The organism is Mesorhizobium sp. M0938 (assembly GCF_040319125.1).
GTDB lineage: Bacteria > Pseudomonadota > Alphaproteobacteria > Rhizobiales > Rhizobiaceae > Mesorhizobium > Mesorhizobium robiniae.
On sequence record NZ_JAMYNS010000018.1, the window covers coordinates 1 to 57,671 of the forward strand.

The following is a 57,671-nucleotide window of genomic DNA, read 5'->3' on the forward strand; positions in this document are numbered from 1 at the left end:
GGGGTCGCGGGTTTTTTTAAAATCCCCCTGTTAACCCCCTAGGGCGGGTTTTGCCCTTTCGCCGGCCCGCGCGGTTCGGCCCGCCGCGGGGGGGCCTGGCGGGCCCCGCGGGCCCGCCGCCCGCGCCGCCTTGGTCCGGAGGCGTCGGATCGCGATCCCCGCAATCACCAGCTCGTGGGCGGCCGTTGACGCGGGTGGGAGCGGTGTGGGGTCGACCCCGGCGAGCATGCGCTCGGCCTCGTCGAGGCGTCCGATCAGGAGCAGGCGCCGGACTTCGAGGTTGCGCGCATGCGCGGCATTGACGCGATCGCCGTGCTTTTCAAGCGTCGATCTGGCGGCGTCGAGTGCCTTCGCCGGCCAGCCGAGGTCGCGCGAGACGAGTGCGATCTCGGCTTCGGCAACGACGCACCTGGCGCGGGCCACAGCCTCTTTCGGACCGAAGGCGCGCGCAGCACTTTTGAGGAGAGCCTTTGCTCGAACAAGATCGCCGAGCTGCGCCATCGCGATGCCACGCAGCGCAAGTGCCGGCGCATCGTCACGCAAGGCAACCCGCTTCAATGCGCCGAGGGGATCACCCGTCGCGAGGGCGCGCGCCGCAGCGGTGATCAGCGAGTCCATCGGAATCCCGTCACACTTGTAACTCTCACCATTCGATCTCCGGTCCTAATCTATCTCAGGACCAACAGCCAGCGCGCCGTATCGAAACGGTGCGTGTCGTAACGATGCGCAGGACGCGAAGGAGAAGAACGATGGCAGGCGACAACCCGGGAGGTCCGGCACGATGAACACTGCTCGGCACGAAACTGCGGCTACCTGTGCCGGCAGCGGCACGGCCACGCTCGGCGCCACCGATTGGTTATCGCTCGCGGCCGCGCCAACCTTTGCAATCATGGCGCTGTTGACCGCCCTTACCGGTGATGCGGGCATGATCTGTTCGGCCGCGCAACATGCGTCACCGCTGAGCGGTATGGTCGTGATGTACTTGCTGATGAGCGCCTCCCATTTGGGGCCGTGGCTGAAGCTGGTCGCCAGCCGGCGAAGTGCGGCCAGCCGGTCGTGATCCGACATTCGCGAGCCTCTCGGGTGGATTGAGTGGGACCAGGCGTGAACGCTCCCCTCAGACCGCGCTCCACGGTCTTGCTCCTTGGATGATCTCTTGGGCACGTACGGCAAAGCGGCCGGCGAGAGGCCATTTGCTGGCGGCATCGGCCGACGCCGCGCTGCCTGCCCGCGCCCGGTCGGCGATGCCGACGAAGATCACCGCGAAACGGAACAGTGAAAAAACCAGATGGAAGCGTTCCAGGGGCGCAGTGGGCACGGCATGCGCGAAATAATGGTCGAGGAATTCGCGCTGGCTCGGGATGCCGAGTGCGGCATGATCGAGGCCGAGGATGCCGCCATATTCGTCCGGGGTCGAATGCCAGGTCATCGAGCAAAAGCCGAGATCGGCGAGCGGATGGCCGATCGTCGACAGCTCCCAATCGAGAATGCCGATCACCTCCGGCTTGCCGGGATGGAACAGCAGATTTCCGAGGCGGAAGTCGCCATGGGCGATCGACGCGCGCCCGTCATCGGCGGGCAGGTGCTGCGGCAGCCAGTCGGCGACCGCTTCAAGTGCCGGAATTCTGTCGCTCGGCGATTCCCTGAGCTGCCTGGTCCAGCGGCCAATCTGGCGCTCGAAATAGTTGCCGGGCCGGCCGTAGTCGCCGAGGCCGACCTCGTCGGGGGAGACAGCATGCAATTTGGCCATCGCTTCGGCCATGCCAAAATAGACGCCGCGTCGCTCCGCGGGGACAAGGCCAGGCAGCGAACAGTCGTGGAAGACGCGACCATCCAGCCGCTCCATCAGATAGAAGGGCGTGCCGAGCGGCTCGATATCGTCGTGATAGAGCACCGGCCTGGGCACCGGGACGTCGGTCGGTGTGAGCGCTTCAAGCACACGGAATTCGCGGTCGACGGCATGCGCTCCGCGCAGGATCGGCCCGGCCGGCTTCTTGCGCAGCACCATGCGATGCGCACCATAGTCGACGAAATAGGTTGGGTTGGACTGTCCGCCGCCAATCCGCTCAAGCGTCATTGCGGCATCGCCGAAGCGGTTCGCGAGAAAAGCCTTCAATGCAGCAGGATCGAAATCCGCATTCAACGGCTGCGCCATCTTTTCCTCCTGAGATGCCACCGCGCGTCGCTTATGCCTCGCCTTCGACAGTCCAGCGCCAGAAGCCCTTCTCTTCCTCGTTGAGGAAACGGTTCAGCACCATCTTGTGGACCTCGTCGGCACCGTCGACCAGCCGCGCCTGGCGAGCATAGCGGTAGATCCATTCGAGCACCGTGTCCTTGGAATAGCCACGCGCGCCATTGATCTGGATCGCCACATCGGCCGCGTCATGCAGCACATTGGCGACCTGGACCTTGGCCATCGACACTTCCTTGCGGGCAAAGCCGCCGCGATCCAGCTCCCACGCAGCCTTCATCACCAGGATGCGGCCGATCTCGATGCGCATGGCGAGGTCGCCGAGCTTCAGCTGGACGCTTTCTCGGTCGGCGAGGCGCCGGCCGAAGCCTTGGCGCTCGGCGGCGTAGGCGCGCGCGATCTCAACGCAGCGCTTGGACAGTCCGAGCCATCGCATGCAGTGGGTAAGCCGCGCCGGGCCGAGCCGCACCTGCGTCACCTTCATGCCCCTGCCCTCGCCGGCCAGCATGTCTTCGACAGGGATTTCGAGCCCATCGAATTCCAGCTCGCAATGCCCGCCATGCTCCTCCGGGCCCATGATCTCGATGCGGCGCATGATGCGCCAGCCCGGCTGGTCCTTGTGGAACATCAGGGCCGACAGCCCATGGCGCGGGTCGTCCGAGGTTCGCGCGATCAGAATGAAATGGCTGGCCTCCTCCGCGCCGGTGATGAACCATTTGCGGCCGGTCACCACATATTTGTCGCCGTGCCGCTCCGCACGCGTCATAATCATCGAAGGGTCCGAGCCGCCGCCGGGATGCGGTTCGGTCATGGCAAAGGCCGAGCGCACCTTGCCCTCGACGATCGGCTTCAGCCATTTTTCCTTTTGTGCCGGCGTGCCGAGCGCCTCCAGAACCATCATGTTGCCATCGTCGGGCGCTGCCGAATTGAACACCACGGGTCCGAAGATCGACCGGTTCATCTCCTCGTAGCAGACCGCCATGTCCATCTTGCCGAGACCAGCGCCACCGCTTTCCAGCTTGAGCTGCAGGCACCACAGGCCCGCCATCCGCGCCTTGGCGCGAAGCGCCTCCAGCAGCGGCAAGGCGATGTTTCCATGCGCATCGTAGGACGTCTTGTCGGCTTCGAGCGGCAGGATCTCACGCTCGACGAAGTCGGCAATGCGGGCGCGGTAATCTTCGGTGCGGGCGGGAATATCGAAATTCATGGAAACTCCCAGCGGTGAAAACGCTGCCTCCTCAAACTCTGTCAGCCTTTACCACCGACATCTCGTTTTCGGCCTGGTCGGTCTCCGGCATTCAGGATTTCGGCTGAATCGCCGTCAATTATCAACCCGTTTACGATACCGCTAAGCAGCAAGGCGTGTGCCGCGTCGACCTTTTGGCTACCGGCAATCAGAAGTATGACACGCAGCGCGGCAAGATCGTCGAAGTTCAAGGCGATCGTGCGCTGATTCAATTCGTGATCAACCTGCCGGCCGTGCCGGTCGAAGAACACGCCATTCGTGTCGCCCACAGCCCCGCAGGCATGCAGGCTCTCAAGCTCGGCGGTGGACAGCATGCCTTGCCTGCGCAACAGGGAATCCTCCGTCAACTCGCCGGCGCTGATGATGCAGACGTCCGCGCCACGGGCGATCTTCAGCGCCTCCACGACGGTTCGCTGCGAAACCAGCACCTTCTTGTCTTCCACGCTGTCGGCAATGAAGGGCACGGGCAGGAAGAACCCGTCGCCACCGGTCCGGCGCGCCAATGCGTGCACCACCTCGAAAGGATTGTAGGCGTTATTTGCCGTCAGCGAGCCCATGATCGAGATGAAGCGGGCCTTCGGCGCCCTTACGCCGGCAAGCTGCAAGGTCATCTGCTCGATGGTGCGGCCCCATCCGGTACCGACCGTTGCCGTCTCGGTTTCCGACAGAAGCGCCTTTAAGTAGTTCGCGGCCGCCACGCCGACTGCGCGAAAAGCGATCTGCTTGCGCACTTCGGGCTCGCCCAACTCGTCAGCCGCAAAGCCGAAAGCCGGCGTCGCGATGCAAAAGTCGAGACCATAGCGATCGCGCAACTGGGTCTCGACCGGCAGCAGACCGATGCGCTGGTGGTCGATGGAGATGCTGACGAGACCGCTTTCGCGTGCCTCCGACAGCATCTTGTTGACCCGTGCGCGAGTCAGTCCGAGGCGCGCCGCGGTCGTTTCCTGGTTGAGCCCGCCCACATAGTAGAACCACGCGGCGCGCACCATCAGCTCCTCGTCGCCTTCGGCCACTCCTCATCCTCCTTGTTACGTACGTCTGCTCTGTTACAAATGTAAGTTCACTTGACTTTTGTAATTCAGTCAATTCATATCTAGGACATTCGGCTACTCAGCGCGAATGGAGAAGCGGGTCAATGCAATGACCCGCGGTGGAGGAGAGATCGGATGTCTGGATTGTTGAGGAAGGCGGCGCTTGCCGCCGCCGCGGCGACGTTTTTCATGAGCGCCGTGGGTGCAAACGCCTTGGAATTGGCCTGGGTACACGCCAACGCCGCGGCACAATCGGAGCAGCGCGTGAAGGCGGGCTTCGATGCCTGGGTCAAGGAGAAGGGCAAGACGGATTGGAATGTCAGCCTGCTCGACAGCGGCGGCTCCGGCGAGCGCACGGCGTCCAACCTGCAGGACGCAGCGTCGCGCGGCGTCGACGCCATCATCATCACCATGGCCGACCTTCGCGCCTCGCGCGCGGCGATCGACGCGGCTATTGCCGCCAAGATTCCGATCATCACGGTGGACAGCGGCTATATCGATGGCGTTCTTGTGGATGTAACCACCAACAATTGGGCGATGTCTTCGGACGTATCGCCCTATCTGCTGAACGAACTGGGCGGAAAAGGCAACATCATCTTCCTGCGCATGGCCGAACATCACGGCACCCGAAAGCGCGGGGATGTGATGGAGACAATCCTCAAGGAATATCCCGACGTAAAAGTACTGGCCGAGCACAACATCGACTACACGGCTTTCTTCGAGGATACGACCAGCACGATGCAGGACTATGCGTCGCGCTTCGGCGAAGAAATCAACGCCGTGTGGGCGCCATGGGACGAGCCGGCGCAGGCGGCGATCAACGCGCTGACCGCTGCTGGTCTCAAGAACGTCAAGGTCATCGGCATCGACGGGCATCCGAACGCCGTAGCCGAAATCTGCAAGCCCGACAGCCTAATGATCGCAACGGTGAGCCAGCCCTTCGAGAAAATGGGCTCCCAAGCCGGCGAATGGCTCGAGGCGATCGTCGAGAAGAAGCAGGATCCGGCGACCGTCATTCCTTCGAAGACGGTCTACATGGATGCGCCGCTCGTCACCAAGCAGAACTGCAAGGACTTCCTCCCGAAGTGACCTGCATGATCGGCCCCCGCGGGCGCCGGGGCCGATCGGTCAGTAATACCGTCGAAGGCGACCCAACGGGTCAACCCAGGTTTTTCAAGTCATGGCCGTCAGCCTGTCCCAAATCGTCATGCAATATCCGGGAACGCGCGCGCTCGATCGCGTCAGCGTGGATTTTCGTTTCGACGAAGTGCATGGGCTGATCGGCGAAAATGGAGCGGGCAAGACCACGCTCGTCAGCATCCTTGGCGGCAGCCAGCAACCGACCGATGGACGGATTGCCATCGACGGCCAATACGTCACTTTGCACAGCGCCGGCGATGCTTTGCGCAAGGGTATCGCTCACGTCTCGCAGGAAGGCAGCCTGGTCGCCGGTCTGAGCGGCGCCCAGAACATGCTTCTCGGCGACGAACCCCGCCTCGGGCTCGGCATCATCAACAAGCCAGAATTGCGGCGGCGCGCGCAGGCGCTGATGACGCGCTGGTTTCCGCAGGTAGACCTCGAACTCGATCTACCCGTCGAAAGCCTGCCGATGGCCGATCAGAAGATCATCGAGATCGTGCGGGCGTTGCGCGGCGACATCCGGCTTCTCATTCTGGACGAACCCACCGCCACGCTCCCCGCACGCGAGAAGGAAAGCCTCTGGGCAATCATCAAGACCCTGCCGGCGCAGGGCGTGGGCATCGTACTGATCAGCCATTTCCTCTCGGAGGTGAAGGCGCTTAGCGACCGGATCACGGTGCTGCGCGATGGTCGGCATATTGCCACGCTGCAGGCGTCGGAAACCTCAGAAGGCGGGCTGATCGACCTGATGCTGCAGCGCTCGGCTGGATCGGACGCGCAAAACGGGCACATCGAAATTCAACGCAAGCTCGGGGATACGGTGCTCGAAATCCGAGACTGGAAGCTCGGCGGCATCGAAGTCGATACGTTCTCGATCCGAGCTGGCGAGATCGTTGGCCTCATCGGCCTGACCGGGGCCGGTCACTTCGGCTTCGCGCGGTCGCTTTATACCGGCACCGGCGTGTTTTCCGGCACCTGCCGGTTCAGGGGCGAGACACTTGACCGCATCGACGCGCGGTCCATGCAGCGGCGCGGTGTCGCCTTTATTCCGGACCAGCGCATGGAGAACTCTCTCGTCGCGGATTGGGATGTCCGCGAAAATCTGGCCATGGTCCACCCACAGCATGCGTCCTTCGGCGCGACCGGCGTTCTGTCGTCCTCCCGTGAAAGCCGCGAGGCACGAAAGGTGATGACGCAGCTCAACGTCAAGGCGAACTCGCCTGGGCAGATGATCAAGAGCCTGTCTGGCGGCAACAAGCAGAAGGTCTCGATCGGAAAATGGCTTTATGGCGCCGGCGAACGCTACAGGCTGATGATCTTTGTCGAGCCGACGGAAGGGGTGGACGTCGGCGCCAAGCGCGAAATCCACAGCCACCTGAAGCGCCTTGCTGCCGGTGGAACCGCCGTACTCGTCACCTCGTCCGACCTGCATGAGATCAACGAGGTTGCCGACCGCGTCGTGCCCTTCGCAAATGGCCGGCCCGGCGCCTCGATTCCGAAAAACGCATTCTCGGAAAAACGCTTCATTTCCGCCATGGCAGGAGCTGCCCAATGACAACAGGTTCACAAGCCGCGGCGAAGGCAACGCCCGATCCCAAGCATAGGGACTGGTTGCTGAGGTACAGCACGCTGATAGCACTGGCGATTCTGTTCCTTGGTTTCGCCGTGAGTGTCGACCGCTTCCTGACGACGTCCAATCTGCTCAATATCATCCAGCAAATCTCGATGCTGACCATTGTCGGTGCTGGCCTAACTTTCGGATTCGCCGCGCGTGAAATGGACCTTTCGGTCGGCTATATGGTTGGCTTGTCGGGCATACTTGTACCGTTGCTGCTTATTTCGAATGTGCCCTTGCCGCTCGCGCTGCTGGCAGGCATCGGCGCTGGACTGATGGTCGGCATCGTCAATTCAGCGCTGGTCACGTTCATCGGCATCCCCTCGCTGATCGCGACGCTCGCGACCGGGTCGATCCTCTACGGGCTCAACTTCCTGATGACCGGCGGTCGAGCGATCTATGGCGGGCTGCCCGACACCTATCTGTGGCTTGGCCAGGGGCAGATCCTGGGCATCCCGGTACTCGCCTATGCGATGGTGATATTCGTGCTGCTGGCATGGTTTGTGATGGAGCGCACGATCTTCGGCCGCTACATCTATGCCGTCGGTGGAAATCTAAAGGCCGCCGAACTCTCGGGCGTCAACGGACGGTTCTATCGTGCCGCAGCATTGATCGTCTGCAGCGTCTTCGCCGCCGTCGCCGGCGCTCTTCTGGCCGCACGCCTGGGTTCGGGACAGCCCAACGCCGGCGAGCGCTACCTGCTCGACGGCCTCGCTACCGTGTTCATTGGAATGACCATGTTCCGGCCAGGCACGGCGACCGTGGTGGGCACGTTCTTCGGCGCGCTGTTCATCGGAGTCATCAACAATGGCCTGAACCTGATCGGAATGGACACCTACATTCAAAGCATCGTCAAAGGCATCATCATCCTGGTTGCCGTCGCGATCGTCTCCCGAACCACGAAGCTGAAGCTTCTTTGACACAGAAAGGAGCGAGGCAGGTATGAACGAGACCCAGCAGCGCATCACGCAAGGCGGCCGTGCAAAGGCGGCATCCAACTCAAACCTGCTCGATTTCTACCGGACGATGCGGCGTATCCGCTCGTTCGAGGAACGCGTCGGCGAGTTGTTCGTGCGTGGCCAGTCGGCCGGCTCGATGCTGCATCTGTCGATCGGCGAGGAAGCCGGCGCGGCGGGCGTCTGCGCGGCGATGCAGCCACAAGACAGCTTCACGACCCACCACCGCGGGCACGGCATCTTCCTGGCGCGCGGCGCGGATCCGAAAGCGATGATGGCCGAAATTGCCGGCAAGGAGACCGGATACTGCCATGGCAAAGGCGGCTCCATGCACATCGCCGACATGGCTCTCGGCCATCTGGGCGCCAACGCCATTGTCGGTGGCGGCATCCCGGCCGTGGTCGGCGCGGGTCTGTCGAGCAAGCACTTCAAGAAGAACTCGGTGTCGGTCGCCTTTTTCGGCGACGGCGCCATGCAGCAGGGAATTCTGTACGAAAGCATGAACATGGCGGCGCTGTGGGGCCTGCCGGTCATGTTCGTCTGCATCAACAACCAGTACGGCATGGGCACGCGCGTCGACCGGGCAACGAAGAACACCGCTTTCGACCAGCGCGCCAAGGCCTTCGGCCTGAACGGCGCAGTCGTCGACGGTCTGGACGTGGAAGAGGTCGGAAGCACTGCGCGCGCGCTGATCGACGACGCGCGCGCCGGCAAGCCGGGCTTCCTGTCGATCGAGTGCTATCGCTTCTTCGGCCACGCGCGGATGGACAAGAGCCCTTATCGTGACGAACAGGAAGAGGCCGTCGGCCGCTCGAAGGATCCGGTGCGCTTCGCTCGTGACCGGCTGATATCGACCGGGCTCGAAGAGGCAGAGGCACTCGACACGCTCGACAAGGCGATTGCCGCGGAGATGGACGCCACTATCGATTTCGCGGTCGCATCGAAGGCGCCTGCGACGACCTCGATGTATCGGGACGTTTATGCGGCCGGAGAACCGGAGCCGGAACCGGTGCGCGTCCGGATCGACCGCGTGCTCGCCAGGGATGAAGCTTGATGATTTCGCTGACTTATCGTGACGCGCTGCGCAAGGCGCTCGACGACGCCATGTCGGAAGATCCGTCGATCGTGGTGATCGGCGAGGAGGTCGGCCTCTATGGCGGCGCCTATGGCGTGACCAAGGACCTGATCAAGACATACGGTCCAGAGCGCCTGATCGACACGCCGATTTCCGAGCCGGCCATCGTCGGCGCTGCCGTCGGCGCCGCCATGACGGGGCTCAGGCCGGTCGCCGAGCTGATGTACATCGACTTTCTCGGCATGAGCATGGATCAGCTCGCCAATCAGGCGGCGAAGATCCGCTACATGTTCGGTGGCCAGATCGGCGTCCCGATGGTGCTTCGCACGCAAGGAGGAACTGGCCGGTCGGCAGGCGCGCAGCACTCCCAAAGCCTCGAAGCGTGGGTAATGCACACGCCGGGTCTGCGGCTTGCCATGCCGGCCACGGTCGCCGACGCCTATCATCTGCTGCGCCAAAGCCTGACCAAGCCGGACCCTGTGGTCTTCATCGAGCACAAGGCACTTTACACACACAAGGAAGAGGTCGACCTCGACGCGGAGCCGTTGCCGTGGGGCAAGGCGGCGGTGCGGCGACATGGCTACGACCTGGTGATCGTCACCTATTCGCGCCAGGTCCACTACGTGATGGCGGCCGCCGAGGCATTGGCCAAGAAAGGGATCGAAGCAACCGTCATCGACCTCAGAACGCTCAACCCGCTCGACTTCGACACGATCCGCGAGCATGTCGAGCGCATTGGCAAGGCGATGGTCGTCTCCGAGGGCGTGATGACATGCGGCGTTGCCGCCGAGCTGTCGGCGCGCATTACGGAAGAGTGCTTCGACTTCCTCGAGCAGCCTGTCGTGCGGGTTGCGGGCGAGGACATTCCGATCTCGGTCTCGCAGGAACTCGAAACCGGCAGCGTGCCGTCAGCAGCCGGCATTGCGGCGGTGGCCGAAAGATTGGTCGCATGACCGAGCGCATCCTCAAGATGCCTCGCCTCGGCGAGACGATGGAGGAAGGCAAGGTCGCCGGCTGGCTGATCAAGCCAGGTGACCGGTTTCGCCGTGGCGACGCTATCATCGAGATCGAGACCGACAAGACCGTGGCGGAGTATCCGGCGTTGGGAGACGGTATCCTCAACGAGACGCTGGCTTCGACCGGCGACGTGCTGGTCGTTGGCGCGCCGCTGGCCCGCATCGACATCGGCGCAGGCCCGGACTGGACGGCGGCGGATGGTGATACGGACGCGGAAAAGCCGCCATCGGCCGACACAGCCCCCGCTCTGGAAAAAAATAATACAGGCCTGATCGAAACCGAGCTGGAAATGCCGCGCCTCGGCGAGACGATGGAAGAAGGCCGCATTGTCAAATGGCTGAAAGCTCCGGGGGAGGCATTTACCCGTGGCGAGGCGATCATCGAGATCGAGACCGACAAGACGGTCGCCGAGTTTCCGGCCTTGACCGACGGAACGCTGGTCGACATCCTGCACGGCGAAGGCGACATGGTCACAGTCGGCGATGCGATCGCGCGTATTCGTACCGTGGCGTCGCATGTGCCTGGATCCACGCATCCTGCCGCCCCGTCAGTAGAGAACATCGGCGCATCCCCGGGGATCGGCGACCACCAGCCGCGCGCACCGATAGATTTAGGACACGGGCCGGTGCGCGCCACGCCACTGGCGCGGCGTCTGGCGCGACAGAATGGTCTGGATATCCGGCAACTCCTGGGAACCGGCCGTCGGGCGCGGATCGAGAAGGCGGATGTGTTGGCGGCGATCGGCGGCGCGACGATCAGGCCCGCAATCACTGCGGCAACCCAGGACGTGCTGTTTGCCGAGCTGCCACGTGGAAAAATGGCGTATCTCGACAATCGGACGGGCACAGGCAAGCCGATCCTTTTGCTGCACGGCTTTGCCGGTGATCGTACCACCTGGGCCACGGTCGCCGCCGGGCTAAGGCGTACGGGTCGGCGGGTTCTGATTCCCGATCTGCCTGCTCATGGTCTCACGGAAATCGGTGCGGCGTCCGCCGACGATCTTTCGGTGGATCTCGAGGCGTTTCTCGACCGCGTGGCGTCACGGCAATCGGTCCAGATCGTCGCGCACTCGCTTGGAGCCGTCGCCGCGATCGACCTTGCAAGCGCACTGCCCGGCCGCGTTGGCTGCCTCGACTTCATCACGCCGGCCGGGCTGGGGCTTGAGATCGACGCCGACTTCATCTTCGGAATGGCAAACGCCAAGACACCAGGCGAAATCGCGCACCTGCTTCGCCGGCTTACCGTTGGCCGTCTGGAGCTGTCGCCCGCCGCTCTTGGCGAACTCGCGCAGGATCTCGCACGTGGACGACTGGTCGCGTTGGCCGACTCGATTCTCGGCCCCGCTGGCCAGACGGTCGATCGGCTCGGCAGGGTGAACAGGCTTGCCGAAGCGATCCCGATCCGCATTCTCGCCGGCATCGAAGACCGCATTATCCCGTGGCGACACGCCATGTCGGTGTCGCCGCGGGTCGCGTTGCACCTGTTTGCCCGCTCCGGTCACATGCCGCAATGGGACCAGCCCGGCGAGGTGGTGGACATCATCCTTTCGGGAACGAGATAGAAGGAGAGGACCATGACCGACGCCAGGGAACAGCTGAAGGATGCCCAGCGGGGGTTGGCAGCCTTCGCCAAGGCAAGTCCCGACCTGTTCGGCGGATTTGCGCGGGTCTCGAAGGCTGCGACGGCGGCGGGCGCCTTCTCGGCAGCGCAAAAGGAGCTGATCGCGGTCGCCATCGCGGTCTCGAAAGGCTGCGAGGATTGCATCGTCTACCACGTCGACGCAGCCATCAGGCATGGTGCGACGGAGGCCGAAATGATCGAGGCGCTAGAGGTCGCCGTCGAGATGGGAGGCGGCCCTGCCATCATGTACGGAGCCAAAGCGCTCGCTGCGTTCAAGTCGTTACAGGAGCGCTGAGCGGACGAAACCCTGGGGAGGAGCGAACATGCCTTATTTTCTGACTGCCGACGGTGGCACGGAAAGCCTGCGCGCCCGCGTCTATGATCTCGCCGGCGCATGCCTCGGCAGCGTCGCGGTGCCTTATGAGACCAAATTCTCCAGCGGCGCGCGCGCCGAACAGAATCCCGAAGATTGGTGGCGCGCCTTCGTCGAGGCGTCGCGCCGGGCTATCCATGAGGCGAACATCGCCGTGGCCGATATCGAGGCCATCGCGCTGGCGACGACGAGTTGCACCGTCGTTGCACTGGATCGCGACGGCAAACCACTCCGCCCAGCGATCATCTGGATGGATGTGCGCGCCAATGCCGAGGCCGATGCCGTGCTGGCGACCGGCGACGAAGCGCTGAAGGCAAATGGCGGCGGCAAGGGTCCGGTTTCCGCCGAGTGGATGATCCCGAAGGCATTGTGGCTGGCCCGCAACGAGCCTGAGATATTCGAGAAGGCCTATACGATCTGCGAGTATCAGGACTTCATGACGCTCAAGCTTACCGGCGAGCGGGCCGCCAGTCTGAACAACGTCTCGCTGCGGTGGCACTACTCGACCGATCGTGGCGGCTGGGCGACGAGCATGCTGGAAAAGATCGGCCTTTCGGCGCTGCAGGAAAAATGGCCGCAGCGCATCGTCGCACCCGGCGGCGTCATCGGCACCTTGTCAGCGGCAGCAGCGTCCGAGCTTGGATTGTCGACCGCCGTGAAGGTCGTGCAAGGTGGAGCCGACGCACTGATCGGGATGATTGGGTTGGGTGTCGCCAAGCCCGGTCAGCTTGCGCTAATCACGGGCTCGTCGCACCTGCAATTCGGGGTTACGGAGCAACCTTTCCACGCCCCGGGCATCTGGGGCACCTACCCCGACTGCGTCTATCCGAAGCGCTACATCGTCGAAGGCGGACAGACCTCTACGGGCTCCATCATCGCCTGGCTCGGCCGGCTCATGAACGGCACGATGGATTTCGACGAGCTGAACAGGAAGGCCGCTGGCTTGGAGCCTGGTTGCGACGGCCTTCTCGTGCAGGACCATTTCCAGGGCAATCGAACGCCCTATACGGACGCACTGTCACGCGGCGCCATCGTCGGCCTCACCCTTGCGCACGAGCCTCACCACATCTTCCGGGCGATCATGGAAGGCATCGGCTTCGGTACGCGTGCAATTCTGGACGCGATGGCGAAGGCCGGCTATCGCGGGGAAGAAATCACCGTCGGCGGCGGCGCCGGCGCCTCGGACCTGTGGCTGCAGATCCATGCGGACACGGCCGGCATGCCCGTCTGTGTTCCGGCATCTCGCGATGCACCGTCGGTCGGTGCGGCCGTACTGGCTGCGCACGGCGCCGGTCATTTTGCCAGCATTGATGAGGGCATCGACGCCATGGTCAAGCCCGGCCGGCGGATCGAGCCGCGCCGACGCGAAGCGGCGCTCTACGACGACATCTACAGGCAGTATCTCGCACTTTATCCGGCGCTGAAGTCCGTTCGTGAAATCGTCTGAGGATCTTGTGTATGGAGAGTGACTTCAGGCTGGACGGACGGCTCGCCGTGGTGACCGGCGCGGCACGCGGCATCGGCCGGGCCATCGCCGAGCGATTGGCCACAGCAGGCGCCGATGTGGTGATTGCCGACATGGACGAGACCGAAGGGAGGAGAACCGCGTCGGCCATCACGGAGACCGGTGCGACCGCCAGGTTCGTCCGCGTCGACGTGACCGACCGGGATAATGTGGCGCGCGCCTGCGAGGCCATCTGCGGCGGGTTCGGCGTGCCGCACGTGCTGGTCAACAACGCGGGCGTGGTCCGCAATGCGCCGGCGACGGAGATGAGCTGGGATGACTGGAAAACCGTCATCGATATCGACCTCGGCGGCGTGTTCACCTGCTCTCAGCTTTTCGGCAGGCGCATGGTCGAGGCTGGCCGTGGCGCAGTGGTCAACATCTCGTCGATGTGCGGCGAGATCGTCGTGCATCCCCAACCGCAGGTCTCCTACAACGCCGCGAAAGCCGGCGTAAACCTGCTCACCAAATCGCTTGCCGTCGAATGGGCTTCGCAAGGCGTCCGCGTCAACGCCGTGGCGCCCGGCTACACGGCTACCGAGCTCACGCTGAAGGGCCGCAGCAATCCGGAATGGTTCGACACCTGGATGCGGATGACCCCGATGAACCGCCTCGGCGAGCCGCGTGAAATCGCCAACGCCGTGCTGTTTCTCGCCGCCGACGCATCGAGTTTCATCACCGGCACGGTGTTGACTGTCGATGGCGGCTACACCGCACTATGATCCTGGAGCAATTGAAATGGTTGACACTTCACGCAAAATTCTGGTCACGGGCGCCAGTCGCGGCATTGGCAAGGCGATCGCCATCGGCATGGCAAAGCGGGGCTACGACGTCGCGCTCAACGACATCGAGCGGCAGCAGGATGCGCTTGCCGAAGTCGTACAGGAGATCGAAAGTCTGGGTCGCCGGACCGTTATCGTCTTCGCCGACGTCAGCAACAAGGATCAGGTCACCGCGATGATCGACAAGATCAGCGTCGAATTCGGCCATCTCGACGCTGTCGTCAACAATGCCGGCATCCTCATTTCCGGCGACGTCGAAGGCTTGAAGGAAGAATACTGGGATAGCGTCATGGACGTGAACGCCAAGGGCACTTTCCTTGTCGTACAAGCGGTCCTGCCGCTGATGAAAAAGCGCGGTTACGGCCGTATCGTCAACATTGCATCGATCGGCGGCAAGCACGGCGCGCCCGAGCAAGCGCACTATTCCGCTTCGAAAGCGGCAGTGATGGGTTTCACACGCGTGCTGGCGCAGGAGGTCGGTGTCGACGGCATCACCGCGAACTGCGTTTGCCCCGGCATCATCCTGACCGATATGGGACGCGTCAATCTGGACGATCCGGCGGTGCGAAAGTCGTGGCAAGACAAGACCGCGATGCGGCGCATCGGTGATCCGGACGATGTTGTGGGGGCGGTGGCCTTCTTTGCTTCCGACGATGCGGCCTTCATCACCGGCCAGACGCTCAATGTGGACGGCGGCATCGTGCTGAGCTGACGGCACGACATCGCGGAGGCGCCGCCTCCGCAACCGAGATGCACGCCAGGGTTCCGCTAATCAGCGCGCCAGCTTGTCTCAAATTCTCCGACGATAGACGTAACGCACAATATCACTTGACGGCGTGGCAGTGTGATGCATCATATATCGTATATGAGAAATCGGCGAATAGCTGATCTGGGAACGACATGCATTCCGAACATCTGCGGTTCGCCTTGATCCGAGGCTAGGCGCCGGCTCTTTGCGCATTCCCAGCTCGATATCCGCGAAGTCTGTGAATATCAGCAAAGGAGATGAAGCGATGAGACTGCGATCGAAAATTGCATCGGCAATGGCGCTGGCGACAGTGCTGTCGTTCTCCCTTCCAGCGATGGCCGCCGATTGGTGGCCGTTCACGATCGTCCCGGATGGACCGGATAAGAAGCCGATGGAGGCGATCAAATATGTGCCGCTCGAAAAGGCGTCCAAGAAGTGGAACTTGTGCGTCCTCTTCCCGCACCTGAAGGATAGCTATTGGGTCGCCTCTAATTACGGCATTGTCGATGAAGCCAGGCGGCTCGGCGTACGGGCTTATACCTTCCAGGCAGGAGGCTACGATCAACTGCCGAAACAGCTTGCTCAGTTCGATGATTGCCTCGCTTCCAATCCGGATGCCATTCTGATTGGCGCCATCACCGAAGCCGGTGTCGCGGGCCGTCTCAAGGCAGGCATGGACAAGGGCATTCCGATCATCGCCGTCGCAAACCCGATCTACGACAACCCGATCACCGCGCTGATCACCACCGACCACCACCAGAAAGGTCTGCTGTCCGGAAAATACCTCGTGGAATCGCTTGGTGCCGAAGGCGGCAAGGTCGTGGCATTCCCCGGCCCGCAGAATTCAGGCTGGGCCGAGACCTATCTAAAGGGCTTTCAAGAAGCGATCGCCGGAACAAAGGTCGAGATGCTCGAAGCCAAGTTCGGCGAGGCCGGCGTTGCCGAACAGCTCACGCTGGTAGAGGACGCGCTGCAGACCTATCCGGAGATGACCGCGATCTGGGGCGGCGCTCCGACAGCCGAGGCGGCTCTCAGCGCAATATCGGAAGCCGGCCGTGACGACATCAAGGTCGTCTCTTCCTGGGAAGACCAGAAGATGCCGGACCGCATCAAGGAAGGCAAAGTGTTGGGCTTTGCCGCTGAATATCCGGTCATCCTGGCACGTATCGGCGTCGATCTTGCCGTCCGGGCACTGGAGAAGAAACCACTTGAGTTCCTGGCAGCGCATCCTGACGTGCGTGTGCTGCGTGCGACGCCGGGCATGGTCAATAAGGACAACATCGACAAGGTCGATCTGACCCAGATCTACGCGCCGGCCGACTGGCAGCCGGTATTCGATACGGAATAGGTCGACACATCGCGGCCGCGCAAATGGTGCGGTCGCTTCCCTGCAAGTGGGCGCGCAAGCGATGGGAGAATTTCGGGCAATTGCTTCGCCCCCACTTCGATGCACCGGTCACATTTTCGACGTTGGATAGAAATGGCATTTTCCTTTCATGGCGATTGACGCTCCGCTCTTGGAACTCACCGCGATCTCTAAACGCTACGGCCCGTCCCTGGCGCTGGACCAGGTCGATTTCGATCTTTTCCCCGGCGAACTGCATGTACTGTTCGGTGAGAACGGCGCCGGTAAAAGCACGCTGATCAACGTCATCACCGGCAATGTCGCGCCGGATAATGGCCGCTACCGGCTGGCCGGAGAGGAGATCTCCGGCATGTCGCCGCAAGGCGCGCGACAGAACGGCATCGCCGCCGTATTCCAGGAATTTAGCCTTATTCCCGACCTTACGGTCGAAGAAAACCTGTTCCTCGGCCGGGAACGCAAACACCTGGGGCTGCTTAGGAAATCCGAGATGCGTTCCGAAGCAAGAGCGCTCCTTGCCGATCTCGGATTCGACATTCCAACGGGGCGGATGGTGGCCGAATTGTCGCGCGCCCAGCGCCAGATGGTCGAAATCGCCAAGGCTCTGTTTGAGAAGTCGCGCATCCTCGTGCTGGACGAGCCGACGGCGTCGCTGACCGATACTGATGCCGATACGCTGTTCAAGCTGATTGCAGAGCTGAAACGTGGCGGTGTCGGCATTGTCTACGTGTCGCATCGCATGCGTGAAATCCGCCAGCTCGCCGATCGCGTCACCGTGCTGCGCGGCGGCAAGAAAGTTGCGACCGTCGAAGGCGCCGGCGTTACCGAGGCGCAGCTGGTCGAGATGATGGTGGGCCGACCGGTCGGCGACCTCTATCCATCCATCAAGCACGCACCCGGCAAGACCCTTCTGGAAATTTCAGGCCTGTCCAGCGCCGATGGCCGGGTGCGCGATGTCTCCCTCAACGTGCGCGCTGGCGAGATTGTCGGGCTTGCTGGGCTTGTCGGCTGTGGAAAAGGCGAGGTCGGGCGGCTGGTTTTCGGCCTCGAAGCGATTGCCGGCGGGCGCATCACGCTTGGCGACGGCGTCTCCGAAACGCCCTCCCCGCGCAAGATGCTGCAGCGCGGCGTCTGCTATTTTCCGGCCGATCGCGGCACTGACGGTTTGGCGCCGAACAGGCCGATCAAGGAGAACGCCTCGGCTGCGGCACTCGATCTGCTTGAGATCGGCGGCAAGGGATGGCTGCGTAAGAAGACCGAAGCGCGAAGGGTCCTGCAGGTTCTCGAAACGCTTCATGTCCGCCCGCTCATGCCGGATCAAAATGTCGCCCAGTTTTCGGGCGGAAACCGGCAGAAGGTGATGCTTGCGCGTGGCTTGATGCGCGACATCAGCGTCTTCCTGTTCGACGAGCCGACAGTCGGCATCGATGTCGGTGCCAAGGGTGAAATCTACGAATTGCTGCGCGACCTGACCGAGGCGGGCGCCGCCGTCCTTCTGGCGTCGTCGGAACTGCCTGAAATCCTCAATCTCTCCAACCGGATTTATGTCATGCACGAGGGCGAAGTCGTCGCCGAACTCGAAGGCGCGCGCCGGACGGAGGCCGAAGTGCTTGCCGGCTTCTTCGGCAAGCGGCCCGCCGAAGTCGTCGGCATCGAGGCGCGGCCATGACTGCCTTTGTCGCAGGCCACAAGCAAAGGGCCATGCATCTGCTCGCCAATGGCGGGCTGATTCTGCTTTTGATCGCCATCGTCATTGCCGTCAGCGCTTACATCCAACCACGTTTTCTCAGTCAGCAGAACATCATCAACGTGCTGCGCAACGCGTCGATCCTGTCCATCATCTCGATGGGCCAGATGCTGGTGATGATTGCAGGCGGCTTCGATCTGTCGGTCGGTGTCATCGTCGCCTTCGCCTCGATCGAATCCGCGCTTCTGATGGGCTATCTGGTCGCCTGGATGCCTGAGATGCAAGTGCTGGCCGTTGTGCTGGCGGTTGCGCTGGCGATAGGCACCGGCGCTGCAATCGGCCTCGCCAATGGAATGCTCGTCGCGCTGGTCGGCCTATCGCCGTTCATGGTCACGCTAGCCATGAGTTCCGTCGTCGCGGGCGCTACATTCTACGTCACCAAAGGCATCCCGATCTACGGCATGCCGGATTTCTTCATGACGGCAGTCGGTCGCGGCTTCCTGTTCGGCCTGCCGGTGGTGGTCGTCGTTGGTATCGTGGTCGTGCTGCTCACCGTCGCCGTGCAGCGCCTCTCCAGTTTCGGACGCCATGTTTACGCTGTCGGCAGTAATCCGATCGCCTCGCGCCAGTCCGGTGTGTCGGTCACCCGCATCCTGCTTTCCGTCTACGCGGCGAGCGGCGCCGCTGCGGCGCTGACGGGCATCCTGCTTACAGCGCGCATCGGCTCGGGCCAGTCGACCTTCGGCGGCACCTATGTGCTGGAATCGATTGCTGCGGCGGTGGTGGGCGGAGTCTCGCTGATCGGCGGCTCGGGACGCGCCGAGCGCGTCATGGCCGGCGCGCTGTTCCTCTCAGTCGTTTCGAATTCGATGAACCTGCTGAAGATCGACAGCAAGTACCAGACCCTGGTTCTGGGCGTCGTGCTCATCGCGGCGCTGTGCAGCGAGTTGCTGTTGAAGGGGCGCCGCAAATATGACTAGCCGCGTTCTCGCCAAGCTCAACCGGACGTCGTTCGGAGTGGAGTTCCTCATCCGCATCGTGCCGACGATCGTCGTGTTTGCCGGCTTTGCGCTTTATCAGCCGGTCGTCGCCTCTCCGGGCAATCTGTGGAACATCGCGCTGCAGACCTGCTACCTCGCCATCTTCACACTCGGCCAGGTTATCGTGCTGATCACTGCCGGACTCGACCTGTCGATCGGCTTGGCGGTTTCCTATGTCAGCGTGGTCGCCGCGTTCGCCATGGTGCAGTTCATCGACAATCCGCTGCTCGCCGTCTGCGTCTTCATGCTGGTCGGCATGGCTGTCGGGCTGCTGATCGGCGCTTTTAACGGCTTCTTCGTCTCGATCGTGCGCATCAATCCCTTTGTCGTCACGCTCGCCAGCTTCAATATCCTTTTGGCGCTGAGCTCCACCGTCACGAAAGGGTTTCCGGTCTCCGGCTTCCCGCCGCAGCTCGGTGACTGGCTGGTCAACGCCAATGTGCTCGGCGTCCCGATCCCGCTGGTCATGGCAGCTGTGGTGATGGCCGCCATCGGCGTTATTCTGAGCCGCACAGTTTTCGGCCGCAGCCTTTATCTGATTGGCTCGAATCCGCGCATGGCCTTCGTCGCCGGCATCAATGTCCGTCTGCACACGCTCGGCGCCTATATGCTCTGCTCCGGGCTCGCGGCGTTCGGCGCGATCCTGCTCACCGCCCGCGCCGGCTCCGGAGAGCCCAATATCGGCGGCAGCCTGGCGCTCGAAACGATCGCCGCCGCCGTCATCGGCGGCGCACGCCTGCGTGGCGGCGAAGGCGGTGTTGGCTCCGCGCTCGCCGGCGCGCTGTTCATCACCGTCCTGTCCAACGGCATGAACCTCGCCCGCATCGACGGCTACATCCAGCAGCTCTGCATCGGCGCCATCATCATCCTCAGCCTGGTCTTCGACCAGCTGTCCCGTGGTTCTTCCCGCTCATCCTAGGAATTGTCCAGCATGTCATTTCAAGCCTGCATCGATATCGGCGGCACCTTCACCGACTGCCTCGTATCCGACGAGTCCGGCCGGATCACGCTCTACAAGGCGCCGACGACGCCGGGTCAGTTCCACAAGGGCTTCATCGACGTGCTGCATGTAGCGGCGCGCGAACTGGGCATGACGGCAGCGGAATTCATCGGCCGTATCGGCATCATCGTGCATGGCTCGACAGTCTCAACCAATGCGCTGGTAGAACGCAAGGTCGCGCGTACCGCCGTGCTCGTGAATGAAGGCCATCTCGACATCCTCGTGCTGCGCGAGGGTCCACGCAAAGGTGCGTTCGAATGGCAACTCGACTATCCCGAGCCCTATATCAGTCGTAACCTGACAATGCCGGTGCGCGGCCGCATCGACGCGCGCGGCAAGGAAATCGTACCGTTCGAGAACGACGATGTCGTCGCCGCCGTCCGGAAATTCCGCAAGCTCGGCGTCGAAGCGATCGCCGTCGGCTTTCTGTGGTCGGTCGTCAACCCGGCGCATGAGCTGCGCGCTCGCGACATCATCCATCGCGAATGGCCAGAGGTCGCTGTTACGCTCAGCCATGAGATCAACCCGATGCCGCGCGAATACAAGCGCATCATCGCTGCCGTCATCGATGCTTCGATCAGCCCGATCGTCAGCACTTACATCAAAGCGCTGGAAGGCGCGCTCATCGCCGAAGGTTTCGGCGGCCAGCTGCTGCTCGCCAATTGCGTCGGCGGCATGATGCCGGTTCCCGACATGATCAAGCGTCCGATCTACAGCGTCATGTCGGGCCCGACCCTGGCCCCTATGGCGGCCCTGGCGCTCACCGAGGAGCCGGACGTCATAGTCGGCGACATGGGCGGGACCACCTTCGATGTCTCGGCGCTGCGCAACCATCAGCTCATCGTCACGCCGGACTCAATGATCCATGATGATTCGCTCGGCATCCCCAAGGTCGATGTCCGTTCGGTGGGCGCTGGCGGCGGTTCTATCGCTTCGGTCGATCAGGGCGGACTGCTGCATGTCGGCCCGCGCAGCGCCGGCGCCTGGCCCGGTCCGGCCTGTTACGGCAATGGCAACGAGGACGCGACCGTCACCGATGCCAATGTCGTGCTCGGCATCATCGACCCTGACTTCTTCCTGGGCGGCCGCATCAAGCTCGACCGCAAGCTAGCCGAGGCCGCCGTGCAGCGCATCGCCGACCGACTCGGCATCGACCTGCTACCGGCCGCACACGCGATTCACACCACCAGCAATCACAACATGGTGGCGGCGATCGAGGAGATCACCATTCGCGAAGGCATCAATCCGCGCGAAAGCTACTTTGTCTGCGGTGGCGGCGCGACCCCCTGCCATATCGCCGACATGGCCGACATCCTGCAGCTCAAACGCTACATGATCCCGCGCTATGTCGCTGGCCTCAGTGCCTTCGGCGGCCTCATCTCCGACATCCGCTGGGAGCAGAGCGGGGTCGCTCCGACCGACAGTAAGCGCTTCGATCCTGATGCGGTCAACGCGATGCTCGACCGCCTCCAGGCCGAGGGCGAACGCTTCCTCGAGGGTGCCGGCATCCCGAAGGCGCAGCGGAAATACGAGTTCTCCTTCATGGGCCGCTACGAGTATCAGTCCTGGGAAATCTCGGTGGATTTCAACCGCGATAAGCCAATTTCGCATGACGACCTGCCCAAACTGGTCGAGGATTTCCACAAGATGCACGAGCGCATCTACTCGATCCGCGCCGACAAGGACGTGGTCGAGTTCATCACCTGGAAAGTGCGGGCGATCGGCCATAGGCCGGAGCAGAATCTCTACCGCGAGTTTCGTTTCGAACCGCAGAAAGCGGCGCCGGTGCAGAAGGCCCGGCGTGCACTCTATCTGCATGAACGCGGCGACGCCGTCGACGTCCCGGTATTCGATGGGCAGACAATCGGCGCAGGCGCGAATTTTACCGGTCCATGCCTGATCGAAACGCCGACATTCACCGCGATGCTCAAGGACGGACACAGGGCTCAAACAGACGAATACGGAAACTTTCTGGTCGAGGTCGCTTGATGGACAGCCCTACCGTGAAGGACGATATGATGGATGAGAAGACTGCAAAAAGCGGCAAGCGGAGCGATCCGCTGCTGATGTCGGTGCTGAAAAGCCGCTTCGAGGCGATCGTGCGCGAGATGACGCTGGTCGTGATGCGCGCCAGCCGTTCGGCGGTCATCAAGAATGCGCGCGATTTCAGTTGCGCGATCCTCACCTACGACCACCGCATCGTCTCGACAGAGAACGCATTGCCGATCCATGTCGCCTCGATGGACCTGGTGACGAAGCCGATCACCGAGCTTTTCGACGATATTCGGCCGGGTGACATTTTCATCAACAACTCGCCCTATCACGGAAGCACGCACCACGCCGACTTCACCCTGTGCATGCCGGTGTTCTTCGACGGCGAGCCGCTGTTTTGGGCGATGGCGCTGTCGCATCACGCCGACACCGGAGCGCCGGTGCCGACCACCTACTTGCCCTTCGCGAAAACGATCTACGAAGAGGGTATCCATTTCCCCTGCGTGCGCATGATGCGTGACTACAAGGAGATCGACGACGTCATCCGTATCGGCCTGACGCGTAACCGCGTACCGGAATTGTGGCTCGGTGATCTGAGGGCGCAGATCGGCGCCTGCAGGACGGCCGAGCGCCGGCTTGGCGAGTTGCTGGCCAAATACGGCCGCGACGGCATTATCACCTATGTCGAAGACTGGTTCGAATACGGCCGCACGATGGCCATCGCAGAGATCAAGAAGCTGCCGGCTGGCACATACCGTTACGAGACCCGCCATGATCCGGTGCCCGGCGTCGCCGACGACGGCATCCCGGTGTGCGTCGAAGTCACCGTCGATCCGGTCGAGGGCATGATCACGGTCGACGTGCGCGACAATATCGACAACGTGCCTGGCGGCCTCAACCTGACCGAGAACACCTGCACCGGCTCCTGCCGGATGGCCGTCTTCAACAATATCGACGCCTCGATCCCACACAACCACGGTAGCGCCAGCCGGATCAAGGTGCTGATGCGCGAAGGCAGCGCCATCGGCAAACCACGTTATCCCGTCGGCACGTCGGTTGCGACCACCAATGTCAACGATCGACTGATCTCGGCCGGAAGCTGCGCCTTCTCCGAAATGGGCGCCCCGTTCGGCCAGGCGGAAGGCGGAGGCCACCTGCCGGTCGGTGTCGGCGTCGTCTCAGGCTTCGATCCGTTCAAGGACGGCCAACCCTATGTGAACCAGGTCTTTGTCGGGTATGCGGGCAGTGGCGCACGCCATGGTTATGACGGGTGGCTGACCTACTGCGGCCCTGCGAACGGCGGCATGATCAACCTCGATTCCGTTGAGGTCGATGAGGCGATGTACCCGTTCGTCATCGAGTCGCGCGGCGTCGAAAAGGACACGCAAGGCTTTGGCGAATTCGAGGGCTCTCCCGGGGTCGGCGGAGTATTTTATCCGGTCGATCACGACATGACCCTGGTCTACGCCGCCGACGGCACCACCTTCCCCCCACGGGGCGTGCTTGGCGGCCATGCCGCTTCGCCGACACGCAGCGAAAAGCGTCTTTCCGATGGCACTGTCGCGACGCTGCCTGCTTTCAATGCCGAAATCTGCGAGCAGGGACAGAAGCTGATGTTCCTGGCTTCGGGCGGCGGCGGTTACGGCGACCCAAAAGCGCGGGCGCCCGAGCGGGTGGTGCGCAGCATCAATCGCGGCTGGCTCAGCCCTGAGAAGGCGGTCGATGTCTATGGCGTCAGCGTCAGCTTCGACGACGCAAAGGCAGAATATGTGCTGAGTTCCGCGCAATAGACGTCTCGAACGGCGTGCCGCGCGTGTATCTCCACGCGTAGAGAGATTCCATGCCTCCCCCGTCTGGCGGGGGACGGGCTGCGCGAGCGTAGACCGCTGCTGTCTTCCATCTGGCCCAACGCTGGAGCCGAGTAAACACTTGAGCTCACATCTGCGATATCATATACCATATATGATATAAGCTTGACGGAGGCTTTCATGGTGCTTTCCAACGCTTCGGCCGACCTCGAAGACGCCGACAAACGTTTTCATTTCCATTCCCAGACAGACCCGGCGCGGCACGCCGAGACCGGCCCGCTGATGATCGTGCGCGGCGAGGGCCCGCATGTGATCGACATCGACGGCAGGAAGTATCTGGACGCGGTGGCGTCCCTGTGGTGCGCGAGCCTGGGCTTCAGCAATGCGCGGCTGGCCGCGGCCGGTGCTGCGGCGCTGGAGACGCTGCCCGTCTATCATACCTTCAACCATCGCTCGAATCCCTTCGTGGCCGAATTGGCAGCAGAGTTGGCGACAATTGTTCCGATTCCGGGCGGGCGGATGTTCTTCACCGACGGCGGCTCGGAGGCCGTCGACACCATGGTCAAGATGGCTTGGTACTACCATTCGGCGATCGGGCAGCCCGAACGGCGCAAGATCATAGCCAGAACCGGAGCCTTTCACGGGTCGACGGTGATGGCGGCGCGGATCAGCGGTCTCCCGGCGATGCACAAATCCTTCAACCTGCCCGACTGCAACGTAATCCATACCGCCCGGCCGCACTATTATCGGGACGCATTGGAAGGCGAGACGCAGGCCGATTTTTCCGCACGCTTGGCGCGCGAGCTCGATGCCCTCATCCTTACGGAAGGACCCGAAACCATCGCCGCCTTCATTGCCGAACCGGTGATGGGCGCGGGCGGGGTCATCGTGCCGCCAGAAGGCTATTTTCCAGCAATTCACGAAGTGGTCAAACGACACGGAATACTCTACCTGTCCGATGAAATCATCTGCGGATTTGGACGGACGGGAAGCTGGTTCGGCTGCGAGACCTTTGGCGTCCAGCCCGACCTCATGTCGATAGCCAAAGGCCTTTCCTCGGGTTATGCGCCGATCGGCGGCGTGGTGGTTTCAGCGCCGGTGTTCGAGGCAATTTCCGAGGAAAGCGGCCGCAACGGCCTGTTCAGTCACGGCTTTACCTATTCTGGCCATCCGGTTTCCGCCGCTATCTCCGTCGAAGCCTTGCGTATCTACAAGGAGATGGATCTCCCGGCAGTATCGAGGTCGCTCGGGCGTAAGCTTGCCGAAGGCCTCCAGCGGATCGCATCGCACCCGCTGGTGGGAGACGTACGCTCGGTAGGCTTCATCGGTGGAGTCGAGCTTGTCGCCGACAAGGCGACGCGGCAATCGTTCCCGGCCGAACTCAAGGTCGGCGCCATGGTCGAGCGCAGGACGCGCGCGCATGATCTGATCGTGCGCAATGTTGGCGACGTCATCGCCATCTGTCCGCCCTACATCGTCACCGAAGACGAGGTAGAATTTCTCGTTGCCCGCCTCGCGCGCGCGCTGGACGACGTGCACGCCGAGTTGCAGACCGGGTAGAGCGACCAAAGCCGACCTGAATTCATCCCTGGATGAATCGGTCGAGCACATTGCGGGTGATCCGCTGCGTGAACGGATCGCCGCGTTTCAGGCCCATGACCCATTCGCAGGTTGCGGCCGTCACCACTTCGCCTTTGCCGCGGGTCATGTGCACCATCATGCCCGACCCGTATTTGTAGCGCGCCAAGCCTTCCGGCGTGACCTCGCCCGTCACGCATTTGACGAGGCCTTCATGATCGCTGCTGCGCACATAGTAGCGAAAGCCTTCGCCATCCGGCTCGTCTTCGGCCAGCACGGCAGGCGCCATGGCAAGTATCTGGATCGTCTCCGGCTGCCCTTCGACCGGCACCGGGTAGGGCAGGCCATGGCGAAACGTATAGTCGAGCCCATCGACTTCGTAGGCGAATATGCGCTCCTTGTCGCCGAAGATGTCGGCATAGTGGAGGCCGGTGCCTTCAAAGACCCAATGCTCGGGCCGGTAGACGGTAAAACCTTTCTGACCGTGCGGGGCGAAGCCGCCCCAGGACGCATAGACACCATGCAGGCCGTTAACGCCAACCGTGGAGGCACCGGGCCAGCGCACGTCCTTGTCTTCCCACGCGGTGGTGAGCAAATGCGCATTCTCGGTCCCACTGACTGGATCGTCGTCGATCGCCTTGAACTTGTAGCAATGCTGGCTCTTGCCATCGTCCTCCAGCCTGATCTGCCAGAGGAAATTCGCGCCGAACCGCGCCAGGTGGCCGCCGCGATCGATATAGGATTCGATCGCAACACGCATTTCGCGGGTCCAGTATTCGTCGTGGCCGACGATCGTCACGCATGGATAGGCATCGAGAAGTTCCGGACGGTAATGCAGGTCCGTCTGCGTGATCATGTCGAGCGCATAGCCTTCTTTCTCGGCCCAGAGCACGAAATGCCGGTCGAACTGCGCCCAGCCGGCGGCCGCATAGTATTGGCCGAAGCCGTTGGCAAAGGCCCATTCCTTCATTGGATAGCGGGGCGCGTCGCCCATCTCCGGCAGTGGATCGGCGCAGATGCGCGGCGCGCCGGCCGGCAGCCAGACGATGCCGCGCGTCCACGGACGCTGCGTGCTCAGTACCGGCGACGGCAGATTGCGCTCGGGCCCGACTATGCCGAAATAATGATTGGCGCCGCCAAAGTCGTTGTAGGCGGTCCACGTGCCGGTCGGCAGCACCATCAAAATCCTGGCGCGGCGGGTCTTCTCCGTCGGCCGCACGACAAAGAAATGATGCTGGACGAATTTGCCGCCATTCGCCCGCGCGCACGTGGAGACCACGCGGTAGAAGCCAGAGCGCAGATCATTCGGCAGCTGCCAGCGATGGCTGACCGGCCAGCCGCAACCGTTGCGGTAGGCAGCCTCTGGGGTCGGCGAGAATACGCCCTCGATGGCTTCCGCCTTGTAGACGGTCTCGGGCTCGAAGCCGTCGCGGTAGATTTCGAGCGTCCAGTTCGGAGCTGTGCTGCTTGAGTGAAAAACCACCTCGTCGCCGGGATCATAAGATATCGCGTCGGTGTAGCTGTAGACCTCGGGCAGCGCCGGGTCGTCATGCGGGGCTTCGTACCAGGGCTTGCTGTGCCAATGGTCGTCCGCATGCATGGGCCGCGCGACGCGCGGCGCGATATTGAGGGAGCCCAGTTCGGGGGGGAGAAAGGGGGCGCTTGTCGACATACGATATCCCTAGTGTTGGATGCGGGAGCCTCAAAGGCCGCACACATCGGATCGTGGAAACCATCGCTTACAGCCCGTATGAAACGAGCTGGCCTGGAAGGCCAAGCGTTACCCAGAGCCTACCGTCATGGACGCAGCAATTGGTGGGATCGCTGCCGGGACCGGTTTCGATCATGTCGAGCACGCGTCCGGCCATATCGAGGATTGCGATCTGGTCACCGCCGCTACCGGTGAGAAAAAGGCGGTCCTCGTGGAACACCATGCCATCGGGGTTGAAGCTCTCACCCAGCCGGCACCACTCCTCCATCGCACCGACGCGCCCGTGGTCCCAGGGAAAACGCACGACCCTGTGCTCCATGGTGATGCCGACCAGCAACGAGCCGTCCGGGTGGAAGACCAGGCCGTTCGGGAATCCGGTCATCGGCGCCAACAGGCGCACCTTTGCGTCGGCGCCCACGGCAAGCAGCTGGCCGCCATGGTAGGCTCCATCGTCGACCCCAAGCACTTCCCAGTTCTGCGGGTCGGTGAAGATGATTTCACCCTCCGGGGAGAAGACCAGGTCGTTTGGTCGCGACGGCTTTGCGCCGGGCAGATCGACCGCGACATCGCTCCAACTCCCATCTGACTTCACACATTGGATGCAGCCGGGGATCTGCGGATCGGTGTAGTTGAGCTGTTCCAGCGAGAGCGGCGCGATGCCACCATTGTTAGCGATGTACAGGTTGTTGTCGCTGCCGAGACGCATGCCGTTTGGGGCGCCCGGCAGCGTGGCGAGTTCGCGCACATGGCCGTCGCGGAACGCCCTGACCTTGGCGTGCAGCAGATCGACGAAGGCGATCGATCCATCCGCGAGCGCCACCGGTCCCTCGGGAAACCCTAATCCGGTCGCGTGGATTTCCTGCTTCCAGCTCATCGTTTTAGTCTCCCTACCGGCTACGCCGCCGCCTCGCCCTTGCGTGCCCGGCCGATCTCGACCCCTATCGCCGCCGTCTCGTCCGGCGCGAGATGGCAGGCAACGAGACGCCCGTCCTCGACGGCGCGAAACGGCGGCTCAATTAGCCGGCAAATGTCGCGCGCCAGATGGCAACGCGGATGAAAACGGCAGCCGGACGGCACATTGGCGGGGTTCGGCGGATCGCCCTGGAGCACGATGCGCTTCCAGCCTCGCTGTCGGCGCGCGGCAAGCGTCGGCGCCGCCGACAGCAGCGCCTGCGTGTACGGGTGCAGCGGCCGCGCCATGATCTGGTCGGCAGGCCCCTGTTCGATGATCGTGCCGAGATACATCACCGCGATCCGGTCGGCGACATGGCCGATCACGTCGAGGTCGTGCGAAATGATGAGATAAGAGATTTTCCGCTTGCGTTGGATAAACAGCAGCAGATTGACGATCTGCGCCTGGATCGATGGATCAAGCGCCGATGTCGGCTCGTCGGCGACAATGATTTCCGGCTCGAGCGCCAGTGCGCGGGCAATCGCGATGCGCTGAAGCTGGCCGCCGGAAAACTGCGGCGGCAGCTTCTGTATGTCTGTATTCTCCATACCGACGAAGGAAAGAAGCTCGCGTATGCGCGCCGGCATTCCGGTTCCGAGCCGGATGCCATGGGTGTCGAAGGGCTCCCGCATGATCTCGGCAATGGTCATACGCGAATTCAGCGAGGCGAGCGGATCCTGGAATACCGCTTGCAGGCGGCGGCGAACCGGGAGCATTTGCCGGCCGTTCATCCCGGTGATATCGGCGCCGTCGAAAAGGATTCGGCCGGCCGTCGGGTTGAGCAGTTTCAGCGCCAGCCGCGCGAGGGTCGACTTGCCACAGCCGCTCTCTCCGACCAGCCCCACCGTCTCGCCCTTGTTGACCGCGAGCGACACGCCGGCGACGGCCTGTACGTCGCGCTTGCCGCCACGCTTTTGCGTGAATGTCTTGGCGATGTTTTCGAGTTCGAGAAGCGCCGCCATGGCTCAGGCCTCGACCAGCGATGCGGCGTCTGCGGACGCGATCGGGTGATGACAGGCAAGCTGGACATCGCCGAACGGCCGCTTCGGTGGCTCGGTGGTGCGGCAGTCATCCTGAACCATCGGGCAACGCGGATGAAACCGGCAGGCCGACGGAAAAGCGCCCAATCCCGGTGCGACACCGACAATGGCATTGAGGTCGTGCTTCGGCGTTGCCTCAGAGATCATCGCGCTGGCCATCAGCGCGGCCGTATAGGGGTGCGCCGGCCGCCGCATGATGGAATCAGCAGGGCCGATTTCTGCGATCCTGCCGGCATACATGACGAGGATCCGGTTCGCGACCTCCGCCACGACGCCCATGTCATGGGTGATCAGGATGATGGTGAGGTCCATCTCGCGCTTGAGTTCGGCCAGCAACTCCAGCATCTGAGCTTTGATCGTGACATCCAGCGCCGTCGTCGGCTCGTCGGCGATCAGCAGGCTGGGTCCGGCGGCCAGCGCCATGGCGATCATGGCGCGCTGGCGCATGCCGCCGCTGATCTCATGCGGATAGGCGCTGGCGACACGCACCGGGTCGGGGATACGGACACGGTCCAACATTTCCACGGCCCTCTTGGCCGCATCGGCTCGATTGGCGAGACCATGCGCCGTCAGCGCCTCGGCAATCTGATTTCCAATTGGCCAGACCGGATTGAGCGAGCCGAGAGGGTCCTGGTAGATGAGCCCAATCTCACGCCCGCGCGTCTTGCGCAGTTCGGCGTCGGGGCGGTTGAGCAATTCACGGCCCTTGAAACGGATCGAGCCGGATACGAAGGACGTCTGCGGCTGCAGACCTGCGATCGACATACCGGTCAGCGACTTGCCCGAGCCCGATTCGCCGATGATCACGAACGTCTCACCCTGCTCGACATCGAAGGAAATACGATCGACCGCATTGAGTTCGCCGCCCGGGCGGCGAAAGCCGATAGCCAGGTCACGCACCGACAGGATCATCCGCCGCGCCTCGATGCCAGCGCGTCGCCGATCAGGGAGAAGGCTGTCGCAGTGATCATGATCATCGTGCCGGGGAAGACCAAATACCACCAGGCCGAACCAAAATAGGAGCGCGAGTCGCGGATCAGCAAGCCCCATTCCGGAGTCGGCGAATTCGCCCCAAGGCCAAGGAAGGAGAGCGCGGTGACGGCAACCAGCGCGTAGCCGATGTCTGTCGTCACGCGGACATTTACCTCCTGCGCGACGAAAGGAATGATGTGGCGGCGCAGGATGGTCAGATCTGAGACCCCGAGGGCGCGTGCGGCTTCGACATGCGGGCGCTCGCGCAGCCGCAGCACCTCGCCGCGCACCAGACGGGCGTAGCCCGGCCACCAGATGATGGCGAGCGACAGCGCGACGCTGTCGAGGCCACGCCCGATGGAAGCAGCGACTGCGAGCGCCAAGACCAGGGCGGGAAAACCAAAGAACAAATCGACGATGCGCATGAGGAGATTGTCGACCCAGCCCCGCGCCATGCCGGAGACCGCGCCATAGACCACGCCGAACAGGGCAGAGGCGAAGACGATGGCGACCGCCACGCCGAGCGAATAACGGGTGCCGTAGACGACGCGTGAAAAGATGTCGCGGCCGCCCTCGTCGGTGCCGAACCAATGCGCCAGGCTCGGCGGCTTGAGGCGATCGGCCATAGCCAGCGCGACCGGATCGTGCGGGGCGATCAAGCCGGGCAGCAGTGTGAACGCTGCCAATACCACCACCACCAGCAGCGCCAGCGGCGTTAGAATGCCTTTAGGGCGCGCAAGCCGGTGGCGCTTGAATTCGGTCGAAACGCTCACGAGCCGACACTCTGTACGCGTGGGTCGATGATCGGGTAGAGCAAGTCCATAACGAGGTTGATGATGACGAAGCCGGCTGTCGATACGATGGCCAGCGCGATTACCGGCGAGTAGTCGAACACCTGGAACGACTGGTAGGCGTAGAGGCCAATGCCGGGCCAGTCAAAGATCACCTCGACGAGGATAACCCAGCTTATCATATAGCCGAACTGCATGGTCGTAGCGGTGAGGATGGGGCTTAACGCATTGCGCAGCATGTGTTTGTAAAGGATCGTTCGCGGACCCAGTCCCTTGCCGCGCGCGGTTCGGACATAGAGCCGGCTCTGCTCCTGGATGAGCGCCGCGCGCGACAGCCGCGTGCCCACGGCGAGCAAGTTCACGACGATCGTCAGGGACGGCAGAACGAGATGTTTCACGCTGCCGGCAAAGGCCGAGAGGCTACCCGCGAGCAAGGAGTCAACCAGCATCAAGCCGGTGACGACAGGCGGCGCCGACTCTCGTATCGGAAACCGTGCGCCAAGCGGCAGCCAGTGAAGCTTGTAGAAAAAGAAGAACTGCAAGGTCATGCCGAGCCAGAACACGGGTATGCCAGTGCCGATCATGGTCATGAGGCGAATGAACCCGTCAACCATCCCGCCCGGCTTCTTGGCAGCTAGTACGGCAAGTGAAAAACTCGCCCCGAGATAGATGACGAAGCTGACCAGCAGAAGCTCGATGGTCGCCGGGAGATATTGCGCGAGATCGGCGCTGACGCTGCGCCTCGTACGGATGGAATCGCCGAGATCGCCCCGCACCAGCCCGGCCATGTAGGACACGAACTGCTCGGCCATCGGGCGATCGAGCCCGTGTTCGGTCCTGATCCGCTGCACCGTCGCCTCGGACGCATTCTGGCCGGCCAGGAAGGCGGCAGGATCGGCGGGAACGACGCGGCTGAGGAAGAAAGTGATGACCGCGACCGCCAGGAGCACGAGCACCCCCCAAGCCAGTCGCTTCATCAAGAAATTCATCATGCCCGTGTCGCTCCGATCATGCTCAGCCTATTCTTTGCTGTACAGTTCCCAGAAGCGGGCGTTGATGTATTCGGCCGGATCGATGCGATAGCCGCCGATGCGGTCGGGCTCCGGAACAACGGTCTTGGGCCGTGCCGTCCAGATGATGGCGTGGGCGTCCACGACGATTTCCGCGGCCTGCTTCAGAAGCACGGCACGCTCAGCGGGATCTTCGATGGTGGGCAATTTGGCCACGAGATCCTGAAGCCCCTGATCGAAGAACTTCCCGGAATTGTAGAAGCCGCCCTTGAGATAATGCGCTGAGAAGAACTTTGTCGCGTCCTGCGGACTCAAATTGGCATTGCCGAGGATGAAGCAATTGCTCTTGTCGGTCTTGATGGCGGTAATCGCCTCGACAAAGGGGGCTTCCTCGATCTCGACCGTGACGCCGATCTGGGCCGCCGACGATTGAAGAACCGTGGCCGCGAAGCGGAACTCCGGGAAGCCGGCTGGAACCGAGCATTTCATCGTCGCGTTCGCCAGGCCGGATGCCGCGAGGGCCGCCTTCGCCGCATCGAGGTCGGTCTTGATTTCCGGCGCGCTCTTTTCCGGGCTGCCGGGGAACCATGCCGGTATCGGTCCGCGACCGACTTCGGCCCTGCCCTGAAAGGACTGAACCATGGCGTTGTAATCGAACGCCTTCACCAGCGCGTTGCGGAAGTCCTTGTTGTTGGTCGGCGCGAGATCCATGTTCAAATAGATGGCAGGCCAAGCCCAAAGGTTGTTGCCTTCGATCATGTGGAAGCCGCTGGTTCCGCCGATGCGCAGCGCCTCGTCGAGCGGCACGAAATTGGCGAGATCGAATTCGCCGCCTTCAAGTCCACGCGCCCGGTTGGCACCGTCAGCTACAAAGCGGTCGAGCACACGGTCGAACGGCTTCGCCGGGAATTTGCCCCACCATTTATCATTGCGCTTGAGCTCGATTTGGGTGCCGCGAGTCCAGGCGACGAAGGCGTAGGGACCGGTTCCGTTGGCGTTCTCGCTGAACCAGGCCTCGCCCAGATCGTCTTTGTGCTTGGCGACGTCCTCGTCGGCGATCATTTCGATACGACTAAGATTAGATGCCAGGAACACAGTCGGCGCCTTGGTCTCGATCCTGACCGTCTTAGGGTCGACGACCGTCACGCTGGCGATGTCGTCGACCAGATAGGCCTGCCCCTGACCGATCTTGAGCAGCCGGTCGAGTGTCGCCTTGACATCGTTGGCGTCGAAGGGGCTGCCGTCATGGAAGGTCACGCCCTCGCGCAGCGTGAAGGTCCAGGCAGCGCCTTCCTGCTTCCATTGGGTGGCGAGCGCCGGCAAGAGCTTCGATGGATCATCGAGATCGAAATCGACAAGGCGGTCATAGACATTGCGGGTGACCGTAAACTCCCAATTCACATTGGCCTTGGCAGGATCGATCGTGCTGGGCTCGCCGGCATCGGCGTAGACGAAGGTAGCAGGATCCTGGGCAAAGGCCGATGCAGCGATGAATGTCGACGTCAGAAGGGTTAGAGCCGTTCCCATGACTTTGGAGAGCATTTTCATCTTCATCCCTCTTTTTTTATTCAGCCCAGCCGGGCTTGGCTTGCTGCCACATATATCATATATGATACCACTATCAGCAGCCTTGCAAGCGAATTTCGTACCGGAGGTTTATGGGAATGAGTTCATCGCCGAGCCTCGCGAATGGGCTATCGGAGGCCGAAACACGCCGCCTCAAGGAGCTCTCCCTGTTTGTCCGGACAGAGACTGTGCGACTGATTTCGATCGCCAAAGTCGGTCACTATTCCTCGGTTTTCTCCTGCGCCGAAATTTTCGCCGTTCTTTACGGCGGGGTCATGCGGCTCACGCGTGCCGAGCCTAAGTGGCCCGACCGCGACCGCTTCCTGATGGGCAAAGGCCATGCGGCGGTCGGGCTCTTTCCGCTGCTGGCCGAGTGGGACTTCTTCCCAAAGGAATGGCTCGATAGCTATACACGTCTTGGCAGCCCGCTCGGCGATCACCCCGACATGCGCAAGGTGCCGGGCGTCGACTTCAGTTCCGGCTCGATCGGCCACGCCCTGTCGGCCGGCGTCGGCATGGCGCTTGGCGGTCGGCTCAACGGCCAGGATTTCGACGTCTATGTGCTCCTCGGCGATGGCGAGATGCAGGAGGGCCAGGTCTGGGCCGCAGCGATGTCGGCCGCCCACCACCGGCTCAGCCATCTGGTGGCGATCGTCGACCGCAATCGCTACCAGCTCGACGGCACGGTCGAGGACGTCATCAACATCGAACCGCTCGCCGACAAATGGCGCAGCTTCGGCTGGGACGTGCATGAGGTCGACGGCCATGACGTTGAGGCCCTGACGCTGCTTTTGCGACGGCTGAAGTCCGAGCAGGTACGCGAAAAGCCGGCCTGCATCATTGCCCATACGGTGAAGGGCAAGGGCGTTGGCTTCATGGAAGCTGAACCGGGCTGGCATCTCGGTTTTCTCGCGCCGAGCGACGAAGAGAAGGTCCTGGCCGAAATCAGGGCGAGAGGAGGCTTGCAATGAGCGAGGCGCTCGATCCCGGAAGCTGGCAGTATCGCGGACTGAACGCACGCGCGCCGAGCCTTTCAGTGCTTGCCGACACGCTGAACGAACTCGCCGCCGAAGGTCGCCCGGTCGTCGCAGTGACGGCCGACCTGCAATATTCCAATGGACTGATCGGCTTTGCCCGCAGATATCCGGAGCGCCTGTTCCAGTTCGGCATTTCCGAACAGAATATGGTGTCTGCCGCCGCAGGCTTGGCGACGACCGGACACATGCCATTTGCCGCGACCTTCGCGTCATTCCTGGCGCTGCTCTGCTGCGAGCAGATCCGTACCGACATCGCTTATTCGGCTCTGCCTGTCCGGCTGATCGGCCATCATGCCGGGATCAGCCTCGGCTTCTACGGCACCTCGCATCACGCCACCGAAGACCTGGCGATCATGCGCAGCATTGCCGATCTGACCGTGGTCTCGCCGGCCGACGGGGCGCAGTTCGCTGCCGCCATCCGTGCATCGATGACCTGGCCGGAGCCGATCTACTTCCGCATCGCACGCGGGCATGATCCAGTCGTCTACGATAGACCGGCGCTGTTCGAGTTCGGCAAGGCTGTGATCCATCACGAGGGCGCCGACCTCACCATTATCGCCTGCGGCTCGATGGTGCATCCGTCGCTGGACGCGGTGCGCGCATTGCGGGCGGGCGGGCGCGACGTCGGCTTCATCGACATGCACACGATAAAGCCGCTCGACCGGGACGCCGTTATCGCTGCAGCGCGACGTTCACGCTGCCTGATGACCGTCGAGGAGCACAATGTGCTCGGCGGCCTTGGAGGCGCGGTCGCCGAGGTGCTTGGTGACATCGGCGGCGCACCGCGCCTGGTGCGTCATGGCATCATGGACGAGTACAGCCTGATCGCACCGCCGACGCATCTCTATGCCCATTATAGGCTGGATGCTAAGGGTATCGAATCATATGCGATCGAGACCATGTCGAATCGGGGACCTTCGTGAGCATCAAGCCGCTTGCCACCGACAATCTCTCGACCCGGGCCTACACGTCGATCCGCGCCGCCTTGATCGACGGCGATTTTGCACCCGGCGAGCGGCTCGTCATCTACGACATCGCCGAACGTCTCGGCACCAGCGTCACCCCGGTGCGGGAGGCATGCCTTCGCCTGGTCAGCGAACAGGGGCTGGAGATCCGCTCGGGCCGGTTCCTGACAGTGCCCGATCTCGATCTGGGGCGCTATCTGGAAATTCGCAAGATACGGATCGCGCTCGAGGGCCTGGCGACCAGGGAGGGCGCGATCAATGCCACGCCGCAATATGTTGAACGGCTGGCCGACTGCCATGCGCGGTTCGTCAAGGCGAGCCGTGCGCATGACAATTTCAACTCGATCCGGCTCAATCGCGAATTCCACTTCGGGGTCTACCAGCTTTGCAACATGAAAATGCTGCTCGGACAGATCGAGAACCTATGGGTTTCCATGGGACCGATCCTGAAGGTCTATTACCGTGAACATGCTGACGACCACTATCTGGGCGCCGAGGAGCATGTGAACGTGATGGCGGCTCTCGAAAGGCGCGACGGCGCCGCTGCAAGCGAAGCGCTTGTGGGCGATATTGAGCGCGGCGGCGAAGGCATCCTCGCCTATCTCGGCGCCCGGCCGCTTGCCGCCGTCTCCTGACGGCTTTAGCGCCGCGCTATCAGTCGCTCCAATATACTGTCGATGACACCGAGCGATTCATCAAGAATCTCGGGCGTGTGTGCGAGCGAGAGATAAAGCCGCTTCAACGGCAGCGGCTGGCCTATCAAGCGGTGCTCGATCATCTTCTGGCGGAAAGCGAGGTCAAGCGCGTCGTCATTGCGCAGCAAATCGTCGTAGCGGCTGTAGGCGCCCGAGAAGAAATACAGCAGCCACACCGATCCGAAGCCGGCGCTCTGGGCTTCGAGGCCATGCCGCAAAGCGATCGCATCCAAGCCCTTTCGCATGTGCATGCCGAGCGCCGACAACCGTTCGTACGTGCCTTGCTTCGACAATTCCTCGATGGTCGCCAGTACCGCCGCGAGGCTCGATGGCGTTCCGTTGAAGGTGCCGCCCATGAACACCGACCCTTTCCCGGTGCGGCCAACGCATTCCATGATGTCGCGGCGGCCGGCGACGATGCCGACCGGATAACCGGAGCCGGCCGCCTTGCCGAAGGTGGCCAGGTCGGGCGTGACGCCACAGATTGATTGGTAGCCGCCCAAAGCATGACGGAAGCCCGTGATCACCTCATCGAAGATCAGCACGACCTCTTGCTCCCGCGTGATCGTGCGCAGGTCCGACAGAAAAGCATCGGTGCCGATCACCGAACCGATATTATGAGCAATCGGCTCGACGATAATCGCCGCGACCTCACCGGGATTGGCCTTCAGATAGGCCTCAACAGCGCCTGCGTCGTTGTAGGGCAGGACGATTGTGTGGCGCGCCGTCTCTTCCATGATCCCGTCGCACAAGGGATCGTAGCGGCCAATCGCGCCGGATTCGGACTGGACGTTCATGGCGACGGCGTCATGCCAGCCGTGATAGCCGCCCTGGAATTTTATCACCTTCTTGCGACCCGTGAAGGCGCGGGCGATCCTCAGCGCATGGAAGGTCGCCTCCGAACCGCTGCTGCAGAGCGACACAAGTTCGGCGCAGGGAATATTGCGAGCGATGACCTCGCAAGTTTCAACCTCCAGCTGGGTGATGCCGGCGCCGATCAGGTCGATGTCATGCGATACGGCATGAACCCGCGCGGCGATCGCCGGATGGCAGTGGCCGAGCACATTTGCGCCGAAACCACAGTGAAAATCAGTGTAGCGGTTCCCATCCGCATCGAAGAGATAGCAGCCGGAAGCGCGGGTAAAGGCGATCGAGGCGCCAAGCTTGCGACTGGGGCTGAGGTGACCACCGGCCATGACCTTGCTTGCGCGCGCGGCAAGCGCCAGATTCCCGTCGCGGACATTCATTGGCTTCACCCTCTCATGGCACAACAGTCAGGCACGCTTGCGTCTCGTCGGGCGCGGAGTCTCTTCCCTGTCGAAGAAGTCCTTGCCCTCGATCTCGGTGATATAAGCGACGAATTTCCGGCCGCCTTCGATCAGATCCTGCTCAAAGGCCTTGCGCAGGGCCTTCTTGTCGCGCGCCTTCAATGCGCTCAAGACATTGAGATGCTGATGCTGGCCGTCGTAGGTCGGATGGCCGTGCGGATAGAGAAAGGTCAGCAGCGGGCCGATCTGGATCCACAGCCTTTCCAGCATCTCGATCAGATGCGGCATCTGCGACTTATGGTAGACGGAAAAATGAAAATCGTAATTCGCTTGCAAGGCGGCCGGATAGTCTTTCGTCCGCTCCGCCTCGACAAGCCTGTCATGGGTCGCCGACAATTGCTCGATGAACGAATCGTCGATGTGCGGCAGGGCTTGCTGGGCCGCATAAGGTTCGAGAAGCAGGCGGATATCCCTGATCTCGAGATATTCCTTCAGGTTGACCCGGCGCACGCGGATGTAATAGCCCGGTTTCATCTCGAGCGCGCCATCCTTGACCAATTGGAACAGCGCCTCGCGCACAGGCGTCTCGCTGGTTCCGAGACTTTGCGCCAGGTCGCGAATCTTGAGGCGGTCGCCAGGGTGGAACCGCGCCGACATCAATTGCTGGCGCAGCCGCAGATAGATCTGGGACGACAGGCTCGTCGTCTGGATTTCGCTCAATTCCGCCATCGTTGTCCTCGAACCGGTCTCGGCATCCAATCGGCTTGCCGACCAAACCGTCGTTCCGTCAAGCGTGGTTGCCGATATTAACGGCCCATCCACCGGCAATCCCAAAAAAATCCGAGCCTTGGCTCATGCGCGAAGAAAATCGGTGACGAGGTTCATCTGCTGGTCGAGCATGATCTTGCCGCCGATTGTTTTACAGCCGCGCTCCGAGGCCCTGGCAAGCAAACGCGTGACCAGAGGGGTCATGATGATGTCGGCCACCACGGTTGCAGGCGCCAGCCGATCGATATCGACGGGTATGGGATCATCTTCTTTCATGCCAACCGAGGTGGTGTTGACGATAACGTCGAAATCCTCGGCAGCGGCAGGTCCCGCCGTCACATCGCACTTCGGATAGTGCGCGGCAATGGCCTCCGCCAGTGCCTGGCCCTTTCCGCCATCGCGATTGCTGATGCGAAGCTTGCCGGCTCCGGCCTCGGCGAGCGCAAAGGCGACCGCTCGTCCCGCACCTCCGGCTCCAATCTGGAGGATGCGTTTGCCAGCGGGGTCAACGTCGTTGAGACGCAAGCCGGCGACGAAACCGAGACCATCGGTGTTGTGGCCGATGAGGCGGCCGTCCTCGTCGCGGCGCGTGAAGTTCACCGCCCCGACATTTTTCGCATTCGGCGTGAGTTCATCGAGAAAACGCATCACCTCGATCTTGTGCGGAATTGTCGTGCCGAAACCGATGACGTTTCGCATGCGACGGATCGCGGCGACGACCCCGTTAAGGTCTTCGGGAGTAACATGCAGCGGCGAAGCGGCGACGTTCTTGCCAATGGATTTGAAATGCGCGTTCAAAACAGCTGGGGCGCGAACATGCCCGATTGGATGCGCAAGCACGAACATGATTTTTGTCTGGCCGGTGATTTGCAAGCTGGTCCTCCACTGAGCCCTAGCCGGCCATCAGCCTGGCAGCAGCCCAATCCCGTAATTGCCGTAGCGCGCGCCTACCCTTGCCATCTCCTCAGCCGGCAGCAGCACGGGCTCGCCCGCCTGCAGCGCCAGAAGGTATTGCCTCGCCAGCGTTTCCAGCTTGACGGTCGCATTGAAGGCTGCGTCGAGCGTCTTGCCCATCGCGATCATACCGTGATTGGCAAGGAGGCAGGCGGTCCGGTTCTGCAGCGCCTCGACCGCCGAGGCAGCCAGATCGGCGGTTCCGAATGTCGCATAGCGCGCGCATCTAATGTCCTCCCCGCCGAAACCCGCGACCATGTAGTGGAAGGCCGGGATCGGTTTGCGCAGGCATGAGAGTGCCACGCAGGCATCGGCATGCGTGTGGATGACGGCATTGGCGGCAGGAAAGGCGCCAAGGATCGAGACGTGCATGTGCCATTCGCTGGAAGGAACCCCTTCGCCCGCGACGCTTCCGTCATAGTCGATCTGAACCAGGCGATCGGCACTCATGTTGCCGCTATTGCCGCCGGTCGGCGTGATCAGAATCCCATTGCCGGCGCGGCAACTGACGTTTCCCGTGCTGACATGATTGAAGCCCTTGTCCTCCAATCGACGGACGACCGACAAGATGGATTGCTTCAATTCATTCTGGTCGCTCATCTAATTTCCCGCATTCTTCATCGACTCCAGCGTTGGGAGGAACATTTCGACGGGGCCGAGCTTGCCGGATTTGAGGCAAAGCGCGATTGGCCTTTCCTCCTCTGTCGTGGCGCGGGCGATCCCTGGACCCTGATACGATCCGATGCGCAAGCGGTCGATGCCGAGCCGCTCGACGATCGTCCCGGATGTCTCGCCGCCGGCGACGACGAAGCGGCGAACGCCTGCTTCGCGCAAGCGGATCGCCAAGCCGCCGAGTATGGCTTCCGCCAGATGTGCTGCACCGTCGCGGCCATATTTTTCCTGCGCGATACGGACGTCTTCATTTGACGCGGAGGTGGCCAAGGCCACTGGACCGCTTTCGAGATGTTTGCCCGCCCAAGACAGCGCAGCGCCTATCGCACCTTCGGCGCTCTCGATTTTTGTAATGTCGATGCGATACACCGGTCTGGACTGCTCAAAGGCGGCGAGCTGTTCGAGCGTGCGCTCGGCGCAACTGCCCGATAATACCACCCCTGCTCCATCGACGGCCGGAAGATCCGGTTTTTGTCGTGCCTCGTCGAGCCAGCCGCGCTTCCGCCAAAGTGAGGGATAGTGCTGGGTGATCGGCGAGTTGCCGGTCATCACCTTCCAGTCGAGTGTAAGTGCCGCAATTGCGTCGAGGTCTTCCTCGTAGATGGCGTCGGCGATCATATGGCGAATACCCCGCTCGGCCAGGTCGTCGGCGTACTCACGAAGCGCTTGGAAATCGCCCCTGATAAAGCGATGCGGCAGCAGACCGACGCGCGACTTCGTCTGGCGTTGCAGAACGCGGACCAGGTCCGGATCGGTCATCGGGGTCAGCGGGTCGAGGCGCTTGGGCGATTCAGAGACGAGTTGGGACCCGACGAACAGGTGTCCGTTGAATACCGAGCGGCCGACTTCCGGCGCCGAAGGGCAAAAGGCGGTCCTCGTCTCGCCGGTCAGTTCAAGGAGCCGGTCGGCGACCGGACCGATATTGCCCTGGTCAGTCGAATCGAAAGTGGCGCAATATTTGAAAAAAAGCTGGCGAACGCCGACGGCGAGCAGCGCGCGTGCCGCGGCATCGGATTTTCCAACCGCATCGGGAGCCGGGATGACGCGCGTCTTCTGCGCGACCACCATGGCGGGCTGGAGCGGGATTTGAGCCACCATTTCGGGCCGGGTGACGAAGCCGACACCGACGCCGAGCGCGACCAGCATGGAAGCTGTCTCCATGCCGCCGGTAAGATCGTCGGCGATCACGCCAAAAATCGGTTGCATCATTCTCCACACTCTTACGAAGCGTAACCGTGGCGACCCGCGCTACGCTTGCCGTCAACTTGCAACGCATTGATACATGATATATCAAATCAGGCAATTGCCTTACAGCCGTGCCGGCGCAATTCCTTTGCCGGACGCAACAAAACCGGAGAAGACGCTGATGGACCAGCGGGTCACAGATGTGGATCGTGCCTTGCGCGCTCGGGCGGCCGCCGTCATCCCGGGGGGCATGTGGGGCCATCAGAATGCCGCGCGGCTGCCTGAGGGCTATCCCCAGTATTTTTCGCGTGCCGAAGGCTGCCGCACCTGGGACTCCAGAGGGCGCGAATATATCGACTTCATCTGCGGCTGGGGACCGATGATCCTCGGCTATAACGACCCGGACGTTGAGGCGGCGGCAACCGCCCAGCGAAATCGCGGCGACGCCATGAACGGACCTAGCGAGCGGCTGGTCGAACTGGCCGAACTCGTCGTCCAAACCGTGCCGCACGCCGACTGGGCGATGTTCTCCAAGAACGGCACCGACGCCACCACCGCTTGCGTCACCATCGCGCGTGCCGGCACCGGACGACGCAAGGTTCTGCTGGCAGGTGGCGCCTATCATGGGGCTATCCCGTGGTGCACGCCCTCCGTCGCCGGTGTGACCGAAGAGGATCGCGCCCACCTCATCTATTTCGACTACAACGATCCGGCGAGCCTCGATACGGCGGTCGAGCAGGCCAAGGGCGATCTCGCCGCCATCATGGTTTCCGCCTTCAAGCATGACCTCGGCAAGGAGCATATTCTGCCAACCGCCGAATTCGCCAAACGGGCGCGGGCACGCGCCGACGAAGCCGGCGCGGCGTTGATTGTCGATGACGTGCGAGCCGGCTTCAGGCTCGACATGGGCGGAAGCTGGGAACTGGTCGGCGTCAGGCCCGACCTCGCCGCCTGGAGCAAGGCGATCGCAAACGGGCACGCGCTTGCAGCGGTGACGGGCAATGACCGGTTCCGCGAGGCCGCCACAAAGATCTTCACGACCGGTTCGTTCTGGACCGCATCCGTGTCGATGGCGGCCGCCATAGCCACGATCAACAAGCTGGTAAGGAGCGACGCCATCGGCACCATGAAAGCGATGGGGCAACGGCTGCGCGACGGACTGGACGCGCAGGCAGAGCGCCATGGCCTCAAGTTGCGGCAGAGTGGCCCCGTGCAGATGCCGGTTGTCCTGTTCGAAGACGATGCCGACCGGCGTCTCGGCAACGCGTTCTGCCTGAATCTGCTCGAGCGGGGGGTCTACATGCATCCGGCGCACACGATGTTCCTTTCGGCCGCGCACACCAAGGCCGACATAGACGCCGCGCTGCAAGCGACGGATGAATCGCTTGCCGCCGTCGCGCGTCTCTAGGCAAGCCAATGTATGGCGCTGCGCGGCATTGACGCTGCCAGACGCGTGTGGTTTGATATATCATGTATCAGTTTGGAGGCTGAGGTTTGGATACTGACCGCCGGTCCGACCGTGGCCGCAACGTTTCGGAGGAATTTCTCGCGGACCGTGCGAAATTCATCCGACTGGAGACACTGCGCCTGACGCGTATCGCTGGCGCGGGTCACTATTCGAGTACGTTTTCGGCCGCCGAACTGTTCGCAGCGCTCTATTACACGCACCTCCGTTACGATCCAGGCAAGCCGAAATGGCCGGATCGCGATCGCTTCGTACTCAGCAAGGGCCACGCCGCGATCGGGCTCTATCCGGTTCTGGCCGATCTTGGTTTCTTCGATCCGAAGCTGCTCGACAATTTCACCAAACTGGGCAGCGCATTCGGCGACCACCCGGATATGAAGAAGATAGCCGGCATTGATTTTTCCTCCGGTTCTCTTGGGCACGGCCTGTCGATCGGCCTTGGAATGGCGCTCGCAGGACGGCTGCAGAAACGCGACTACCGAACCTATGTCATGCTCGGCGACGGCGAGCTCAATGAAGGCCAGATCTGGGAAGCCGCAATGGCGGCCGGCCATTACAAGCTGAGCGGTCTGGTCGCCATCGTCGACCGCAACCAGCTGTGCATCGACGGCCCGACGGAAGCGGTCATGTCGGTTGAGCCGATCCATGGGCGATTTGAGTCCTTCGGCTGGGATGTCCGCCGCATCGACGGGCATGACCTCAAAGCTATTCTAGCGGCGCTCGACGGGCTGGCGCCGGCCGGTCATGGCAAACCGCAGATGATCGTCGCCGACACGATCAAGGGCCGTGGCGTCAAGCATATGGAACTGTCGTTGAACTGGCATGTCGGCAATCTGGTCGGCGCCGACTACGACGACGCCTACAACGAGATCGCTTCCGGGCTGACACCCTATCAGGGGGAGGACGCGTGATGAGCACAGTGACGTCCAATGCCGGCCAGGACCAGAGCACGCTGTTTCGCGGCAGCGACACCGAAATCGCATTGAAGGACGAAAAGTCGGTACGCGGCACGCCGAACAAGCTCATGCCGGCGTTCATCCTCGGCGAAGAGCTCGCAGATCTGGCCGACCACGACGAACGTATCGTGGTAGCGACCGCCGATCTCGCCAATTCCAGCCGCACACGCGATTTCTATGCGCGTCACCCGGATCGCTTCATCGACTTCGGCATTGCCGAGCGCAACATGATCACCGCCGCCGCCGGCATGGCCTCGTGCGGCATGATCCCTTACGTAGCGACCTTCGCCTCGTTCTGCGCCATCCTCTGCGCCGAACCTATCCGGACCGACTGCGCCTATCCGCGCATGCCCGTGCGCATCATCGGCCACCATTCCGGCATCTCGATGGGTTTTTACGGCACCAGCCACCATTCGCTTGAAGACCTCGGCATGATGCGCAGCATCGCCGAACTCACAATCGTCTGCGCGGCGGATGCCAACCAGTTGCGCGCCATCCTGCGCGCGTCCGTGGACCATCCGGGCGCCATGTATATCCGGCTCGGCCGAGGACGCGATGCGGAGGTCTACTCCGAAGTGCCGAGCGATTTCCGTTTCGGCGAGGCAAAGATGCTGCGCGACGGAACCGACCTCACGATCATCGCGACCGGCTCGCAGATCCATGCCAGCCTCGCCGCAGCCGACGCGCTGGCCGCCGAAGGAAAGAGCGTCCGCGTTCTCGACATGCACACGATCAAGCCGCTCGACGTATCGGCCGTGCGCAAGGCTGCAGCCGATACGGGCGCTATCCTGACGGTTGAAGAGCACAACGTCATTGGCGGGCTGGGAAGCGCCGTTGCGGAAGTGATCGCCGGCGGACCGGCTGTGCGCTTCCAGCGCCACGGCGTCGTCGACGAATTCTCGCTGATCGGCCCGCCGGCGGCGCTTTACGCACATTACAGGCTTGACGCGGCCGGGGTCACGGCTGTGGCGCGGGAATTTCTCGCGGAAACGGGAACGGTTTGAAAAGAGCGGGATGAGACCCGCCAGACGGCGCCTGTCGGCTTGCGATCAGCGCAAGCCGAACGATCATCGATTTGCGAATGGGAGAATCCGATGGCACTGAATTTTCCAAAATTATTCCGACGGGCCGCGCTGGTGCTTACCGCCGCGACCGCGTTTCACACCGGCCCGCTTTTGGCTCAAGACCAACCATTGATCATTGCACGCCACCTGGAGATCAACTCACTCGATCCGAGCCGTGCCTTCTGCGACACCTGCCAGATTTATTTGAGCTCGGCCTATCAGGGCCTCGTCTCGCTCGCCGCCGACAACAAGTCGATCGAGCCGCTCCTGGCGACAAGCTGGGAGATCAACGCCGACCAGACCGTGTTCACCTTCAAGCTTGCTCCCAACTCGGTCTTTTCCGATGGCAGCCCGGTCGAATCGAAGGACGTCAAGTGGAGCTACGAACGGCTGAAGAACATCAAGGCCGACGCCTCCTTCATGATGTCGCTGGTCAAGTCCATCGACACGCCCGACCCGAAGACCGTGGTCGTCACGATGGAAAGCTCCAACTCCGAATTCATCGGCGTGCTGACCGCGCCCTATGCCGTAATCATCAACAGCGACGTCGCAGCTGCGGCGGGTGCCAAGGCTGATGCGGATGCGTCGACGACCGACACCGCGGAAGGCTGGTTCCTGGCCAATTCAGCCGGCAGCGGCCCCTATGTGCTGAAGTCTTATGCACCCGATGACGAGTTGCGCTTCGTCCGCAACGACAAATTCTGGGGCAAGGCGCCGGCAATCGGGGAGATTGTTATTGACGAAACCGCCGACGCGGTATCGCAGGCGCAGATGCTGCAAAGCGGTGCGGCCGACATCGCCATGCAGGTCGATCCGGACACGTCAAAAACGATCTCTTCGCCGGATGTGACGATCAAAACGGTGCCATCCTACAACTTCATCTACGTCATGTTCAGCCCCGGTGCCGAAGGCAACAAGGTTCCCCTGACGAAGGAAGTCCGCCAGGCGCTCGCCTACGCGATCGATTATGACGGCATCATCCAGTTCACGGTCGGCGGCGAAGGCAAGCCGCAGGCTTCGCCGATACCCAATGGCTTCCCGGGAACCGCCGATCTTCCGATGCCCAAGCAGGATCTGGAGAAGGCGAAATCGATGCTGGCCGCCGCCGGGCTGGCGGACGGGTTCGAGCTCGACGTCACCGTCGCGCAGCTCAACGTCTACGGTGTCGACCTCGTGCTCATGATGCAGAAGGTCCAGCAAGACCTGGCGCGGGTCAATGTGAAACTCAACATTCAGCCGGTGGCTTCCGCCGTCTGGCGCGAACAGGTCGCCAGCCCCGGCGTGCCTTTCTCGGCCCGCTTCTACGCGCCCGACTATTTCGGCTCGGCCCAGTACGTCCAGTTCTTCGGCATGATCCCGGATTCGTTCTGGCTGACCCGCGCCGGCCAGAAGGGCAAAGTCGATTTGCTCAATCAAAAGGAAACCGACCTGATGAAAAAGGCGATGGCGGCGTCGGACGCCGAACGCGACGGCGTCTATCATGAGATCGCGCTTCAAATGATCGAAGACAAGATCATTGTCCCTGTCGTCAGCCCAAACCTGGTGCTAGCCTACCGCAGCAACATCGAGGGCGTTCGTTATTCCGCCTGCTGCAACCTTCCGCTGTCAGAGCTCAGCCGCAAATAGGCGAGGTTCGCACTCAGAGGCATCGCGATGGTCGGCTACATAGCAAGACGTCTGATCGCGATGCCGCTCCTGCTGCTCGGCGTTGTCACGCTGGCGTTTCTGCTGTCGCACTTCACCAATGCCGACCCGCTGACCTCGCTCATCGGCGAGCGGCAGATGCACAACGAGGCGGTGGTCGCCGCCGCAAAGACGCGCTGGGGCCTCGACCGCTCGCTGCCCGAACAGTATCTGATCTATCTGAAGAACCTGCTTTCCGGCGATTTCGGCACGTCGTTCCGCACCAAACGGCCGGTCTCCGAAGACCTGCTCAAGCGCCTGCCGGCGACGCTAGAACTGGTTATCGCGGCGATGCTGGTGGGCAGCATCAGCGGCATCACACTCGGCGTGTTGGCCGCCAATTTCCGCGACCGCCTGGCCGACCATTTCGCACGTCTTTTCGCGCTGCTGGGTGCATCAATCCCGGTATTCTGGTCGGGCCTCATCCTGCTCTACATCTTCTCCGTCAAATTCGGTTGGCTGCCGGGTCCGGGACGGATTGATCCTCGCTCCGAGGCGCCGCCCTTTGTCACGGGCATGTTCACGATCGACGCGCTGATTGCCGGCGACTTCGCCAAATTCGGCGATGCGCTGACGCACCTCATCCTGCCTGCGCTGGCGCTGGGCTGGACTGTGACCGGCATCGTCTCGCGCATGGTGCGCGGATCGATGCTCGATGTGCTCGGACAGGAATTCATCCTCGCCGCCCGTGCGAAAGGCGCCGGACGCATGCGCGTACTTTTAAACCACGCGCTGCGCAACGCGATCCTGCCGACGCTCACGATCCTTGGCTTCTCCTTCGCATATCTTATCACCGGAGCGATCCTGACCGAAACGATCTTCTCCTGGCCCGGCATCGGCTCCTATGCCGTGCAGGCGGCCCAAGGGCTGGACCATCCGGCCATCATCGGCGTTACCATCGTTGGCGGAGCGGCATTCCTGTTGACCAACCTCGTCACCGACCTCGCTTACCTGGCCGTCGATCCCAGGGTCAAACTCGGGTCGCGCGGGGCTGCATGAGTATTCAGGTGCATACGTTTGGATCCATGCGTCTGCCGCGCTGGGCAACAGCGCCCGTCATAATAGGCGGCGTCATCATCATCGCCTGGTTCATCGTCCTGCTCACGGCCCATTGGTGGGCGCCTTACGACCCGACCATGCTCGCCGGCAAGCGCTTCACGCCGCCCGACGCCGCGAATTGGCTCGGCACCGACGCGCTCGGCCGTGACGTGTTTTCGCGAACGCTCTACGGCGTGCGCCAATCGCTGCCTATCGCCTTGCTGGTCATCGTCTGCTCGGTGCTGATCGGCACCGCGCTGGGTGCGATAGCCGGCTTCGTCGGCGGGCTGCTCGACGAGGCCATCATGCGCTTCGTCGACGTGACGCTCTCCTTTCCGCCTATCCTGCTCGCCATGGCCGTCACCGCCTCGCTCGGACCCGGCCTCGGCAACGCCGCCATTGCCATGGTCGTCGTCTGGTGGCCGATCTACGCGAGGCTGATGCGCGCGCAGGTGCTCTCGGTGCGCGAGCGCGAGCATGTCGAAGCGGCGGTCGCCTCGGGCGCCAGTCCGCCGCGCATCTTGTTCAAGCATATTCTGCCGCTGTGCTGGAGCCCGGTGATCGTCAACGCGACCATGGATTTCGGCCAGATCGTGCTGCTTGCGGCGAGCCTCTCTTTCATTGGCCTGGGGGCTGTGCCACCAACTCCGGAATGGGGGCAGATGATCTCCGAGGGCGCATTGCATTTCTACCGCTGGTGGATCGCAGCCGGTCCCGGCATTGCCATCCTCAGCATCGTGCTCGGCTTCAATTTTCTCGGCGACGGCTTGCGCGACTATCTCGATCCGAGGTCGCGATGAGCAACGCCGCCCCCCTGCTCGCCGTCGAGCGTTTGAACGTCTCATTCGAAAGCCGCTCACGAACCTTGCTGCCCGCCGTTCGCGATGTCGACTTCACGATCGAGGACGGCGAAATCATGGGACTGGTCGGTGAGTCGGGATCTGGCAAGAGCGCGACCATGATGGCCGTCATGGGTCTGCTGCCGCCGCGTGCCCGCGTCACTGGCTCGGTAAAGTTTCGCGGAGCAGAACTGATCGGGCAAGCGGAGAGCTTCCTGCGCCGCTATCGGGGTGCACGAATCGGGATGATATTTCAGGACCCGATGACCACGCTCAATCCCCTGCTCACCGTCGGCGCACAGATCGCCGAGGCGGTACGGATCCATGACCGTTCCGTCAGCGCGCGCGCAGCCTTGCAGCGGGCGGTGCAGCTTCTCGATCTTGTTTCGATCCCCTCCCCCAGACAACGGGCCGGACAGTATCCGCATGAGTTTTCCGGCGGAATGCGCCAGCGTGCGGTGATCGCCATGGCAATGGCCAACGATCCGCAAATGCTGATCGCCGACGAGCCGACGACGGCGCTTGATGTGACGATCCAGGCGCAGATCATGGAATTGCTGCAGCGACTGTGCTCGGAAAGGCGAATGGGGCTGGTTCTGGTCACCCACGATCTCGGCGTCGTTGCCAGCGTCGCTAACAAGATCGCAGTGATGTATGCGGGACGCATCGTCGAGTGCGGCGAAGTTGCTGACGTCTTCAGGGCGCCGCGCCATCCTTATACGCGCGCGTTGCTGGACAGCCTGCCGCGGATCGAACAGCGCGTGGCGCGGCTGAGCGCCATTCCCGGCGCGCCGCCTTCGCTCGCTTTCCTGCCCAAAGGCTGCGCCTTTCATCCACGCTGCCGGCGGACGGTCGACATGTGCAAATACCAGGACCCCTTGCTGCGCCGGATCGGTCACGTCGATGTCGCCTGTCACTGCGCGGACGAGGTCTCTTCGCCGGTTCGGACAACGGGGGAGACCGTGTGATGGGGACGGCTCCTGCCATATCCTTGCCCGGAGATGTGGCGCCTGCCCAACCCGCGCTGCTCTCGGTGCGGGGCCTGGTGAAGGAATTCTCGACCGGCGGCAGCTTGCCTTTCTTCGGCGCCCCAACCCGCATCCAAGCGGTATCCGACATTTCGTTCGATCTCAGGCAGGGTGAAACGCTCGGCTTGGTCGGCGAGTCGGGTTGCGGCAAGTCGACGCTTGCGCGGTGTCTGGCACGACTGATCAAACCGACGCGCGGCAGCATCGTCTTTCGAGGCCGGGATATAGCAGGACTTTCGGAGGCCGAAATGCGTCCGCTGCGCAGAAACATCCAGTTCGTGTTCCAGAACCCGCACGCCTCGCTGCATCCCGGCATGATGGCCGGCGATATCATCGCCGAACCGCTGCGAATGCTGAAACTGTCAAAAGCGGAGACGCGAGAGCGGGTGGCGGAACTGCTCGACCTGGTGAAACTGGGACCGGAGCACGCCACGCGTTATCCGCACGAGTTCTCAGGCGGGCAACGCCAGCGCATCGGCATAGCACGCGCGCTCGCCGCAAAGCCGGATCTCGTAATCCTGGACGAGCCGGTCTCGGCGCTCGACGTGTCGATCCAGGCGGGAATCCTGAATCTGCTGAAGGAAATCCAGGAGATGACGCGAATATCTTACCTGTTCATCTCGCACGATCTCTCGGTGGTCCGTCATCTCTGCGACCGGGTGGCGGTAATGTATCTTGGCAAGATCGTGGAGCTTGCCGAGCGCGAGGAACTCTACGAAACGCCGCGCCACCCCTACACAAAGGCGCTGCTTTCGGCCGTTCCGCTGCACGACCCGGACCAGGAAAGGGCGCGCCGGCGCATCCTGCTCACCGGGGATGTGCCCAGCCCCGCCAGCCCGCCGGCCGGATGCCGGTTTCACACGCGCTGTTTCCAGCCTCTGCCGCTTTGTAGGGAGATCGAGCCGCCACTGGCCGAAGCCGAGGGTCATCGCCGTTTTGCCTGTCATAACCCGTTTGGGAACACCAAGGGGAACGCATTGCAGCAGCCGGCCGGCAGATTTTAGGCAACTGACGCCACCCACCATTTGGGGGGACTTTGACGATGGACCCTGCATGCGCGATCGGTGGCATCTGGCCGCGATGCTTGAAGTCAATCGCATGCCATCCTGTCTTGAAGCTTGGGCATTGCGCGACAGTGTGCTTTCGGGCAGGTGAACTCAGGCCAACGGAGTTGTGCCCAGGCCAACTGAGTTGAGCCCGGGCCAACAGAGTTGTGCCCGGGCTGACAGAGTGATGAGATGCGTCTGAGAAACTGCCATAACTTCCATGACTTCCGCAGCATGGCCAAACAGCGCCTTCCCCGACCGATCTTCAACTACATCGACGGTGCGGCAGATGACGAGGTCACCTATCGGCGCAACAGGGCAGCCTTCGACGACTGCGACCTAGTGCCTAACGTCCTGCGCGGCGTGACCAATGTGGACATGTCGGTGACCGTCATGGGTCAGAAGCTGGCAATGCCGGTCTACTGCTCGCCAACGGCGCTCCAGCGCCTGTTCCACCATCAGGGTGAACGTGCGGTGGCGGCCGCGGCAGCGAAATATGGCACGATGTTCGGCGTCTCCTCGCTCGGCACCGTCAGCCTCGAAGAGGCGCGCCAGATCAGCAATGGGCCGCAGGTCTACCAGTTCTACTTCCACAAAGATCGTGGATTGAACCGCGAGATGATGGCTCGTGCCAAGCAGGCCGGGGTAGAGGTGATGATGCTGACCGTGGACAGCATCACCGGCGGCAACCGCGAGCGTGACAAGCGAACGGGATTCGCTATCCCCTTCAGGCTCAATCTCGCTGGCATCACCCAGTTCGCGGTCAAACCGTCATGGGCGATCAACTACTACACGCATGAGCGGTTCAAGCTGCCGCAGCTCGACGGCCATGTCGACATGGGCGGCGGCGCGATGTCGATCAGCCGCTACTTCACCGAGATGTTGGACCCCGCCATGTCGTGGGACGACGTTGCCGAGATGGTACAGCACTGGGGCGGACAGTTCTGCCTGAAAGGCATCATGTCGATCGAAGATGCCAGGCGTGCGGCCGAGATTGGCTGCACCGGAATTGTCCTCTCCAATCACGGCGGTCGCCAACTCGACGGCTCGCGTAGCGCATTCGACCAGCTTGCCGAGATCGTCGATGCGGTGGGAGACAGAATCGATGTGATGATGGATGGAGGCGTGCAGCGCGGCACGCATGTGCTCAAGGCCCTCTCGCTAGGCGCAAAGGCCGTCGGATTGGGCCGCTACTATCTTTTCCCGCTGGCGGCCGCCGGGCAGGCCGGCGTCGAACGCGCACTGGAATTGATGCACATCGAGATCGAGCGCGGCATGAAGCTGATGGGCTGCACCTCGGTCAACGAGCTCACGCGACGTAACCTGCGCTTCCGCCAGTAACAGGCTACTTCCCCGCCTCTCATCACCCCCTGCCGCGAAAATGGGAAGGTCGGGATCGAACCCGGCGTTCAGGGTGATCGGGTCTGACCCGGAACTAATCAACCCCGATCAGACGGCGGATGCGGCCGATATCCGTGCCGATGAAGGACTGCATGCCGATGGCCACCTGTTCCGGCGCCATGGCGGCGACGAAGCGGCGGAACTCATCATCCGACAGCGCTTCGCCCGTCCAGTGGACGCGGCAGAATTCCTCCGAGCCGTGGAAATGACCGGCACCGTCGAGCACGTCGTCGACATAGCGGCCGTAGATCATGCATTCGGAGAATTTGCGCACAGCACCGACGATTTCGACCCAGTTGCAGCCATGGATCTTCTCGATCCGCGCGCACATGGCGGTCACGGTTTCGCGGCGCCAGGCAATCAGCGTCGAAATATAGTCGTGGGTGGAAATCAGTGAAGGCTCGATGCCGAGCGCCGAGCCCGCATTGCGCGACCAGATGCGATGCTCTTCATGGCCTTCGCCGGATAGCACGCCATCGCGGCGGAACAGACGCACCTTGCCGCCGCGCCAGAAGGCGCTGCAGTCGAAAGGTTTTAGGAACGCCACATCGGAATCGCAGAAGATCAGCACGTCTTCCCCGGCGTGCGCCGATATCGCGATGCGGCGAAGCTGCTGCACATGCCAGCCGCGCAGCGGCATGGTCTTCAGGCTGAGCCAGATGCGCCGGCGGAACAGGCTGAGCGGATCGTCGAAGGCATGCAGCCAGCGCGGCAACAGGTCCCGCTCGTCGACGATGGTGCGGCGGCTGTTCTCCAACTGGCGAAACAGCGCCATATCGCGATGCTCGACCAGAATATAGTGGTGCGCCACGCCGGAAACATAGCGGTCGAGGGTTTCGCACAGCAGGCGACAACGCTCCAAATCCGGCGCATAGCTGGCCGTCACGACCGCCGCCGTCGGCGTCGACCGAAGGACACCGGTTTCGGCGGCAGGGTTCGGCACGAACCGGCTGTTCAATGGCCCGCTCCGCGGCCTGATCTGGCAGGGGCGGGCCTGCGCAAGAATTTCTGGCCGATGACGCGCCACAGAAACACAGGATTACCGACCACATAGCGGCGCCAGAGGCGGCCCGGTTCGATCCACAGCCGAAACAGCCATTCGAGCCTGAGCCGGCGCATCCACAGCGGCGCCCGCGGCACCGCGCCGCTCAGGAAATCAAGCAGCGCGCCGACTGCGATCGGCAGCGTGCAGTGGCGCGCATCGATGTGGCGCGCAATCCACAATTCCTGGCGCGGCACGCCCATGGCGACAAGCAGCACGTCCGGCCGCAATCTGGCGATGCGATCGACGATTGCCGGTTCCTCTGCGGGGGAGAAATAACCGTCGTGGATGACGACGAACCTGTGCTGCAAGGCGAGCGCCGCCAGCTTCTTCGACGCCGCCTCGGCGTTGGCCTGCGTCGCGCCGAGCAGCCCCACAGTCAGCGGCCTGGCGGACGCCTGCAGGAAGGCAGGGATGAAGTCGGTGCCGTTGAGATTGTCCGGAAACCACGTTCCGTAGAGCAGTTTCGCCGCCAGATCGACGCCGACGCCGTCCGGCAGGATGAGAAAATCGTCGAGCGCCTCGGCAAAGACCGGGTCCGTATAGGCGACATTGGCGTTGTGGGCGTTGAGAAAGCTGACCTTGGTGAAGCGTCGCTCCGCAATCAACCGGGCCAGCAGGGCGACCGCGTCGTCCCAGCGGATGGCGAGGACGGAAATGCCGAGGATCGATTTCAAACTGTCGACCCCGAACGCGGCGCGGGCGGTGTGCATGTTCATGCCAACACCTCCTGCCTGACTGGCCCGAGCTTTTTCAGGCCGAGCCGGATTGCGGCATCGAGCGCTTTCACCTGCCGGTGGTGGAAAGCGCTGCCGTCGACATCCCTGATATCGGCCGCAGCGGCTTGCAGAGCATCGGCGAAGGCAATCGGATCGTCGGTCACGGTGCAATTGACCGGGCGATGGTCGATGCCGCGCAGCGAATGGCTGGTGGCGACGGAAGGCAGGCCGAGTTCGAAGATTTCGATGGTCTTGAGCTGCACGCCGCTGCCGGAGGTGCTGATATGGGGCTTCCACCCCGACCTGCGCAGAAACGCGCGTGCGGCCGGCCCGCGGCGTACGATTTCGAGGCCGGGATGTGCCGACGTGACGCCCGACGGCACTCGGCCGGCTATCCTGATGCGGAAATCCGGCCTGAGATGCGGCACCACTTTGTCCAGGAACCAATCGAGGCCGATGCGGTTCGGCTGCCAGGTCCAGGTGCCGATCAGCGCTGCGTCGCAATCGATACGGCGCGTTTTCTTTTGCGCGGGCGGCTCGGCGCAAGTCACCAGCGGCAGCACCGCCGAACGGTCGTCGGAGGCGACGCCGAGTGCTGAGCGATCTTCCTCGGCCAGCGTGAAGACGAAGCGCGCCCGGCGGCAAAGCCGTTCTTCCACGGCCTTAAGCAGCTTGGCCTCGCGGCGAAACAACAGGCGCTCGAGAACGCCGCCCGCAGCAGCGGCGTTCTCCAGCGCCGAACTGTGCTCGACATTGTGGGCAACGAAGATCGACGGCCGGTCGCCGAAGAGGTTCTCGAAGGCGCCGGCGAACTGCACGGAATTCAAGACATAGCCGTCGAAGGGGCCGGCGCGCTCGATGGCGGCGTGAACCTCGTTGTCGGTGACCACGCGCAGCTTGACCGATGCGAAAGTGAGGCCGGAGAGCATCGCCTTAGCAACCCAGCCGAGCTTTCGCAGCGATGATGCGCTTTCGGTGCGCACATCGACGGCACCGAGCACGATGGTGTTTTGCGGATCGCTTGCAGGCTTGCCCGGCCAGGTGAAGCCGGTCACGGTGACGCGCGCGCCGGCACGCCGCAACGCGGCGATGATCGCGGCATTGGCGATCTCATAGCCCGAGGCAAGTGCGCCGTCGGGCACGATCGATGTGGCAAACAGCAGATGCATCTCACCTATCCTGAGCGGATACGGCTAGCAAAGCGCGGTGAAGCCTTGATTAAGTGACGATATTTGGTGGCCCGAGGTCGCCGATTTGCGGGCTTGTCCGCGAAAGGTGATTAACGAAACGTTATCGTCGCGATGCTATCGAGACCCAACTCCCATCCCGGATTGGACACGGATGATCCCTTTGCCATCGGACGGTTCGGTATCGATCATTGGGCGGTCTCCCGGGCTCGTCACGGAAGCCGTCGAAGCGGTCGTCACGCTGCCGACCTTCAAACGGCCGGAGCAGCTGCTGGCAACGCTGGCGTCGCTCAAGGCCCAGAAAACCGGCAGACGCTTCGCGCTCATCGTCATCGAAAACGAAACCGAGGCGCGCGCCGGCGCCAAGGCGGCGCTGCCGCTGTTCGAACGCGGCGAGATATCAGGCATGGTGATCGTCGCGCATGAGCGCGGCAATTGCAGCGCCTATAATGCCGGCTGGCAGACGGCAATCCTGCACTTCCCCGATTTCAGGCACCTGCTGGTCATCGACGACGACGAGATCGCCGATCCACACTGGCTCGAACGCATGTGCAAGACGGCCGAGACGCTCGGTGCCGACATTGTCGGCGGGCCGCAAATGCCTGACTTTGCCGACCCGGCGCATGCCAGATGGGCCGAGCACCCGGTCTTTGCGCCACCCTACCGGGAGACCGGGCGCGTGCCCGCGCTCTATTCCTCCGGCAATCTGCTGGTCGGGCGCAACGTGCTCACCGCCATGGGGCCGCCCTTCCTCGACCTGAAATTCAACTTCATGGGCGGCGGCGATTCCGATTTCCTGAGCCGTGCCGCACAAAAAGGCTTTGTGCTTGGCTGGTGCGCCGAGGCGCAAGTGCACGAAAGCGTCCCGGCCCGGCGCGTCGAAGCCGACTGGATCCGCGCCCGCAGCCTGCGCAACGGCGTCATCTCGACACTGGTCGAGAAGAAGAAACGGGCCGGCACGCCGTTCGCCGGCACCAAGGTTTTTTTGAAGAGCCTGGCGCTGCTTGCCGCCTCGCCGTTTCGCGGCGCGATCAGGCTGGCGCGGACGGGATCGTTGGCAACGGCCTTGTACCCAATTCATGTCGCCCTCGGCCGCGTGCTTGCCGAATTCGGATATGCCAATGAGCAATACCGGCAGCCTGAGAAGAACTGAGCGCGCGCCGCTTAGCGCGGCGTTCACGCGCGACGGCATCGCGACCGCGATCGCGGCGCTGCTGTTCACCGTCATCCTGGTGTCGTTCCGGCCGTTCCAGCCGGCCGGCGCCGAAATGGCCGGCGATGGCGGCGACATCGTCAACCAGCTCGGCTTCGGCTCGCTTGGCGCGATCTCGATCTTCTCGCTGATGGCTTTTGCCGACCCGCGCGTGGTGCGCTCGCTGCTCAGCCCGTCCTGGCTGCTGATGCTGGGCTTCTTCATGCTGTCGGTGGTGATGGCGACCGACCCGCCGTCGGCAATGCGCGCCGCGTCCTTCACGCTGATCGGCATTTTGACGATGGCGACGATCCTGGCGCTTCCGCGCGGCGCAGAGGCTTTCTCGAAGGTCATCATTTTTACCACAGTCGTCGTGATGGGCCTCTCCTACATCGGGCTCATCGTCTTTCCGAACGAGGCGCTGCATACCACCGCCTCGCTGGAGCCGGAACATGCCGGCCTTTGGCGCGGCGTGTTCACCCACAAGAACATCGCCGGGCCTGTAATGGCCTGCTTCAGCTTCGCCGGGCTGTACCTCTATCGCCGCGGGCAGCGGCTATGGGGCGCGTCGATCTTTTGCGCGGCGATGATCTTCATGCTGCACACCGGTTCCAAGACGACGGCCGGGCTGGTGCCGTTTTCGATCCTGATCGTCGTGCTGCCGGGCCTGATCGGCATGCGGCTCGGCACGCCGATCCTGTTCGCGCTGGCCGTCATCGGCACGGCGATCGCCACGCTGGGCATCGTCTTCCTGCCGCCGGTGAACCATCTGGCGGCACTCTATTTTCCCGACCTGACCTACACCGGACGCACGACGCTATGGGAATTCGCCGGCGAGATGCTGGCGAAGCGGCCATGGACCGGCTACGGCTTTGAGAGCTTCTGGGGGACGCCGCTGCTGCTCAATCAGGATCAGCCCTTCGACCGGGTCTGGGACATCAGAACCATCGTGCACGGCCATAACGGCTACCTCGATATTGCGGTGCTGATGGGCATCCCGGCGCTCTGCGTGGCGGTCTACACGTTCCTGGTCGCACCGCTGCGCGATTACATGCGTATCCCCTTGCGCAAGGAAAACATCTATCTCGGCGACTTCTTCATGATGGTAGTGCTGTTCGCAGCGCTGAATGCCTTCCTCGAAAGCTTCTTCTTCCGTCGCGCCGATCCGGTCTGGCTATTCTTCGTGTTCGGCATGTTCGGCCTCCGGCAGGTGTCGCTGCGGCCGATGGCGGTCAAGGGTCCGTCCTGAGCCCATCCCTCCCAAGAGGGCTTTCCCGCTTAGTCGCGAGCGTCTATGGGAGAACCTTCTAGCGGAGGTTTTCCATGACGATCAGGCTTGTTCTCGCCGGTTGCGGCAATATGGGTTACGCCATGCTCTCGGGCTGGCTGAAATCCGGCAAGCTCGCCCCGGCGGCGGTTTTCGTGGTCGAGCCCAATGCCGATCTGCGCAAGCGCGCCGAAGCGCTGGGCTGCAGCGCTGCAGCGGATGCCGGAGGCATTCCAGCGGACGCGGTGCCGGCCCTTGTCGTCATTGCGGTGAAGCCGCAAGTGATCCGCGACGTGACCGCCGCCTACCAGCGCTTCAATGATGGCCGCACCACCTTCGTCAGCATTGCCGCCGGGACGCCGGTCGCCACTTTCGAGGGCATTCTAGGCGAA

Annotated in this window: 51 protein-coding genes and 1 pseudogene (1 of these 52 running past the window's edge); 33 read left to right on the plus strand and 19 right to left on the minus strand. The window is 62.6% G+C overall.

The genetic code is table 11. The features are described from left to right. Nucleotides 1–114 precede the first annotated feature (114 nt). Nucleotides 115–618, minus strand: a pseudogene (locus NKH73_RS25920) (helix-turn-helix domain-containing protein); the annotation flags it as partial. A gap of 163 nt (nt 619–781) precedes the next feature. Between NKH73_RS25920 and NKH73_RS25925 the strand changes: the two are divergent. Further along, nucleotides 782–1,060 carry a hypothetical protein gene (locus NKH73_RS25925; RefSeq protein ID WP_502894145.1) on the plus strand — a complete coding sequence of 93 codons (279 nt, stop codon included), beginning with the start codon at nt 782–784 and terminating at the stop codon, nt 1,058–1,060. Nucleotides 1,061–1,117: 57 nt separating this feature from the next. Here the strand turns inward: NKH73_RS25925 and NKH73_RS25930 are convergent, their stop codons facing one another. From NKH73_RS25930 to NKH73_RS25940, 3 genes are read right to left on the minus strand one after another with little or no spacing between them, the layout of a single operon-like run. After that, entirely contained in the window at nt 1,118–2,155 is a 1,038-nt protein-coding gene (locus NKH73_RS25930) for a phosphotransferase family protein (protein WP_352937232.1), read from the minus strand. 31 nt (nt 2,156–2,186) lie between these two features. Continuing rightward, entirely contained in the window at nt 2,187–3,398 is a 1,212-nt protein-coding gene (locus NKH73_RS25935; protein WP_352937234.1) for an acyl-CoA dehydrogenase family protein, read from the minus strand. Nucleotides 3,399–3,439: 41 nt separating this feature from the next. Then, nucleotides 3,440–4,450 (minus strand): sugar-binding transcriptional regulator, encoded by a 1,011-nt coding sequence (locus NKH73_RS25940; RefSeq protein WP_352937236.1) that lies wholly within the window; start codon nt 4,448–4,450, stop codon nt 3,440–3,442. 153 nt (nt 4,451–4,603) lie between these two features. Between NKH73_RS25940 and NKH73_RS25945 the strand changes: the two genes are divergently transcribed. From NKH73_RS25945 to NKH73_RS26025, 17 genes are all read left to right on the plus strand, one after another. Continuing rightward, on the plus strand, nt 4,604–5,557 hold the full coding sequence (locus tag NKH73_RS25945; RefSeq protein WP_352937237.1) for a sugar ABC transporter substrate-binding protein: 954 nt from the start codon (nt 4,604–4,606) through the stop codon (nt 5,555–5,557). 91 nt (nt 5,558–5,648) lie between these two features. Then, nucleotides 5,649–7,163, plus strand: coding sequence for a sugar ABC transporter ATP-binding protein (locus tag NKH73_RS25950; protein WP_352937238.1), 1,515 nt, complete (start codon nt 5,649–5,651; stop codon nt 7,161–7,163). Further along, nucleotides 7,160–8,143 (plus strand): ABC transporter permease, encoded by a 984-nt coding sequence (locus NKH73_RS25955; RefSeq protein WP_352937240.1) that lies wholly within the window; start codon nt 7,160–7,162, stop codon nt 8,141–8,143. The genes NKH73_RS25950 and NKH73_RS25955 overlap by 4 nt, the downstream gene beginning before the upstream one ends. A gap of 22 nt (nt 8,144–8,165) precedes the next feature. Further along, nucleotides 8,166–9,233, plus strand: a complete 1,068-nt coding sequence (locus NKH73_RS25960; RefSeq protein ID WP_352937241.1) for a thiamine pyrophosphate-dependent dehydrogenase E1 component subunit alpha — start codon at nt 8,166–8,168, stop codon at nt 9,231–9,233. Then, nucleotides 9,233–10,207 carry an alpha-ketoacid dehydrogenase subunit beta gene (locus NKH73_RS25965; protein WP_352937242.1) on the plus strand — a complete coding sequence of 325 codons (975 nt, stop codon included), beginning with the start codon at nt 9,233–9,235 and terminating at the stop codon, nt 10,205–10,207. The genes NKH73_RS25960 and NKH73_RS25965 overlap by 1 nt, the downstream gene beginning before the upstream one ends. Further along, nucleotides 10,204–11,832, plus strand: a complete 1,629-nt coding sequence (locus tag NKH73_RS25970) for an acetoin dehydrogenase dihydrolipoyllysine-residue acetyltransferase subunit (RefSeq protein WP_352937243.1) — start codon at nt 10,204–10,206, stop codon at nt 11,830–11,832. Before NKH73_RS25965 ends, NKH73_RS25970 begins: the two co-directional genes overlap by 4 nt. A 12-nt stretch (nt 11,833–11,844) precedes the next feature. Beyond that, complete coding sequence (locus NKH73_RS25975; RefSeq protein WP_352937245.1) at nt 11,845–12,186, plus strand: carboxymuconolactone decarboxylase family protein; 342 nt, start codon at nt 11,845–11,847, stop codon at nt 12,184–12,186. A 28-nt stretch (nt 12,187–12,214) separates the two neighbouring features. After that, a complete protein-coding gene (locus tag NKH73_RS25980) occupies nt 12,215–13,711 on the plus strand; it encodes an FGGY-family carbohydrate kinase (protein WP_352937246.1) in 1,497 nt (498 codons plus the stop codon). Nucleotides 13,712–13,722: 11 nt separating this feature from the next. Continuing rightward, complete coding sequence (locus tag NKH73_RS25985; protein ID WP_352937247.1) at nt 13,723–14,490, plus strand: SDR family NAD(P)-dependent oxidoreductase; 768 nt, start codon at nt 13,723–13,725, stop codon at nt 14,488–14,490. A gap of 16 nt (nt 14,491–14,506) precedes the next feature. After that, complete coding sequence (locus tag NKH73_RS25990; protein ID WP_352937249.1) at nt 14,507–15,262, plus strand: SDR family NAD(P)-dependent oxidoreductase; 756 nt, start codon at nt 14,507–14,509, stop codon at nt 15,260–15,262. 301 nt (nt 15,263–15,563) lie between these two features. Next, nucleotides 15,564–16,646 (plus strand): TMAO reductase system periplasmic protein TorT, encoded by a 1,083-nt coding sequence (gene torT, locus NKH73_RS25995; RefSeq protein ID WP_352937250.1) that lies wholly within the window; start codon nt 15,564–15,566, stop codon nt 16,644–16,646. Between the two features lie 148 nt (nt 16,647–16,794). Then, entirely contained in the window at nt 16,795–18,330 is a 1,536-nt protein-coding gene (locus NKH73_RS26000; RefSeq protein ID WP_352937252.1) for a sugar ABC transporter ATP-binding protein, read from the plus strand. Then, on the plus strand, nt 18,327–19,328 hold the full coding sequence (locus tag NKH73_RS26005) for an ABC transporter permease (RefSeq protein ID WP_352937253.1): 1,002 nt from the start codon (nt 18,327–18,329) through the stop codon (nt 19,326–19,328). Before NKH73_RS26000 ends, NKH73_RS26005 begins: the two co-directional genes overlap by 4 nt. Beyond that, a complete protein-coding gene (locus tag NKH73_RS26010) occupies nt 19,321–20,307 on the plus strand; it encodes an ABC transporter permease (protein WP_352937255.1) in 987 nt (328 codons plus the stop codon). The genes NKH73_RS26005 and NKH73_RS26010 overlap by 8 nt, the downstream gene beginning before the upstream one ends. A gap of 12 nt (nt 20,308–20,319) precedes the next feature. After that, nucleotides 20,320–22,377, plus strand: coding sequence for a hydantoinase/oxoprolinase family protein (locus NKH73_RS26015; protein ID WP_352937256.1), 2,058 nt, complete (start codon nt 20,320–20,322; stop codon nt 22,375–22,377). Continuing rightward, nucleotides 22,377–24,170: a hydantoinase B/oxoprolinase family protein gene (locus NKH73_RS26020; RefSeq protein WP_352937257.1), complete on the plus strand. Its 1,794-nt coding sequence runs from the start codon at nt 22,377–22,379 to the stop codon at nt 24,168–24,170. Before NKH73_RS26015 ends, NKH73_RS26020 begins: the two co-directional genes overlap by 1 nt. 198 nt (nt 24,171–24,368) lie before the next feature. Next, nucleotides 24,369–25,748: an aminotransferase gene (locus NKH73_RS26025; protein ID WP_352937258.1), complete on the plus strand. Its 1,380-nt coding sequence runs from the start codon at nt 24,369–24,371 to the stop codon at nt 25,746–25,748. 22 nt (nt 25,749–25,770) lie between these two features. Here NKH73_RS26025 and NKH73_RS26030 read toward each other — a convergent pair whose 3' ends face one another. The 7 genes from NKH73_RS26030 to NKH73_RS26060 form a co-directional block, all read right to left on the minus strand. Next, nucleotides 25,771–27,438, minus strand: coding sequence for a N,N-dimethylformamidase beta subunit family domain-containing protein (locus NKH73_RS26030; RefSeq protein ID WP_352937260.1), 1,668 nt, complete (start codon nt 27,436–27,438; stop codon nt 25,771–25,773). A 67-nt stretch (nt 27,439–27,505) separates the two neighbouring features. Continuing rightward, nucleotides 27,506–28,351: an SMP-30/gluconolactonase/LRE family protein gene (locus NKH73_RS26035; protein WP_352937262.1), complete on the minus strand. Its 846-nt coding sequence runs from the start codon at nt 28,349–28,351 to the stop codon at nt 27,506–27,508. Nucleotides 28,352–28,371: 20 nt separating this feature from the next. Then, the gene (locus NKH73_RS26040; protein ID WP_352937264.1) at nt 28,372–29,391 is read right to left on the minus strand and encodes an ABC transporter ATP-binding protein; all 1,020 of its coding nucleotides are present in this window, start codon (nt 29,389–29,391) and stop codon (nt 28,372–28,374) included. A gap of 3 nt (nt 29,392–29,394) precedes the next feature. Next, complete coding sequence (locus NKH73_RS26045) at nt 29,395–30,378, minus strand: ABC transporter ATP-binding protein (RefSeq protein WP_502894147.1); 984 nt, start codon at nt 30,376–30,378, stop codon at nt 29,395–29,397. Next, a complete protein-coding gene (locus NKH73_RS26050) occupies nt 30,378–31,163 on the minus strand; it encodes an ABC transporter permease (RefSeq protein ID WP_352937344.1) in 786 nt (261 codons plus the stop codon). Before NKH73_RS26050 ends, NKH73_RS26045 begins: the two co-directional genes overlap by 1 nt. Before the next feature lie 47 nt (nt 31,164–31,210). Next, the gene (locus tag NKH73_RS26055) at nt 31,211–32,224 is read right to left on the minus strand and encodes an ABC transporter permease (protein WP_352937268.1); all 1,014 of its coding nucleotides are present in this window, start codon (nt 32,222–32,224) and stop codon (nt 31,211–31,213) included. Nucleotides 32,225–32,251: 27 nt separating this feature from the next. Further along, a complete protein-coding gene (locus tag NKH73_RS26060; protein WP_352937269.1) occupies nt 32,252–33,784 on the minus strand; it encodes an ABC transporter substrate-binding protein in 1,533 nt (510 codons plus the stop codon). A 212-nt stretch (nt 33,785–33,996) separates the two neighbouring features. Between NKH73_RS26060 and NKH73_RS26065 the strand changes: the two genes are divergently transcribed. The 3 genes from NKH73_RS26065 to NKH73_RS26075 are packed head-to-tail and all read left to right on the plus strand — an operon-like array spanning nt 33,997 to nt 36,445. Then, nucleotides 33,997–34,779 (plus strand): transketolase, encoded by a 783-nt coding sequence (locus tag NKH73_RS26065; protein WP_352937271.1) that lies wholly within the window; start codon nt 33,997–33,999, stop codon nt 34,777–34,779. After that, nucleotides 34,776–35,768, plus strand: a complete 993-nt coding sequence (locus NKH73_RS26070; protein ID WP_352937272.1) for a transketolase family protein — start codon at nt 34,776–34,778, stop codon at nt 35,766–35,768. The genes NKH73_RS26065 and NKH73_RS26070 overlap by 4 nt, the downstream gene beginning before the upstream one ends. Continuing rightward, on the plus strand, nt 35,765–36,445 hold the full coding sequence (locus NKH73_RS26075) for a GntR family transcriptional regulator (RefSeq protein WP_352937273.1): 681 nt from the start codon (nt 35,765–35,767) through the stop codon (nt 36,443–36,445). The genes NKH73_RS26070 and NKH73_RS26075 overlap by 4 nt, the downstream gene beginning before the upstream one ends. 5 nt (nt 36,446–36,450) lie before the next feature. Here NKH73_RS26075 and NKH73_RS26080 read toward each other — a convergent pair whose 3' ends face one another. The 5 genes from NKH73_RS26080 to otnK form a co-directional block, all read right to left on the minus strand. Beyond that, complete coding sequence (locus tag NKH73_RS26080) at nt 36,451–37,752, minus strand: aspartate aminotransferase family protein (RefSeq protein WP_352937274.1); 1,302 nt, start codon at nt 37,750–37,752, stop codon at nt 36,451–36,453. A 27-nt stretch (nt 37,753–37,779) separates the two neighbouring features. Then, nucleotides 37,780–38,502, minus strand: a complete 723-nt coding sequence (locus tag NKH73_RS26085; protein ID WP_352937275.1) for a GntR family transcriptional regulator — start codon at nt 38,500–38,502, stop codon at nt 37,780–37,782. A 123-nt stretch (nt 38,503–38,625) separates the two neighbouring features. Continuing rightward, a complete protein-coding gene (locus NKH73_RS26090) occupies nt 38,626–39,414 on the minus strand; it encodes a shikimate dehydrogenase family protein (RefSeq protein WP_352937276.1) in 789 nt (262 codons plus the stop codon). Nucleotides 39,415–39,444: 30 nt separating this feature from the next. Next, entirely contained in the window at nt 39,445–40,095 is a 651-nt protein-coding gene (locus NKH73_RS26095) for a class II aldolase/adducin family protein (RefSeq protein WP_352937277.1), read from the minus strand. Further along, nucleotides 40,096–41,376: a 3-oxo-tetronate kinase gene (gene otnK, locus NKH73_RS26100; protein WP_352937278.1), complete on the minus strand. Its 1,281-nt coding sequence runs from the start codon at nt 41,374–41,376 to the stop codon at nt 40,096–40,098. Nucleotides 41,377–41,533: 157 nt separating this feature from the next. On the opposite strand from otnK, the gene NKH73_RS26105 reads away from it, so the two are divergent. The 9 genes from NKH73_RS26105 to NKH73_RS26145 all read left to right on the plus strand — a co-directional run bounded on the left by NKH73_RS26105 (nt 41,534) and on the right by NKH73_RS26145 (nt 51,812). Continuing rightward, nucleotides 41,534–42,760 carry an aminotransferase class III-fold pyridoxal phosphate-dependent enzyme gene (locus tag NKH73_RS26105; protein WP_352937280.1) on the plus strand — a complete coding sequence of 409 codons (1,227 nt, stop codon included), beginning with the start codon at nt 41,534–41,536 and terminating at the stop codon, nt 42,758–42,760. 86 nt (nt 42,761–42,846) lie between these two features. Then, complete coding sequence (locus tag NKH73_RS26110; protein WP_352937281.1) at nt 42,847–43,728, plus strand: transketolase; 882 nt, start codon at nt 42,847–42,849, stop codon at nt 43,726–43,728. Further along, nucleotides 43,728–44,777: a transketolase family protein gene (locus NKH73_RS26115; protein WP_352937283.1), complete on the plus strand. Its 1,050-nt coding sequence runs from the start codon at nt 43,728–43,730 to the stop codon at nt 44,775–44,777. Before NKH73_RS26110 ends, NKH73_RS26115 begins: the two co-directional genes overlap by 1 nt. Nucleotides 44,778–44,867: 90 nt before the next feature. After that, the gene (locus NKH73_RS26120) at nt 44,868–46,463 is read left to right on the plus strand and encodes an ABC transporter substrate-binding protein (RefSeq protein ID WP_352937284.1); all 1,596 of its coding nucleotides are present in this window, start codon (nt 44,868–44,870) and stop codon (nt 46,461–46,463) included. A 27-nt stretch (nt 46,464–46,490) separates the two neighbouring features. Then, nucleotides 46,491–47,519, plus strand: coding sequence for an ABC transporter permease (locus tag NKH73_RS26125; RefSeq protein WP_352937285.1), 1,029 nt, complete (start codon nt 46,491–46,493; stop codon nt 47,517–47,519). Nucleotides 47,520–47,545: 26 nt separating this feature from the next. After that, the gene (locus NKH73_RS26130; RefSeq protein WP_502894146.1) at nt 47,546–48,358 is read left to right on the plus strand and encodes an ABC transporter permease; all 813 of its coding nucleotides are present in this window, start codon (nt 47,546–47,548) and stop codon (nt 48,356–48,358) included. Beyond that, nucleotides 48,355–49,365, plus strand: a complete 1,011-nt coding sequence (locus NKH73_RS26135) for an ABC transporter ATP-binding protein (protein WP_352937288.1) — start codon at nt 48,355–48,357, stop codon at nt 49,363–49,365. Before NKH73_RS26130 ends, NKH73_RS26135 begins: the two co-directional genes overlap by 4 nt. Beyond that, nucleotides 49,365–50,429 carry an ABC transporter ATP-binding protein gene (locus NKH73_RS26140; RefSeq protein ID WP_352937289.1) on the plus strand — a complete coding sequence of 355 codons (1,065 nt, stop codon included), beginning with the start codon at nt 49,365–49,367 and terminating at the stop codon, nt 50,427–50,429. Before NKH73_RS26135 ends, NKH73_RS26140 begins: the two co-directional genes overlap by 1 nt. 234 nt (nt 50,430–50,663) lie before the next feature. Then, nucleotides 50,664–51,812 (plus strand): alpha-hydroxy acid oxidase, encoded by a 1,149-nt coding sequence (locus tag NKH73_RS26145; protein WP_352937290.1) that lies wholly within the window; start codon nt 50,664–50,666, stop codon nt 51,810–51,812. Nucleotides 51,813–51,906: 94 nt separating this feature from the next. Here the strand turns inward: NKH73_RS26145 and NKH73_RS26150 are convergent, their stop codons facing one another. Genes NKH73_RS26150 through NKH73_RS26160 form a run of 3 tightly spaced genes read right to left on the minus strand, consistent with a single transcriptional unit; the run spans nt 51,907 to nt 54,802 of the window. Continuing rightward, the gene (locus NKH73_RS26150) at nt 51,907–52,830 is read right to left on the minus strand and encodes a DUF6492 family protein (protein ID WP_352937292.1); all 924 of its coding nucleotides are present in this window, start codon (nt 52,828–52,830) and stop codon (nt 51,907–51,909) included. Next, nucleotides 52,827–53,633: a WecB/TagA/CpsF family glycosyltransferase gene (locus NKH73_RS26155; RefSeq protein WP_352937293.1), complete on the minus strand. Its 807-nt coding sequence runs from the start codon at nt 53,631–53,633 to the stop codon at nt 52,827–52,829. Before NKH73_RS26155 ends, NKH73_RS26150 begins: the two co-directional genes overlap by 4 nt. Next, nucleotides 53,630–54,802 carry a glycosyltransferase gene (locus NKH73_RS26160; RefSeq protein ID WP_352937294.1) on the minus strand — a complete coding sequence of 391 codons (1,173 nt, stop codon included), beginning with the start codon at nt 54,800–54,802 and terminating at the stop codon, nt 53,630–53,632. The genes NKH73_RS26155 and NKH73_RS26160 overlap by 4 nt, the downstream gene beginning before the upstream one ends. A gap of 172 nt (nt 54,803–54,974) precedes the next feature. Here NKH73_RS26160 and NKH73_RS26165 point away from each other — a divergent pair, with 172 nt between their 5' ends. The 3 genes from NKH73_RS26165 to proC all read left to right on the plus strand — a co-directional run. Continuing rightward, nucleotides 54,975–55,973 carry a glycosyltransferase family 2 protein gene (locus NKH73_RS26165; protein ID WP_352937296.1) on the plus strand — a complete coding sequence of 333 codons (999 nt, stop codon included), beginning with the start codon at nt 54,975–54,977 and terminating at the stop codon, nt 55,971–55,973. After that, nucleotides 55,942–57,261: an O-antigen ligase family protein gene (locus NKH73_RS26170; RefSeq protein ID WP_352937297.1), complete on the plus strand. Its 1,320-nt coding sequence runs from the start codon at nt 55,942–55,944 to the stop codon at nt 57,259–57,261. Before NKH73_RS26165 ends, NKH73_RS26170 begins: the two co-directional genes overlap by 32 nt. 74 nt (nt 57,262–57,335) lie before the next feature. Further along, nucleotides 57,336–57,671 carry the start of a pyrroline-5-carboxylate reductase gene (gene proC, locus NKH73_RS26175; protein ID WP_352937299.1) on the plus strand. 480 nt of this gene lie beyond the right edge of the window, so 336 of the gene's 816 nt are visible here — the first part of the coding sequence; its start codon is at nt 57,336–57,338; the stop codon falls past the right edge of the window.

Excerpts from the sequence above, each read along its gene's own strand:
- NKH73_RS25925 (WP_502894145.1), top strand. The coding sequence starts at position 782 with ATGAACACTGCTCGGCACGAAACTGCGGCTACCTGTGCCGGCAGCGGC.
- NKH73_RS25930 (WP_352937232.1), bottom strand. The coding sequence starts at position 2,155 with ATGGCGCAGCCGTTGAATGCGGATTTCGATCCTGCTGCATTGAAGGCT.
- NKH73_RS25935 (WP_352937234.1), bottom strand. The coding sequence starts at position 3,398 with ATGAATTTCGATATTCCCGCCCGCACCGAAGATTACCGCGCCCGCATT.
- NKH73_RS25945 (WP_352937237.1), top strand. The coding sequence starts at position 4,604 with ATGTCTGGATTGTTGAGGAAGGCGGCGCTTGCCGCCGCCGCGGCGACG.
- NKH73_RS25950 (WP_352937238.1), top strand. The coding sequence starts at position 5,649 with ATGGCCGTCAGCCTGTCCCAAATCGTCATGCAATATCCGGGAACGCGC.
- NKH73_RS25955 (WP_352937240.1), top strand. The coding sequence starts at position 7,160 with ATGACAACAGGTTCACAAGCCGCGGCGAAGGCAACGCCCGATCCCAAG.
- NKH73_RS25960 (WP_352937241.1), top strand. The coding sequence starts at position 8,166 with ATGAACGAGACCCAGCAGCGCATCACGCAAGGCGGCCGTGCAAAGGCG.
- NKH73_RS25965 (WP_352937242.1), top strand. The coding sequence starts at position 9,233 with ATGATTTCGCTGACTTATCGTGACGCGCTGCGCAAGGCGCTCGACGAC.
- NKH73_RS25970 (WP_352937243.1), top strand. The coding sequence starts at position 10,204 with ATGACCGAGCGCATCCTCAAGATGCCTCGCCTCGGCGAGACGATGGAG.
- NKH73_RS25975 (WP_352937245.1), top strand. The coding sequence starts at position 11,845 with ATGACCGACGCCAGGGAACAGCTGAAGGATGCCCAGCGGGGGTTGGCA.
- NKH73_RS25980 (WP_352937246.1), top strand. The coding sequence starts at position 12,215 with ATGCCTTATTTTCTGACTGCCGACGGTGGCACGGAAAGCCTGCGCGCC.
- NKH73_RS25985 (WP_352937247.1), top strand. The coding sequence starts at position 13,723 with ATGGAGAGTGACTTCAGGCTGGACGGACGGCTCGCCGTGGTGACCGGC.
- NKH73_RS25990 (WP_352937249.1), top strand. The coding sequence starts at position 14,507 with ATGGTTGACACTTCACGCAAAATTCTGGTCACGGGCGCCAGTCGCGGC.
- torT (WP_352937250.1), top strand. The coding sequence starts at position 15,564 with ATGAGACTGCGATCGAAAATTGCATCGGCAATGGCGCTGGCGACAGTG.
- NKH73_RS26000 (WP_352937252.1), top strand. The coding sequence starts at position 16,795 with ATGGCGATTGACGCTCCGCTCTTGGAACTCACCGCGATCTCTAAACGC.
- NKH73_RS26005 (WP_352937253.1), top strand. The coding sequence starts at position 18,327 with ATGACTGCCTTTGTCGCAGGCCACAAGCAAAGGGCCATGCATCTGCTC.
- NKH73_RS26010 (WP_352937255.1), top strand. The coding sequence starts at position 19,321 with ATGACTAGCCGCGTTCTCGCCAAGCTCAACCGGACGTCGTTCGGAGTG.
- NKH73_RS26015 (WP_352937256.1), top strand. The coding sequence starts at position 20,320 with ATGTCATTTCAAGCCTGCATCGATATCGGCGGCACCTTCACCGACTGC.
- NKH73_RS26020 (WP_352937257.1), top strand. The coding sequence starts at position 22,377 with ATGGACAGCCCTACCGTGAAGGACGATATGATGGATGAGAAGACTGCA.
- NKH73_RS26025 (WP_352937258.1), top strand. The coding sequence starts at position 24,369 with ATGGTGCTTTCCAACGCTTCGGCCGACCTCGAAGACGCCGACAAACGT.
- NKH73_RS26030 (WP_352937260.1), bottom strand. The coding sequence starts at position 27,438 with ATGTCGACAAGCGCCCCCTTTCTCCCCCCCGAACTGGGCTCCCTCAAT.
- NKH73_RS26035 (WP_352937262.1), bottom strand. The coding sequence starts at position 28,351 with ATGAGCTGGAAGCAGGAAATCCACGCGACCGGATTAGGGTTTCCCGAG.
- NKH73_RS26040 (WP_352937264.1), bottom strand. The coding sequence starts at position 29,391 with ATGGCGGCGCTTCTCGAACTCGAAAACATCGCCAAGACATTCACGCAA.
- NKH73_RS26055 (WP_352937268.1), bottom strand. The coding sequence starts at position 32,224 with ATGATGAATTTCTTGATGAAGCGACTGGCTTGGGGGGTGCTCGTGCTC.
- NKH73_RS26060 (WP_352937269.1), bottom strand. The coding sequence starts at position 33,784 with ATGCTCTCCAAAGTCATGGGAACGGCTCTAACCCTTCTGACGTCGACA.
- NKH73_RS26070 (WP_352937272.1), top strand. The coding sequence starts at position 34,776 with ATGAGCGAGGCGCTCGATCCCGGAAGCTGGCAGTATCGCGGACTGAAC.
- NKH73_RS26080 (WP_352937274.1), bottom strand. The coding sequence starts at position 37,752 with ATGAATGTCCGCGACGGGAATCTGGCGCTTGCCGCGCGCGCAAGCAAG.
- NKH73_RS26085 (WP_352937275.1), bottom strand. The coding sequence starts at position 38,502 with ATGGCGGAATTGAGCGAAATCCAGACGACGAGCCTGTCGTCCCAGATC.
- NKH73_RS26095 (WP_352937277.1), bottom strand. The coding sequence starts at position 40,095 with ATGAGCGACCAGAATGAATTGAAGCAATCCATCTTGTCGGTCGTCCGT.
- otnK (WP_352937278.1), bottom strand. The coding sequence starts at position 41,376 with ATGATGCAACCGATTTTTGGCGTGATCGCCGACGATCTTACCGGCGGC.
- NKH73_RS26105 (WP_352937280.1), top strand. The coding sequence starts at position 41,534 with ATGGACCAGCGGGTCACAGATGTGGATCGTGCCTTGCGCGCTCGGGCG.
- NKH73_RS26115 (WP_352937283.1), top strand. The coding sequence starts at position 43,728 with ATGAGCACAGTGACGTCCAATGCCGGCCAGGACCAGAGCACGCTGTTT.
- NKH73_RS26120 (WP_352937284.1), top strand. The coding sequence starts at position 44,868 with ATGGCACTGAATTTTCCAAAATTATTCCGACGGGCCGCGCTGGTGCTT.
- NKH73_RS26125 (WP_352937285.1), top strand. The coding sequence starts at position 46,491 with ATGGTCGGCTACATAGCAAGACGTCTGATCGCGATGCCGCTCCTGCTG.
- NKH73_RS26130 (WP_502894146.1), top strand. The coding sequence starts at position 47,546 with ATGCGTCTGCCGCGCTGGGCAACAGCGCCCGTCATAATAGGCGGCGTC.
- NKH73_RS26135 (WP_352937288.1), top strand. The coding sequence starts at position 48,355 with ATGAGCAACGCCGCCCCCCTGCTCGCCGTCGAGCGTTTGAACGTCTCA.
- NKH73_RS26140 (WP_352937289.1), top strand. The coding sequence starts at position 49,365 with ATGGGGACGGCTCCTGCCATATCCTTGCCCGGAGATGTGGCGCCTGCC.
- NKH73_RS26145 (WP_352937290.1), top strand. The coding sequence starts at position 50,664 with ATGCGTCTGAGAAACTGCCATAACTTCCATGACTTCCGCAGCATGGCC.
- NKH73_RS26155 (WP_352937293.1), bottom strand. The coding sequence starts at position 53,633 with ATGAACATGCACACCGCCCGCGCCGCGTTCGGGGTCGACAGTTTGAAA.
- NKH73_RS26160 (WP_352937294.1), bottom strand. The coding sequence starts at position 54,802 with ATGCATCTGCTGTTTGCCACATCGATCGTGCCCGACGGCGCACTTGCC.
- NKH73_RS26165 (WP_352937296.1), top strand. The coding sequence starts at position 54,975 with ATGATCCCTTTGCCATCGGACGGTTCGGTATCGATCATTGGGCGGTCT.
- NKH73_RS26170 (WP_352937297.1), top strand. The coding sequence starts at position 55,942 with ATGAGCAATACCGGCAGCCTGAGAAGAACTGAGCGCGCGCCGCTTAGC.